The sequence below is a fragment of the Martelella mediterranea genome (assembly GCF_004342225.1).
GTDB classification, from domain to species: domain Bacteria; phylum Pseudomonadota; class Alphaproteobacteria; order Rhizobiales; family Rhizobiaceae; genus Martelella; species Martelella mediterranea_B.
In genome coordinates, this window is record NZ_SMAR01000020.1 from 1 (window position 1) to 55873 (window position 55873).

The following is a 55873-nucleotide window of genomic DNA, read 5'->3' on the forward strand; positions in this document are numbered from 1 at the left end:
TCCGTCTATGGGCAGAAACTGGATGAGACGATGGATAAATGGCCGCTGCTGATCGACCTCGATGGCATGGTCGGGGCGGATCCGTCGAAGTGGAATGCGGTGATGGAAATCCGCACCACGGATGACGATCCGGACGCCTCAGAAGCCGTCTGGACAGACTGGCATGAGGCGGCAACCGGCGATGTCGCCGCACGGGCCTATCAGATGCGGCTGCAGCTATCATCGATCGATGAGAACATCACGCCGATCGTGGCGCGGTCGGAACTGACGGTCGACATGCCCGACCGGATTTTAAGCGGCAACAATATCGTCGTGCCGGTTGCCGGAAAGCGGATCGGTTTCGATCCGCCTTACTACGGGCTGACCGGTGTCTCGATCTCGGCGCAGGGGCTTCGCTTCGGGGATTTCTACGAGATCGCAAACAAGGATGAGAGCGGTTTTGACATCGTGTTCAAGGATCAGTCCGGAACGCCGGTCGAGCGCTCATTCGACTATGTCGCCGTTGGCTACGGAAAGGTGCATGCATGACGCAATATGAGAATGTGACGATTGATCCGACCGTCACCAATGGCTCGCAGCTTGCGGCCAATATCAACAGCTGGCGCAAGGCGGCGCTAACACTGCACAGCGGTGTCGAGCGTCCGTCTTATGCCAGTGCGGGCACAATGTGGATCAGCACGGCGTCCAGCCCATGGAGGCTTTGCGTCTATGACGGCACGGATGATGTCGTGATCGGAGAACTCAAACCGGACAGTCATGATTTTGTCAGTGCCGGTGGCACGGACTACACCAATGATCTGATGACCGCAGGCAGTGCCGCAGAGGCGCGGGATAAGCTGGGGGCGGTGGCAAGGTCTGGTGATGTGATGACCGGCTGGCTCAAAGTCGAGTTTGACAGCCCGAACCTTGCTGAGCTGAAAGCGACGGGGGCCACAGATGCGCGGCTGAGAATGCGCAGCGACAATGGTGGCAACAGTTATGTCGAGTTCGGGCAGCGGCAGGGCGGCGATGCCTATATCTGGTCGCGGGGGAGAAGCTACAATTTTAGAAGCGATGGTGCCTTGGACAACGGTTCATGGACGGTCGCCACCGACGGAAATATCAATGGCTCCATCTGGGGAAACTGGGGCAGTAACTGGGCCTACAGTGCTATCAGCAACCGCATTGAAGACCGCGCGGCGGCGCATGCGAATAACAAGGCACCGAAAGGTGCGCGTGTGAGGCATGACTCCGGCATTTACGAGATTGGAAACGTCGATCCCAACTATACCAACGTAACCGTTGATTGCCCCGGCGATATGTTTGTCACCGGTCTGCGCACGCGCACGGGCGGATGGCAGGTGTATGTCCGTGCCAAGTATGCGAGGAACTACTGATGCTGACAGCGATTTCTCCTGACAGTGCAAATGCTCTGAACCCGGATCTGGATCGTGAGGCGCTCCGCCACCTGTTGTCGCTCGCCTTTCCGGAAGCGACTGCCGATCAGGATTTTAGCACCGGTCACCTGATTGATGAGGAGACCGACCAGCGTCTCGGCTCGGCAGTGATCCTTGAATGGAACGTTGATGCGGATTTCCCGTCGCCGGATGATCTGCATGCCTTACTCGATCAGCACCGGGATGCCGTCGCGGCGTTTGTTGAAGGTCGCGAAAACCGAATGTTGCGCAACGCCGTGGATGCCGAACGCGACCGGCGCGTTGACGATGGCTTTCTGTTTGACGGTGTTCTGTATCAGTCCCGCCCCGGTGATATCGATAAAATCTCACGGTGGGCCGCGTCAGCCCGTTCCGCGCTCGAAGCCGGAGCGACCTCCGGTGACTACCGCTGGCATGGTCAGGACTATGACTTTGCATGGATCGCGGCTGATAACACCACGCACAAGCTCGATGCACAGGCCATGGTCGCACTCGGTGAGGCCGTTCTGGCGCATGAGCAGGCGCATATTCTGGCAGCCCGGCAGATCAAGGATATGGATCCGATCCCTGCCGATTACGCCAATGACAGCTACTGGCCGGACTGACCGGCACTAAATCTTCTCAAAGGACAATCGATCATGCCAATCACCACGGTATCCAGCCGGGGGCGTGCCTTTGTGCGCCTGCATGAAGGCAATCCGCTGACAGCCTATCTTGATCCGACCGGCACGCCGACCATCGGAACCGGCTTCACAATGCGCTCGCCATACTGCCGGGCGGAATTTGCAAAGCTCGGCATCAAAAAGCTTGTTCCCGGCAAAACGAAGATCACGGCAGAACAGTCAGACCAGATCCTGCGCACAGTGATCGATAACGGCTACGGCAAAGAGGTTGTTGCGCATTCACCTGAGAACCGGACGCAATATCAGATGGATGCTGCCGCAAGCGCGGCATTCAATCTCGGTGGGCGTGTCGTCAGCAAATGGCGCTTTGGCAAGCTCTGGCGGACAGGGCGGTTGAAAGAGGCCGCCGATTATCTGGCTTCGCACTACAATACCTCGAAAGGCCGAAAACTTACGGGGCTGGTCCGTCGCCGCAAAGAAGAGGCGCTCTTGTTCGAAAAGGGCATCTATACCGGTGTTTATACGGTTACGGGTGCGCCTGAAGGTGTGCCGCGCGCCGAAACGGACACTGCGCCATCGACTGGCGATCCCGTCGTTCGCGAAGTGCAGGAGATGCTGAAGAAACGCGGTTTTGATCCCGGTGCAATCGACGGCTGGCTCGGCAAGAAAACAAAGGCGGCGGTACTGGCTTATCAGACGGCGCATCCGCATCTGGTCAATGACGGCATCATCGGCCCGGCAACGATAGCCCAGCTGCGACGCGACATGAAAGCGCTGAAAGATGCAGCGGCAAAGTCCGGCCTTTCGGCGGCAGCCTCCGGCGCTGCCGCCTGGACGGCTGGCCTGCCTGTTGGCTGGATTGTCGTCGGTGTCATCGTCTTTGCGGCTCTGTGGTTCGCGTGGCGCTACCGTGATGTGATCGCACGACGGATTAATACACTGACGGGGCATGAGGTGGACGTATGATCGCCAAAATCATCACATGGCTGGTGCGGCTTGGCGCAGGCGGCATTGTCGACCGCGCCATCACGCTCATTGAAAAGCGGGCTGAACAGGAAACCGACCGGGAGAAGATCAAAGCGGATCTGACAGCGGAATATTACCGGCAGGTGATCGAGGAAACCCGCATCATGGCTGATTATAGCAAGGCCAAACTGTCATTTCCTTGGTTCTGGCTGTTCGCCAGTCTGTTCCTGTTTCCGCTGGCGCTCTGGTGGGCGGCTGTCATCCTCGACAGCGTCTTTCATTTTCCATGGACGATTGCGGATCTGCCCACACCTCAGATGCAGGCATGGGCGGGCAACATGATCCAGTGGGTGTTTTATGTCGGCTCCGGCGTGGCGGGGCTGAAAACCGTTCTGAAGGCAGGGAAATGACCGTTGAAATCGCACGCCAGCTCGGAGAGGTTCAGGGCAAGCTTGATGCCCTGATCCGCAAGGTGGATGACAACCGCTCCAGCCATGAAGAGATCCACGAACGCCTGAACACTGTCGAGCATCAGAATGAAAAGCTGATCAGCGAAAACAAAGCGCTTTCCGAACGCCTGACGGAAACCGAAACCTTTGTGGCCGATGTGCAGAAGATCAAGCAGATCGGTCGGGGCTATATCCTCGGCGCGGCCATGGCTGGCACCGGCTTCGGCGTGTGGCTATCAGATGGGATTTTGCAGCTGATCAGGACGGTGAAGGGCGGGTGAGAGGTGTGGTTCATATTTTCGAACGAAACTGCTGTTTCTGGCGGGCGATAAGAATGACTGCGTAGTGCCCTCATGTCGGCCTTTGAACATGCTCTGTCGTTTGCCCGAAATCTTCCGGTCCGCTCGCCCCTAGAGAAGGCGGAGTCTAAGCCTTTCAATTCTGCCGTTCTGATTAATGGAACCGTCCACATCGTTTTCCACTAAAGAAAGCGCCACATCTGCCTTTTTTGATGTGGTCGGCTCGAATCCGATCGCGACTTATTCAGAATGTTTGGCGGTGTAGTTTTGACGAAACAGACATTCAACGCTTCCCAGAGAAATGCGAAAGACCTAACCTTCGATCGTCGCTTTAACGCGTTCGTCAAATGTCAAGCGACCAAACGCGCCGCTGCGCCTTTCGAAAAGTTGACCCACTCGATGTAACGCTTAGCGCCGCCAGTGCCGTATTGAAGCGCAACCTCAAGTACGTCGAGGTTGGTAGAGGCGCCAACAATGCCCGTTTTGCGAACAGCAAGCGCTGATCTTTTGGATTTGTGTGCGATGAAGTTTCGAACGTGCCTAAGTTCGGCGATGGGCCAGGGTGTAACCCCGAGCTCTGCAGCAATTATTGGTTGATTCGAGACGTCAAGGCGTATGGAAGCATCAATTGCCTGTTTTGGCAGATACCAGTCCGGTTCATGCTGCCGTTTGGGATAGGACCCAATTAGCCAGTGAGCAGCTGCCTCTCTCGAAAGCAAATTAGGATGGCTTTTCGAAATGATCGGACCAGAGCGGCTTTCAAATTTGCCGGTCGCGCTGTCCAATATGAGGTTTCGGACAAAGTGCTCCCATTCAATCTGAATCTGAATGAGAGCCTTCTCAGCAGCGAATATTTGTTCTGGGGTTCTACTCGCCGTCGCATCTACCGCTGCGATAATCGCGGATAGGTGGTCGAGACGGTGGTAGAAACGAGGTAACCTACGCGCCAGAAACATCAGCTGCGATCGCCTGTACAACAGCCTCAAAACGGATTTTGCGAGAGGAGATTCTGTGCGTTGTGCTCTTTGTAGCTGCTACAAACTGAGAATGCGGCCCCTGATCGTCGGATGCGTCATCGAAAGCCTGCGCTAGGGTTGCGAGGTTGACGGAGGCTCTGTCCCAGCTAACACCTCGCCCAGCAAACTCATTCACGCCCTCAGCGACCTTCGAAACCGGCATGTACCCTTTTAAGTAGGCGACCGCAGCGAACAGAATCAAGAAATTCGGCGCGTCAAAGAAAGTAGTTTCAGAGAAGTCATTTCTTGTATGTTCTAGGATTTCGTCGATGACCTCGTCCAAACGCTCGCGGAAAGAGGTGAAGTAATCGTCGTCTTCTGACTTTTTTGCCTTGTAGTAGCGTGTGATTTGAGTTTCGCCCCCATCACTGAGGCCACGATCCAACGCGATAAACATCTCGGCTATCAATGTCGTGTTCTTTAGTCGAACAGTGTCCCGCGTAGAGACTACCTTTAACTCCCCCCAGAGGACTGCCCATTGCCGCGCTGCTTCGTATATTGTCCACTTCACCGGCTCGGAGAATTCGGCGTGCCGCAGTTCCGCAGGCGTTACCTTCACGCTGTATGAGTTTAGGCGTGCGAAGACTTCGAGAACCTCCGCGTCAGAAGCATTCACTAGCTGAACGACCGGGATACGATATGCAAGAAACTGCTCCTGATCTTCGACAGACAGATCGCGATATGTCTTGCCTTTGAAGTTTGGAGCCTTCGAGGTGAGCTTGAGACTACCCGATGCGAACTCTAGGATCGAGCGTAGTCGCTGCTGTCCATCGACGACTTCCCGCAAAGTCGTTTGCGTTTGTGGATTCAGCTTTGTGCGGAAGTAGACCTGAGGCATTGGCAGGTCATTCAAGATAGTGTCGATGAGAAAAACCTTCGCCGAGGGCGTCCAAACTGAACCTCTCTGAAATTCGGGGGCTAACACCAATTGCTTCTTGGTCTGCCATTCAATGAAGTCTGAAACAGTGTAGGTCTGCGGGATGCTTGACATGGTTGTTTCTTGCTCGAAGTGATGGAGTTTATGGTTAGCCTTTTATGGCCTCTGTTGCAATTAAAGGCTAGGCCAGATGTAAAGAATGCTCAACGCCGTCTGTCTAAACAGGTGTAGTGCGACGCATGTACCGATAGGCTTACGAACTATTCCATCTGACGCCTGTATCTTTAGAAAATGTCGAGTTCGGCTGACTGAGGTGGGGCGCCGCGCCCAAAGTGACCAGCAGCAATGGGCTGACACCGGCACTACGTCGAGTCTGGCATGAATGACCGCTTTGAGCTGAAAACCACTGTGTACTAATTCTGCGTGAGCTTCCACTTAAATGACTTTTCAGACTGAACCGAACGTGCCGCTCTCGGCCCCATTTTAGCCGCAGCTATGCACCCATAGTGCAATCAACTGTTACTACTTTTACAAATTTAGTATGCCGGCGAAGGACGAAACTTCGCCGGCTTTTTTGCTGCCCGGCATCGGGCGGCCTGCAGCCCGCCAAGGCTGCAAGCGACGGGTCCAAGTCGCCAAACATAGTCCCGTCCGGTAAGCATAGCGAATCCTCACCGCACCCGGTTGCCTGCGCAGGCAAAGCGGTGTGTGGCAGATTCGGACATATCCCACAATGCAAGGAATGATATCGGTGCGGCCTGTTTCGCCGCCTGCCGCCTATCTTGGTGGCAAAAAACGTCTCGCCAAGCGCGTTTCCTCCATCATCGAACAGACCCCGCACGACCTTTATGCAGAACCATTCGTCGGCATGGGCGGGGTTTTCTTCCGTCGCACGCTGGCGGCCCGCTGCGAGGTGGTCAATGACTATTCCGGTGACGTGACTACGCTCTTCCGGATTCTCCAGCGGCACTATCCGCAGTTTCTGGATGTGATTAGGTTTCAGCTGTCATCGCGACGAGAATTTGAGCGGCTGGCCGCCACAGATCCGTCAACGCTGACGGACCTCGAACGCGCAGCCCGCTTTCTCTACCTCCAGCGGCTGGCCTTTGGTGGAAAGATCACTGGGCGAAATTTTGGTGTCGAGCGCCACGGCCCGGCGCGCTTTGATCTGAACCGCCTCGGCCCAATTCTGGAAGAGGTGCATGAGCGCCTGTCCGGCGTCGTGATTGAAAACCTCGACTGGCGGGATTTCATAGCGCGTTATGACCGGGAGGGGGCCTTGTTCTATCTCGATCCGCCTTATTACGGATCAGAGAAAGACTATGGCAAAGACTGCTTCAGGCGCGCCGACTTTGCTGAAATGGCCGAATTGCTTTCAGGCATTAGAGGTCGTTTTATCGTCTCGCTGAATGATTGCCCGGAAGTGCGTGAAATCTTTTCGGCCTTCCAATTCGCTGATGTGAAGCTGGACTACACGGTCGGCAGCGGTGCAGCAAAACCGGTGGGTGAGGTGGTTATCCTGGATGGGCGTTGTGGGAGTAATGCCAGAAACCTGCCGCTGTTTTGAAGTTCTGACGGCTCCAGAAGCCTCGAGTTCTCACTCTATTGTGGCAGCCACGCCCAGCCTTCATATTTATCGCCTGTTTGCCTGATATGAGAGTAGCGTTTGAGTGAAACCCATGAGCGGTGGCCGGAAACGGCCGCTGCATGCGGGATGTTGTAGCCTACTTCAAACAGCCGACTGACGCCCTCGTGGCGAAGGTCATGAAAATGCAGATCATCGATACCAAGCAATCTGCAGGCCTTAGTGAAGCTGCTACTGATGGCATCAGGCGAGTAGGGGAAGATGCGTTTATCTTTTCGCGGTGCGCGCTCGATCACCTTCATTGCCGGCGCGGGCAGATCGCACCAGTTATCGTTTCCGATTTTCTGGCCGGGGTTTTTCATGTCGCGCACAAGCACACGGCTGTGCCTAGTATCAAGATCCTGCCAGACAATCCTGCATATTTCGTCTTGTCTGCGTGTTGAGAACAGCGCAAACAGCAAGATCTCGGCCATAGGCATGGATTGCGGGGTCTGTCGGTGACGCTGTTCAAAATGACTGAGTAATTTATCCAGTTCCCCAAGCGACGGGCGGCGGTCACGCTGGCGGCTTTTCGACGTCAGGCCCATTCGCTTAGCGACGGTTAACCCATCTTGCATGGCCTGCTTGTCTAGCGGATGGCCCCATGCAGGTCTTGCTATGGCAAAGATTGATGCCAGATGTGAAAGATAATTGGCGACTGTCTGGGGTTTCTTATCGAGCGAAAGCTCGCGGGCCAGCGACACAATATCTATGCTGGTTATGGCATCGCAGGCCATGTCAGCAATCTCGAAAGTTTTAAGCGACCGCAGAACCTGGGCTTTGGTTCGGCCGATTGGTGCCGCATTTTCGCGTAAATACTGCTCTATCACGTCAGAAAGTGTCACGTGACCGTGCTTTGCGCGATCAAGTCCGCCAGGCTCATAAAGGTCTCCCTCACGCTTGTTCATCCACGCGACGGCGAGCTTCTTTCGGTCAAACGTCTGGCTCTCGCTGTGGACTGTCTTGCCGTTGCGCTTTATGCGAATTTGCGCTGTGTAAGAAACTTTGCCGTTTCTGCGCTGTTTTCGTGCTGTTATGGTTCCCATTGGTGCTACACGCTTTTTAGTAATGCTACATTGTAGCACTAGCATTCTAAAAACAGTCTGAAAAGGCTCAAAATAGGACAAAAATCCTATAATAAAATGAGTGAAAAGTTGGAAAAAGCCAATAAAATCAATATTGAAGCCTCAAGGCGCTTTGCCGTTGCACCCATGATCGATTGGACGGATCGGCATTGTCGGTACTTTCATCGTCAATTGATGCAGTGCGGTCAGCTTTACACTGAGATGATTGTGGCTGATGCAATTCTTCACGGTGATCGGGAGCGGCTGCTGGGCTTTGATGCGGTTGAGCATCCCGTGGTTCTGCAAGTCGGTGGCTCAGACAGCTCAAAACTGGCGGAAGCCGCTCGCATTGGTGAAAGCTTCGGTTATGACGAAATCAATCTCAACGTCGGTTGCCCGTCTGACCGGGTCCAGTCCGGGACGTTCGGTGCCTGCCTTATGAAGTCACCCGGCGTCGTCGAAGAGGCCGTTCGGGCTATGCGTTCTGCTGTTTCTGTGCCGGTTACGGTAAAATGCCGGATTGGCGTTGACGAGCAGGAGCCTGAACAGGTTTTGCCGGACTTTGTGGCGCGTATGCGTGAAGCTGGCGCCGATGCGCTTTGGATCCATGCACGAAAAGCTTGGCTTCAGGGTCTTAGTCCGAAAGAAAATCGCACGGTTCCACCACTCGATTATGAGCTTGTCTATCGGATGAAAGCCGAAAATCCGAACTTCTTCATCGGGATCAATGGAGGCATAACCGGGCTTGAACAGGCCGGGGCGCATCTTCATAAAGTCGATGGTGTTATGCTTGGGCGTGCCGCCTATCAGACACCGGCGGTTCTGGGCGCAGTTGATCACGCGTTATTCAATGCCGCTGCGCGTCGTATCGATTACCTGCAAATCAGAGACACGATGATGGCTTATGCAGACCACTGGCTTGGACGCGGGGCAAGGCTTTCTCAGATTACCCGACATATGATTGGGTTGTTCAGCGGCCAGGCCGGGGCGCGCCGCTATCGCCAGATCCTTTCAACCGAAGCGACGAAACCGAAAGCCGGGCCTGAAGTGATCGCCGATGCATTTGATGCCGTAGACACCGGCGCCGAAACCGTGTGAGTTGCGGCGCCGGGGTGAGCTGGATTAGCTTTTGAGAGCCGAGCGTACAGCTTCGATTGCATGATCGGCCTTGCTGGCATCCGGCCCGCCGGCCTGCGCCATATCCGGGCGTCCCCCGCCACCTTTGCCGCCGAGAGCTGCAGAAGCCAGTCGTACGAGGTCGACAGACGAGTGACGGTCTGTCAGGTCCGAGGTGACGGAAACGACCACACTGGCTTTGTTATCTTCTGCCGCGCTGATGAAGACGACAACTGTGTTGGTTTTGTCTTTCTTGGCGCTGTCTGCAAGGCCTTTCAGGTCTTTCGGCGCAACGCCTGAAACCGTTTTGGCTATGAAACTGATATCGCCGATTGTTTCTGCCTCACCAGCCCCTGCGCTGCCACCGAGCGCCAGCTGTTTGCGCGCCTCGGTAAGCTCTTTTTCAAGGCTGCGCCGTTCTTCCAGAAGCGCTTCGACGCGATGGGGCACATCGTCCGGCAGAACCTTCAGCGCGCCTGCCAGCGATTTCATGCCATCGTCGCGGCGCGTGAGATAATGACGTGCATCTGTTCCCGTCAGGGCTTCGATGCGGCGCACGCCAGCCCCAACAGCGTTTTCGCCAACAATACGGATCAGACCAATTTCACCGGTTGCGTGCACATGGGTGCCACCGCAAAGCTCCAGCGAATAGGTTTTGCCCTTCTTTTCGCCGGATGTAGACGTGCCCATGGAGACAACGCGCACTTCTTCACCATATTTTTCACCGAAGAGTGCCATCGCACCTTCAGCGATTGCATCGTCTACGCTCATCAGGCGGGTGGAAACCGGCGCATTTTGCAGAACAATCTCATTGGCCATGTCTTCAACGGCTGAAAGCTCTTCCGGTGTCATCGGTTTAGGGTGCGAAATATCGAAGCGCAAACGTTCAGGTGCGACAAGAGAGCCTTTCTGGGCAACATGATCACCCAGCTTTTCGCGCAGGGCTTCGTGAATGAGATGCGTGGCGGAATGATTGGCACGAAGGCGTGCGCGGCGCGCGTGATCAACCTCAAGCGTGATCGGTTCGCCAACGCGCACAGTACCTTCTTCCACACGCGCAAAATGAACGAACAGTCCGCCATCCTTTTTCTGCGTATCTGTGACTGTAAGCTTGCCGCTTTCGGAAAACATCGTTCCGGTGTCGCCCATCTGTCCGCCGGACTCACCGTAAAACGGCGTCTGGTTGACGATGATGGCGATTTCTTCACCGGCGCTGGCGCTTTCCACCTGAGATCCGTCACGAACCAGAGCCAGAGTGACGGCTTCTGCCTTTTCGGTTTCGTAGCCCAGAAACTCGGTGGCTTCATGCTGTTCGCTCAGCTCGAACCAGACCTTTTCGGCAGCCTTGTCGCCGGAGCCTGCCCAATGAGCACGTGCCTCTTCCTTCTGACGGCGCATAGCATCCTGAAAGCCGCTCAGATCAACATGAATGCCGCGATTACGCAGGGCATCCTGCGTCAGGTCAAGCGGGAAACCATAAGTGTCGTAAAGCTTGAACGCCGTTTCGCCATCAAGGCTGTCGCCTTCCTTAAGGTCCGCACTGGCTGTATCCAGAAGCGTGAGGCCACGATCAAGGGTCTTGCGGAACCTGCCTTCTTCCAGCTTGAGCGTTTCTGAGATCAGCGCTTCGGCGCGCGTCAACACCGGATAGGCGCGACCCATTTCGTTGATCAGCACCGGAAGCAGCTTGTAGATAACAGGCTCCCGCGCACCAAGCAGCTCGGCATGGCGCATCGCACGGCGCATGATCCGGCGCAACACATAACCACGGCCTTCATTCGAAGGCAGTACGCCATCGGCAATCAGAAAGGCTGAAGAGCGAAGGTGGTCCGCGATCACGCGATGGCTGGCGCGTTGCTCACCTTCAGCCTTCACGCCCATCAGATCAACCGATGCGCTGATCAGCCTGCGGAAAAGGTCGGTGTCATAGTTGTCATGTTTGCCCTGGAGAACGGCGGCAACACGTTCCAGTCCCATCCCGGTATCAATCGATGGGCGGGGAAGATCTTCGCGCAGGTCAGCCGAAATCTGTTCATACTGCATGAAAACCAGATTCCAGATCTCGACGAAGCGGTCTCCATCTTCTTCAGGTGAGCCGGGTGGTCCGCCCCAGATATGGTCTCCATGGTCGTAAAAGATTTCAGAGCAGGGGCCACAAGGACCGGTATCACCCATCGACCAGAAATTATCCGAAGTGGCGATGCGGATGATCCGTTCTTCGGGCAAGCCGGCGATCTTTCTCCAGAAATTGAAGGCCTCCTCATCTTCATGAAAGACTGTGACCAGCAGCTTCTCTTTTGGAAGGCCAAACTCTTTGGTGATCAGTTCCCATGCCAGTGAAATCGCCTGTTCCTTGAAGTAGTCGCCAAAGGAAAAATTGCCCAGCATCTCGAAAAAGGTGTGATGACGCGCCGTATAGCCGACATTGTCGAGATCATTATGCTTGCCACCGGCGCGTACGCACTTCTGCGACGTTGTTGCCATGGAGTAGGGGCGCTGCTCGATGCCGGTAAAGACATTTTTGAATTGCACCATGCCCGCATTCGTGAACATCAGCGTCGGGTCATTGTGCGGCACAAGCGGGCTGGAAGGTACGACCTCATGTCCGTTATTCTTGAAAAAGTCGAGAAAGGTCGACCGGATATCGTTCACGCCACTCATACTTTGCCACACCCATTAGCAGTTCGTGCTGTCTTCAGCGTTTTCACTACCCGAAACGCTCCTGATGATCTTCTCAAATCAGATGTCCTGTGAAGCCTCAATGCGTTTGCGGCTTCTATCAATTTCAGAAGTATTACCGGCTTTTAGCTGCGGGCATCAGTAGTGTCCAGACAAGACAAAACAGCGACCCGTTAAAAGACGCTGTTTCGATATCCTTTTTGCCAAAAAGTTTCAAATGGAAAGCGAAACCGCCGAACTATTCCTGATTGGTGCCGGTTGCCTGATCATCATCCTCATTGTCCTCACCGGTTTCCAGGAGACCTTCTGAAAGCAGGCCGGCATTCTGCCTGAGGGCAAGTTCGATTTCTTCGGCAGTTGCTGGATTTTCCCGCAGAAATGTCTTGGCATTCTCCCGTCCCTGCCCAAGTCTCTGACTGTTGTAGGAAAACCATGAGCCTGATTTCTCGACAAGACCAGCCTTGACGCCAAGGTCAATCAGCTCACCCATCTTCGACACGCCTTCGCCATACATGATGTCGAATTCGACCTGTTTGAAAGGTGGCGCCATCTTGTTCTTCACGACTTTGACACGTGTCTGGTTGCCGACAATCTCATCCCGATCTTTGACGGAGCCGATACGGCGAATATCAAGACGAACGGATGAATAGAATTTCAGTGCGTTGCCGCCGGTGGTCGTCTCGGGGGAGCCGAACATCACGCCGATCTTCATGCGAATCTGGTTGATGAAGATGACCATGCAGTTTGAGCGTGAAATCGAGGCTGTCAGTTTGCGCAGCGCCTGGCTCATCAGGCGGGCCTGCATACCCGGAAGACTGTCGCCCATCTCACCTTCGATTTCGGCGCGCGGTGTCAAAGCCGCAACAGAGTCGATGACAATGACATCAAGAGCGCCAGAACGGACAAGCGTGTCGGTAATTTCGAGCGCCTGCTCACCGGTATCGGGCTGCGAAATCAGAAGGTCATGCAGATCAACACCAAGCTTGCGGGCGTATACAGGGTCAAGGGCGTGCTCGGCATCAACAAAGCCACAAATGCCACCGTTTTTCTGAGCTTCAGCGATAGTCTGGAGAGCAAGGGTCGTTTTGCCTGAGCTTTCCGGGCCGTAAATTTCAATAATCCGGCCCTTGGGCAGGCCGCCAATGCCAAGAGCGATATCAAGCCCAAGCGAGCCGGTCGACACGGTTTCGATTTCAACGACGCTGTCCTGAGCGCCGAGTTTCATGATTGAGCCCTTGCCGAACGAACGTTCGATCTGGGAAAGTGCTGCTTCGAGCGCTTTGCTTTTATTCACTGATTTTTCCTCGACGAGTCGGAGTGAATTCTGTGCCATCAATTTTATCCCTTGTTGCCGCCGCCGCCTAGACGGTCCCGTTAACTGAATTCAATGTACTGCATTTGTTCTCATCGCGCAATAGGTGATGAAGATCATGATAATAATACAAGAATTGCTTTATGTTCTTCTTTTGTTTAGTTTGGGGATGAGTGTATTGAAGGTCTTCTGACGACGGCAGATGTTCGGGAGATTCGGTCGCGGCAGCTTAAAACACCATTCACATAGTGCTACTTCTCAGGAAAGGGTTGCAGTTCTTGTTTTCGCGATATAAACATATCTTTATATCTTGATGGTGGTGGGCGATGGTGCAGTTCGGACTTGAGCATATGGTAGACGTTTTGAAAGCGGTAGGCGAGCCTACGCGCTTGAGGTTGCTGGCTCTGCTTTCGGCCGGTGACCTGACCGTCTCTGATCTCACTGACATTCTGGGGCAGTCCCAGCCGCGGATTTCACGGCATCTGAAGCTCCTGGGAGAGGCCGGTCTGATAGACCGCTATCAGGAGGGAGCATGGGCCTATTTTCGCCTGAAGGAGGAGGGCGGCGGTGTCCATCTCGTGCGTCAGCTTCTTGGAAACGCCTCGAATGATGATCCCATCCTCAAGCGTGATACCGGGCGCCTTGTCGCCGTAAAGCAGGCGCGGGCTGAGCTGGCACAGGCCTATTTTGCGCGCCATGCCGGTGAATGGGATGAAATGCGACGCCTGCAAATCTCTGAAACGGAAGTGGAAAACTGCCTTGTAGAGCTGGTTGGCCGCAAGCCGGTTCAAAGTCTGCTTGATCTTGGAACCGGCACAGGCCGGATGTTATTGTTGTTGAAGGACATCTATCGCCGCGCGGTTGGGGTCGATGCCAGCCGCGATATGCTGGCGGTTGCCCGTGCCAATCTGGATGCAGAAGGTCTGACCCGTGCGGTCGTGCGGCTTGGCGATATTTTAAATCTGCCACTGGAAAACGAAGATTTCGATCTCGTGATCGTTCATCAGGTCCTGCATTTTCTGGAGCATCCGGAGGTTGCGCTGGTGGAAGCTGCGCGGGTTCTGCGGCCTGGTGGCCGGCTGGTGGTGGTTGATTTCGCTCCGCATGATCTGGAGTATTTGCGTGCTGAACACGCCCATCTGCGGCTTGGCTTCTCACATAAGGCTATGGCCGACTGGATGAAAGGCGCGGGTCTGGAAGTCGACCGCGTCGTAGACCTGCCATTTTCCGGAGCTGAACAGCGTTCTCTGACCGTCACTGTCTGGCTCGCGCATGATCCGCGTATGTTGATTGCCGGAGACCGTGAAAATAACCTTGCGAGGAGTGCCTGAGGTATGACCGAGACACCCGTTTTTCGTGGTGAGAACCGCGCTTTTACGTTTTCTTTCGAGTTCTTTCCGCCGAAGAATGCCGATGCCGAGGCTTCGCTCTGGCATAGTATTCAGGCTCTTTCTGTTTATGAGCCGGAATTCGTGTCCGTCACCTATGGGGCCGGGGCCTCAAGCCGTGCGCCAACCTTTGCAGTGGTTCAGCGCCTGTTGAAGGAGACCCGTCTTCCAACGGCCTCACATATGACCGTGGTGAAATCGACGCGCGAGGAAACAAACGAAACAATCCATCAGTTTCGCGATGCTGGTGTGAAGCGCTTTGTCGCTTTGCGTGGGGATCCGCCCGGTGGTGTCGGATCGGCCTATTCACCTTTTCCCGGCGGTTATGAGAACGCCGCTGATCTGGTCCGCGGACTGAAAACGATCGGCGACTTCGATATCTCGGTTTCGGCTTATCCCGAAAAGCACCCCGAAAGTGCTGACCGTGCCGCCGATATCGCGATGCTGAAGGCCAAGGCGGACAATGGTGCTGACAGGGCATTGACGCAGTTTTTCTTCGACAATGACGTCTTTGAAGACTACCTGAACGCTGTGCGCCGTTCCGGGGTATCGATACCGGTTCTGCCTGGCATCATGCCCATTCAGAATCTAAGACAGCTTAAAAACTTTGCAGCCATGTGTGGCGCCAATATTCCTGCCTTTGTTGAGAAGCGGTTTGAAGGTCTGGATGATGACGCGGAGGGGCGTTTCGAAGTGGCCGCTGATCTGGCCGCTGAGCAGATCCAGGGGCTTCTGGACCGGGGTATTAACGATCTTCATTTTTATACAATGAACCGGTCAAAGCTCATGATCGCCGTGCTTGAGCGCCTTGGCGTTCAGGCTCCCCGGCCCGCGGCGGGCGCATCTTCTGCCACGGGCGTGATGCAGCGGGCCTGATCCGAACCGCCGCATCACCGTTTCAATCGGCCATGGCCTGTTCGTACTTTGCCGAAAGTTCCAGCCACTCTTCTTCAATCCTGGCAAGCTCTGCCGCCGCGTTCGCGCGGGCCTGTGCCATGACCTTTGCCTTTTCGGGCGCCTTTTCATAGAGCGCCGGATCGGCGAGATCGCCGTCGAGTTTGGCAATGATATCTTCGATTTTGGCCGTCTTTTTCTCCGCCGCGTCGATTTTCTTTTTCAGTGGTGCAAGAGCTGAGCGTTTTTCAGCAGCCGTTTTTCGCTGTCCGGATTTCGAGGCATTGTCCTCATCGCCGCTTTTATTCTTCGACGATTTTGTTTTACCGCCCAATACGATGAGCGCACGATAATCCTCCATGTCGCCATCATAGCTCTTCACCGTACCGTCATGCACCAGCCATAGCCGGTCAACGGTCGCCTCGATCAGATGGCGATCATGCGAGATCAGAATGACTGCGCCGGGATAGTCATTCAGTGCTTCGATGAGGGCGCGACGGCTGTCGATATCCAGATGGTTGGTCGGCTCATCAAGGATCAGCAGGTTCGGCGCATCAAAGGCCGCGAGCCCCATCAGCAGGCGGGCCTTTTCACCGCCGGACAGATCTTTCGCCAGTGTATCCATCTTGGCTGTTGCCAGCCCCATCTGCGCCACCCGGGCGCGCACCTTGGCTTCCGGTGCAGCTGGCATCAGCTTGCGAACATGATCCACGGCGGATTCATTCGGCACCAGATCATCAATCTGGTGCTGGGCAAAAAAACCGGTTTTCAGGTTGGGCGCGATCTTCAGCGAGCCTGCCTGCGCTGCCAGACGGCCGGAGATGAATTTTGCGAATGTGGACTTTCCGTTACCGTTTGCGCCTAAAAGCGCAATCCGGTCATCGTTGTCGATCCTTAGATTGATATCGGAGAGGATCGGTTTGTCAGGCTGATAGCCGACAACACCGTTTTCAATCGCGATGATCGGGGAGGCAGGCTGTTTTTCCGGCTCAGGAAATGTAAAGCCCTGAACATGATCCTCAATGACCGCGGAAACGGTTCCCATTTTCTCCAGCGCCTTGATGCGGCTTTGAGCTTGTCTGGCCTTTGAGGCCTTGGCCTTGAAGCGGTCAACAAAGCTTTGAAGATGCTTGCGCTTCGCGTCACTCTTGGCTTTTGCCTTCATCTGAAGCTCATCAGCTTCGACCTTCTGGCGCTCAAACTGATCGTATGAGCCGCGATAGAAAGTGAGTTTCTTCTGATCGAGATGGATGATTGCATTGGCTGCTGTGTTCAGAAGATCGCGGTCATGGGAAATGATCAGCACGCTGTAGGGGTAGCGGCGAATATAGTCTTCAAGCCAGAGCGTGCCTTCCAGATCGAGGTAGTTGGTTGGCTCATCCAGAAGCAGGAGGTCCGGCTCGGAAAACAGCACGGCAGCCAGCGCAACGCGCATTCGCCATCCGCCCGAAAACGAAGAGGCTGGTCGCTTTTGCGCCTCGGAGTCGAAACCAAGCCCCGAAAGGATTGCGCCGGCTCTGGCTTCGGCGGAATGTGCGTTGATATCAACGAGCCGTGTCTGGATTTCCGCAATGCGATGCGGGTCGTCTGCCGTTTCGGATTCGTCCAGCAGTGCGGCGCGTTCCTTGTCTGCTTTGAGAACAATGTCAATCAGCGGTTCTTCTGTTCCGGGCGCTTCCTGCGCCACCTGACCGATCCGCGCCTTTTTAGGAATACTGACGCTTCCGGTTTCCGGCGTCAGATCTCCGGTAACAACACGAAATAAGGTTGATTTGCCCGCACCATTGCGGCCCACCAGCCCGGCTTTCATACCTTCGGGGATGGTTGCGGATGCGTGCTCAATCAAAAGTCGCCCGGCAATACGGACGGAAAGGTCTGAAATCGTAATCATGGAAGCGGTTTTGTCTGAAAGATAAGCCGTTGGCAAGACGCGGCTGCTTCCCACGCTGTTGAAGGGCATTATTCTCCGTTGGCATCACGTCTGTCTCAGGCGAACGGTGTGCCACTTTCAGAGCGCAGGAAATAGATCAGATCCAGCTCCAGCGAGGGCTGTCCCATCATCGTGAACATCATATGGAGTTGCCCGCGATGATGTGTCTGATGATTGAAGAAGTGCGCAAGCGCCTTTTCAAGGCTGTCAGTGTAAAATTCCGGAGGATTGCCACGCTGGTAGGAAAACGTTCCTTTCAGTTGCTCAGGTGTGAGAGCATCAACAAAACTGATGATCCTGCGATCTTCAGCTTCACGTGCCAGCCGCAGATCCTTGAGGTCTTCGTGTAAAATGGTATCAAGCTTGGCAGGACCGGTGTTCTGGCCCGAAAAACGGGCCATCCAGACTTTATCAGCATAGAGAATGTGGTTGAGTGTGCCCTGAATTGAGCGAAAAAACGCTCCGAGGTCACGGGTGAAATCTTCATAGGCGATGCTGCTGGCGGCGCTGTAAACGCGGGTATTGGCCCAGCTGTTATAGGCGGCAAACATCCGATAGTGTTGCAACATGACTTTCTCCCTGATTTGACAGCTGATTATACCCGGTAAAAAGCCCTTGGGGGCGTGATTTTTTCTGATATCCGGCATGAACAAATATCATGCATGGAGACGACCGCGCCTCTTCTCGGTTTCCAGAATACGGACAGCGTCAAGACGGGAGATCGGCGCGCGGTCATTGTCTGGAATGTCGCCTGAAAGCTGCAACGCCAGATAACGGCCGCAGCAGACCCTCAGAAAGGATGTGAAATTGCCACGGTCATGGCCTGTTTCAACGGATTCACGATAAAGCTTTGTGATCAGTTGCGTGATATTCATATCATCGCGCGCGCCGATTTCACCAAGGATGTTCCAGAAAAAGCGTTCAAGTCTGACACTTGTGACCATACCATCAATGCGGATGGACCGTGTCGCACTTTCCCACAATGCAGGATCGGCTTCTATGAAAAGTCTGCACATAAATTCCTCCTCCTTTTAGAGTGAGGCAGTATAGTTCAGCGGCACGTCCTGCAAAAGGCGCATGCCGCTGAACAGTCCGTGTTCAGCCGTTCAGAACAGCCATAAACTGAGACAACCAGGCCGGGTGAGCCGGCCACGCTGGCGCGGTGACGAGGTTGCCGTCCGTTACAGCCTCATGAACAGCGATATCGGCATAATGCCCGCCCGCCAGTTTGACCTCCGGCGCGCAGGCCGGATAGGCCGAACAGGTGCGTCCGCTCAGCACACCTGCAGCGGCGAGTATCTGAGCGCCATGACAAATGGCGGCCACTGGCTTTCCTGTGTCGAAGAAATGTTTAACCATTGAGAGGACGTTGTGATCCAGCCTCAGATACTCCGGTGCGCGACCGCCCGGAATGACGAGCGCATCATAGCTGGTAACGTCGATGGCGTCGAAATCTGCCGTCAGGGCAAAGCGATGACCGGGCTTTTCCGAATAAGTCTGGTCTCCGAGAAAGTCATGAATTGCGGTTGGAACGCTGTCACCGGCTTTCTTGTCTGGACATACTGCATCGACACTGTGACCAACGGCCAGAAGCGTCTGAAACGGAACCATGGTTTCATAATCTTCCGTGAAATCGCCTGTAATCATCAGGATTTTCTTTGCTGCCATTGTTTCCTCCTCATAATGACGAGGATCAAGTTTAGCAGCTTTCGATACGGTGCAGGTATTAATGAGGTACTACGCCGTCAGGCAACTGTTCGATAACAATCGGGCCGGTTATCTTGAATTTTGCCGGGATGTTTCCAACCTTGAAATGAATGATGGGAGTTTTGTCATGAGCCGTATTCTATACACCCTTTGTGGTGCTGACAGTAATATTCCTTTTTCTCCGCATTGCTGGAAGGTCGTTCTTGCTCTCAGGCATAAAGGATTATCATTCCAGGAGCGACCGGTCCGTTTCACGGAGATAGCGAGCGTGGAAAACGGATTTTCCAAAACGGTGCCGGTTCTTAAAGATGGTGATAAACTGGTGGCCGACAGTTTTGCGATAGCCCTTTATCTGGAGCAGACCTATCCGGAACGACCGTCTCTGTTTAAGGGGGAGGGTGGACTGTCGATGGCGCGCTTCATTGAAGCCTGGTCGGCAGCCACACTGCACCCTGCCATTACCCGTATCGCGGTAAAGCAAATTCATGACATGCTCGCCCCGGGAGATCAGGCATATTTTCGCTCCAGCCGCGAAAAGCGGCTTGGTGCGACACTGGAAGAAATCGCAACCGGGCGCGAAGCCGAGATGGCGGCCTTTCCCGAAAAGCTTACCCCCTTGCGCACTATGCTGACGTTCCAGCCATTTCTGGGCGGGCATGAGCCACTGTTCGCGGACTATATTGTTTTCGGTGCCCTTCAATGGGCCGCGCAAACCGGCAACCGTGCCTTGCTGGATCCTAATGATCCGGTGACCAACTGGTTTGAGCGCTGCGCAGAATTCGCCAGCGACCAGCTGGCGATCTGAACATCTTGCAATCAACTGAAATTCCCTGTTCCGGCAGGCTTTTCTTTTTGTCGGAACACATTTATACACCGGCCTAATTTCGTTTAACCCGATTTGCCAAAGGACGAATGATATGGCGATTGAACGCACTTTTTCCATGATCAAGCCCGATGCCACCAAGCGCAACCTGACTGGTGCCATCACCAAGATTTTCGAGGAAAACGGCCTTCGTGTCGTCGCCTCCAAGCGCGTCTGGATGGCACGCCGTGAAGCCGAAGCGTTTTACGCTGAGCACAAAGAACGTCCGTTCTTCGGTGAGCTTGTTGACTTCATGAGCTCCGGCCCGACCATCGTTCAGGTTCTCGAAGGCGAAAATGCAATCGCGAAAAACCGTGAGATCATGGGTGCGACCAATCCGGAAAAAGCTGACGAAGGCACGATCCGCAAGCTGTTCGCGCTTTCCATGGGCGAGAATTCTGTTCATGGTTCGGACGCTCCGGAAACGGCTGCCCGTGAAATCGGTTTCTGGTTCTCCGAAACCGAAATCGTCGGTTAATACCGGATTTGAAGCTGCGCCTTTTGTGCCGCGGCTTTGAAGACCTTTGAAAATAAACGAAAGGCCCGTGCTCAGTCGCGGGCCTTTTGCATTCTCACGATTTATAAGGGGCAGATTCAGCTTGTCCGGTTTTTGAGCCGTTCTGCGGCACGCTCACAGGCTGAACGGCGGCTGGACTGGAACATGTGCAGACGTGCACGCACGGAGTTGACTATTTCCGGCGGTGCGGTGCGCGGTGAGCCGCAATTATACGGCGGCTCAGGATCATATTCCATTTGCAGCTGTATCTGCTGTGCGGTTGTCTTGTCCGTCAGCGATTCAACGACCTGAAGCGCAAAGTCAATGCCTGACGTCACGCCTGCGCCAGTGATGCGGTTGCGGTCACGCACAACGCGCTCGTTGACCGGCGTTGCCCCGAACAATTCAAGCTGGTCGATTGAGGTCCAGTGGCATGTTGCACGGTAACCATCAAGAAGGCCGGCAGCACCCAGCACCAGAGATCCGGTGCAGACTGACGTCACAAGCTTGCAGCCCGGAGCAATACGGCGCAGAAAGTTCAGCGTCTCATCATCATCCATCAACGCCACCTGTCCGGGGCCGCCGGGCACGCAGATGATATCGAGTTCCTTGCATTGGCCGAATGTCGTGTTCGGCAGGATGCGCAAACCGCGATCAACGATCACCGGATCGAGGTTCTTCCACAAAAGCTTGATTTCTGCACCGGGAACGCGGTTTAAAACATCCGCAGGACCAAACAGATCGAGCTGCGTCAGCCCTGGATACATCAGCATTCCGATTTTGAGCGAAGAGGCATTGTCTGCCATTAGGTTCCCTCGTTTTGTTCAGGCGGTGCCCAGGGGAAGGTTTCCCTTTGAAACGACTCGCCGCGAGCCGTTTAAACGATTGGGTCACGCCTCGTGAAAGGATAGACATTCTCTACGTTTGAACAAGCTTTGTTTCGCCAAACTTTGAGGCGTTTTTATTGCCAGCGTTCGTGCGCCTGATTGTCGCTCTCGCGGGCTGAAACCCACGTGCCTTCTGTGCCATCCTTCAGGTGCTCTTTCTTCCAGAAGGGAGCATCTGTCTTTAGGAAATCCATCACAAACGAAGCGCCTTCGAATGCAGCCTGTCGATGTGTCGCGGCAGCGATCACTGTCACGATATTTTCACCGGGTGAAAGGCGTCCGTAGCGGTGGATGACGACCAGTCCCTGCAGTGCGAAACGCTCGGTGGCCCGGTCGCAGATCCTGCGGATTTCGGCTTCCGCCATACCGGGATAGTGTTCAAGCTCCAGCGCCTCAAGGCATTCGCCGTCGTCGCGGCAGTGGCCGGTAAACGTCACTGTTGCGCCGATATCGCAGCGCTTTTCGGTCAGCGCTCTGACTTCGGCGCTGATGTCGAAGTCTTCCCTTTGAATACGAACATCCGTTTTCGGTGCTTTGCGCATGATCAGCCGCCCGTCATCGGGGGGAAAAGTGCGATCTCACTGGCATTGCGAACGGGTTCATCATGCTCGGCATGGGCCTTGTCGAGCGCAACGCGGATAATCTCGGGCTCAAAGAGCGCAAGCTCATATTCTTCGCCGCGTTGTCTAAGAAATGCGAGCAGTTCTGAAACTGTGGTCACGTTTTCCGGCAACGCTATTTCTTCTTCGCTAAGGCCAATCCGCTCGCGCACCCATGCGAAATAGACAAGTTTTGTCATGTTTCTGCCTCCACAACATGTTTCAGTCCGGCGCGGAAATAGTCGTAGCCGGTATACATCGTCAAAACGGCCGCGACCCAAAGAAGGACAATGCCGAGGTTTGTCGTAAACGGCATGACCTTATCGCCAGCAGGACCGGCCAGAAGCAGTCCGATGGCGATCATCTGGAATGTTGTTTTCCACTTTGCAATCCGCGTAACCGGCACTGAGACCTTCAGGCCAGCAAGATACTCACGTAAGCCGGAGACAAGAACTTCCCGGCAGAGAATAATGATTGCCGCCCACAGCGACCAGCCCGCAATGGTGCGTTCAACGTCAGCGGCCAGCAAGAGCAGGCAGACTGAAACCAGCAGTTTATCGGCGATGGGATCCAGCATTCGCCCGATATTTGAAGTCTGGTTCCAGGCCCGCGCAAGATAGCCATCCAGAAAGTCCGTGAGTGAGGCGACGATGAAGATCGTCAGGGCTGCCCACCGGGCGCTGTCTGAGCTGGAAAGTTTTCCTTCCAGGAAGAAGCATAGAACGATCAGTGGAACAGCGAGAATGCGCCCATAGGTCAGAAGATTTGGGAGATTGTAGACTTTTGATGCCATGGTGCCATTCCATATGTTTGCACCGGCCCGGCGGCGACGGACAGGCAAGTGTTCTTGGCTTACAAATTGCGTTGAATATACGCCTAAGGTCAATCCGGTGAAGTGTTAAACCTCTGTCACAATAAACCGATGTTCTCGCTTGATCAGCCGTTTCCTTCATGAAAATGATTGTAGATCAGTTTAGCCATCGCCTGACTGATACCCTCTACAGCACTTAAATCGGTCAGATCGGCGCGTGAAACCGCTTTGGCCGAGCCAAAGTGCTGAAGCAATGCGCGTTTGCGCGATGGACCAATGCCCGCGATCTCATCCAGAGGGTTTTTCACCATCTCCTTCTTGCGGCGCGCGCGGTGAGACCCGATGGCAAAGCGATGCGCCTCATCACGCAAACGCTGGATGAAATAAAGAACCGGATCACGCGGGGGCAAGGCAAAATCTGTGCGGCCATCCATGAAAAACCTTTCACGGCCCGCTTCCCGGTCAGCACCTTTGGCAACACCAATGGCGGTGACGGCATTGCGAATACCCAGTTCGTCGAGGATGGCGCGTACTGCTGTCATTTGTCCCTGTCCACCATCGATCAGGATAACGTCGGGCCATGCCGGAAAGCCAGCATCCTCGTCGCTTTCCGGTTGCTGAATGCGGTCTGGAATTCCGTGTTCCTTGATCAGGCGGGAAAAGCGGCGGGTCATCACCTCGCGCATCATGCCGAAGTCATCGCCGGGGGTGATGTCGGTCGACTTGATGTTGAACTTGCGATATTGCGCTTTCACAAAGCCTTCTGGCCCGGCGACCACCATGCCGCCAACAGCATTTGTGCCCATGATGTGGGAGTTGTCATAGATTTCGATCCGGCGCGGCGGCCGATCAAGGCCGAATGTTTCGGCAAAACCTTCCAGAAGGCGGGCCTGCGTTGCGGTTTCCGCCAGTTTTCGGCCATGAGCCTCGCGGGCATTGGACACGACCTGATCCACGGTTTCGCGCTTCTCGCCGCGTTTTGGAACGAGAATATGAACCCGGCGTTCCGCACGCTCAGAAAGTGCCATTTCCAGAAGGGACTGTTCTTCAATATCCTCTGAAAGCAGAATCTGTTTTGGTACCGGTTTGTCATCATAAAACTGAGCCAGAAAGGCGTTCAGGATTTCGGCACTGCCCAGCGATGGGTCAGTCTTGGGGAAGTAGGCACGATTGCCCCAGTTCTGTCCGGTTCGGAAGAAGAATACCTGTATGCAGCAAAGCCCGCCTTCATTGTGGATTGCGAACACATCCGCTTCTTCAATACCAGACGGATTGACGCTTTGATGGCCAAGAACATGCGAAAGCGCCGAAAGCCGGTCACGGTAAACAGCAGCGCGTTCAAAGTCGAGGTCTTCTGAAGCCTCGTTCATCTGGCGGGCAAGGTCGGAATGCACCTGCTTGCTTTTGCCTGAAAGAAAACGGCACGCTTCATCGACAAGTTCGTTGTAGTCGGCTTCAGAAATCTCGCCGGTGCATGGGCCAGCGCAACGCTTGATCTGATAGAGCAGGCAAGGGCGTGTCCGGCTTTCATAAACACTGTCAGTGCATGAGCGGATCAGAAAAGCACGCTGCATTGCATTGATTGTTCTGCCGACGGCGCTGGCGGAGGCAAACGGCCCGAAATAGTCACCTTTCCTGGCCCGTGCACCACGGTGTTTGAACAGCGCTGGTGCCTCGTGATCACGCGTGATCAGGATATAGGGAAAAGATTTGTCATCGCGAAGCAGAACGTTAAATCGAGGGCGTAACCTCTTGATAAGATTTGCTTCAAGAAGCAGTGCTTCCGTCTCTGTTCGCGTGTTGACGAACTCCATATGCGCGGTCTGAGTAATCATCCGCGTGATGCGGTTGGAGTGGCCGCGCCCCTGCGCATAGTTTGTAACGCGCTTCTTTAAAGAACGGGCCTTGCCGACATAAAGAACATCGCCATTCTCATTGAACATGCGGTAGACACCGGGGCTGTTCGGCAGGTGTTTGACGAACTCACCAATCAGAGCTGCGCCTTTGAGGGCGTGCTTTTCAACGCGACCGTCATTCCAGATGATGCGGTCGGCTTCCACCGATGCAAGGCTCTCCGAAGCGTCAGGCAGGTCCGTGTCCTTCTCGTCATACAATATGCCGCCGTCAGAGGGCGTCTTGCGCGTCATTCATTAATACCCGTTACGTCTGGTGTTTCCCAGGCAAGATGTTGACCGCCATCAAGTGCGATCATCTGTCCCGTGAGCGATGGTGTTTCATATAGATAGCGAATCGTTTGGCCGATTTCAGCAATTTCGGGGCCACGTCTTAAGATAAGCCGATCAACCTGGCTTTGGAAATCGGCATCGTTTTGCCTGCTGTTCTTCATTGTGGGGCCGGGGCCAATTGCATTGACGCGTATACGCGGAGCGAGCGCTTGAGCCATGGTCTGTGTGGCCGTCCATAGCGTGCTTTTCGAGAGCGTATAGGTGAAGAAGTTTGGTGTAAGCGCCCAGATCCGCTGGTCAATCATATTCACGATCAGCCCATTCCCATCTTCAGGCAATTGCCGGGCAAAGGCTTCGGAAAGCAGTAGCGGTGCTTTGACGTGAATTGCAAAATGCTCATCGAAGTTTTCCATGTCGATCTGGCTGACAGAGTCATTTCGGAAAACCGAGGCATTGTTGACCAACAGGTCAATTGGTCCCATGGCAGCGTTGACGTAATCAATCAGCCCGCAAGCCTGCTCATGGATCCCCAGATCCGCTTCGAAGACCTTTGCCCTGTGGCCTGCATCCGTCAGCTTTGACACCAGTTTTTGAGCTTCATCCCGGGATTGATTGGCATGAACGGCCACAGAAAAGCCACACTCCGCCAGCGTTTGGGCAATGCCTGCGCCAAGTCTTCTGGCGCTCCCGGTAACGAGAGCCGTCTTATATCGCGTCATATGCTGGTATCTCCCTGCGTATCTGCAGCTGTTTCTAAGGTTGATATAGTTTTTCGGATGACCATGGAAAAGCCTGAAGTGTTCGAGTGGCGCGTCAAAGGTGATGGTGGTCGCGTAATACTTGTGTATTTAATGAGTTATATGCGAGGTTATATAAATATTAACCATAACTTTCCTGTTATTTATTGCTGTAAATACAATGTTAACCGAGAATATAAACCATCATTATCCAGTTGTTGCTTAATTTGAATTTCAATCTTATTTTTTCATTAAGAGTGATCCGAGTGAGTACCTTGAAAGCCGTTGATAGCTGGCGGTTCCTCCTCGGCTCTGATTGAAGGAGATTTAAGATGCGGAACTTGAAGAAGACTCTGGCCTTTTCGGCAGCCGCCATCATGGGGGCAAGCACCGTTCAGGCCGCTGATGCAATCGTTGGCGGTGCTCAGCCTTACGAACCGAGCCCGGCAACTTATGCAGCGCCTGCGCCGGTCAATAACTGGAGCGGTTTCCACGTCGGTGGTGCACTGAACTGGGATTGGGGCACATTCGACGGCGGTGATTTCAAGGCTGACGGCTGGGGTGGCACGCTTTACGGTGGCTACGACATGCAGCAGGGCAACATCGTTTACGGTGTCGAAGCTGACCTTTCGACCTCCAATCAGAGCCAGCATGTGAACCCTGGAATCAAGATGGAGCAGGGCGTTAACGGCTCGCTGCGCGGTCGTGTCGGTTATGCATTCGATCCGATCCTCGTATACGGTACGGGTGGTCTGGCCGGTTCCCGCCTCGTTGCCAAGCAGGGCGGTATGGACGATACGCAGATGGCATGGGGCTATACTGTCGGTGCCGGTGCAGAAGCCATGATCACAAACAACATCACGGCGCGCCTTGAATATCGCTACACCGACTATGACAAGCAGAAGTTCAACCTCAACGGAAGCCAGTACAAGCGCGGCTTTGAGGAAAACACCGTCAAAGTCGGGCTTGGCTTTAAATTCTGATCGTCAGAAAACCTGATATTTTGATTAAGGCTCGCAAATTTGCGGGCCTTTTCTGTGATTTGAGCTGAAATTTCAATGTCAGATCTAAGCTTTCGGGCGAAGCTCGGAAAATGCTGGAAAATGCTCATCGAACGTTGCAGGAAAGCGTGTCAGCCGCACACGGTGCTGCTCCCAGGCACCAGGAAAACGCAGCATGAGATAGGCCAGCAGGCTGGCTAACGCGAAATGGCCTGCATTGAGGCGTTTGCCAAACGCCGGCGGGTTGGCGTCAATCCAGTCGAGCCCGCGCATAACCTTGCCCCACTGCCTGTCGACCCATGGCTGGTGCCAGGTCTCAGGTGTTCTGTAGCGCTTTTCGTAGATCACCAGAACCGCAGCTTCCATGATGCCGTCACATAAAGCCTCAAATCGCTCTGCTCTAATGCGTTTTTCCGGATTGCGTGGATAAAGGCGCTTGTCTTCATCGAGGCTGTCCAGATAGTGCATGATGACGCGGCTGTCATAAAGTACTTCGCCATCGTCCGTCACCAGTGTTGGAATCTTACCGAGTGGGTTGGCGATCAGAAGCTCGTCCGGGTTCTGAGTCGTGTCGGTAAATATTTCATCGATTGTTGCACCGGCATAGCGAGCCGCCATTCGGACTTTCGCGGAAAACGGCGACACAGGGGCGCAATAGAGCTTCATGGTCTTTCCTTCTTTTTTCGCCGCTTAATCGATGCGCGCTTTTTCATGGAGTCCTGGAGCAAGCGAAGTAGCATGTATCCGGTTGATTCGAAATCATCGCGAATAGCGGGAGATTGTCACGCCGAAGAAGGATAAGCAGTTTCGAAAGCAGGGCAGGTCTTGATCTGCCAGCCCCATAGGTTCGCTTTACTGGAGAGGCGCTTATAATAAAAAAGCCCCCGGAAGATTCCGGAGGCTATGGTCAAAAACGAGAAATCACTGGTCTCCGCGCCTTCCGGCTCAGCCCCAGTCGACTTCGAGGGCCGTAAACAGCTCGTCGAACAACTCTTCGCTCTTGCGAGAGGTCAGCGAATTCAGCGGGTCGAGCGCAAAGCCTTCGTAGACAGTTGCCTTGTCCTCGTTCATGACGCCTTCAAGGATGTAGCCCTGGACCGTCATGATCCGGCTTTCCAGCGACTGGACGCTTTCCGGCAGGACGCCGCAGGCGACCGGCTCGATCTTGTTCTTCGAGATCAAACCGTAGCTTTCGACGATATGACCGGCCGGCGCAAAGTCGTTCTGGCCGATATTGGGCAGGTTGCACTGGGTGCGGCAGGTTGCGCCATCGGCACCGGCAAGCGCTTCGATCATCAAAACGCCTTCTTCGCCCGACGGCTTCAGGTCTGCTTCGAGGAAGGCCTTGCGAGCCTTGTCCTGCTCCTTGGAGCGACGGACGCGCCATTCGTAAGGCGTGATTGCAACACCCCAGCTGTTCAGCTCTTCCTTCGACTTCAGGTACCACGGAACGAATTCGGCGAGGTGACGGTCGCCGGCAGCGCCGAGAACGCCGAAGCGTTTCAGGAAGTCGGTGGCGACGCGGAAGTCGCAATCGAACCAGTTTTCCTGCGCCTCACGTTCCAGCGCGTTCTTGGTAAGCTGCTCAGGCGAAAGCGCCGGCAGGCTGTTTTCGAATTCTTCGAGAATATCCTGACCGTTCCACATTGCGCGTGTGGCGAAAGTGAAGTGGTTGACGCCCGAAATGTCGAGAACAATGTCGTGACGCTTCGGCAGATCAACCTTGTAGTGATCGCGCACCCAGCGGCCGAGCATTTCCTGCGTGTGGAAGACTTCGTGGCAGCAGCCAACAGCCTTGATCTCGGGCTCGGCCTCGAAAAGCGCTGCCGTGCACCACGTCATCGGATTGGTGTAGTTGATTACCCATGCGTCCGGGCAGACGGCCATGATGTGGTGGGCGAAATCGGCCATGACCGGCAGCGAACGCACGGCGCGCGCCATGCCGCCCGGTCCGATCGTGTCGCCGACGCTCTGGAAAATGCCGTATTTTTCCGGGATCTTGAGATCGATGAAACGCTTTTCGGTCGGTCCGGGTTCGATCGAGATCACGACGAAATCGGAACCCTTCAGCGCGGTATCGAGATCCGGCTCGACTTCGACCTTGAACTTGGCATTGGCTTCGGGGCGGCCGAAAATGTTGGCGCTGATTTCCTTGTTCTTTTCCGCTGCGGCATTGTCGATGTCATACAGCGTCAGGGTGCCGGAGAGCGATTTCGACAGCGCCAGGTCGGCCATCAGATGCAGCGCCCATTGCTGGCTGCCGCCGCCGATATAGGTGATTTTTACGTCTTCCATCAGATAAATTCCTTTATCCTTGTATTGAAACTTCTGGGACGAGGGCTGGGAGGGTGCCCCCGTCCCGTGGGCGGTCCCGCGAACGGGGCCGGTGTTGTTTTTACGCCGAAGCGTCTTAGACGCCGAACAGGCGCGGCAGGAACAGGCTGACCGCCGGTACATAGGTGACAAGCGCCAGCACCAGAAGCAGCACCAGGAAGACCGGAATCAGATAGGGCAGAACCTTCTCGATCCTGGTCTCGCCAACCGCCGCACCGACGAAGAGCACGCAGCCGACAGGCGGCGTGATATTCCCGATACCGAGGTTGAAGATCATCATGACACCAAACTGGATCGGGTCCATGCCGAACATCTGGGTCGCAATCGGCATCAGGATCGGGGTGAAGATCAGGATGGCCGGCGTTGCGTCCATGAACGTGCCGAGAACCAGCAGGGCAACGTTGATGATCAGAAGCAGGATGATCTTGTTGTCGGTGACGGTCAGCAGGAAGTTGCCAATCATTTCCGGGATCTGGGCATAGGCCATGATCCAGCTCATCAGGCTCGAAACCGCGACGAGGAACAGGATGACGCCCGTGGTGACAGCCGTATCCGTCAGTGTTGCGATCAGCATTTTGCGGTTGATCGTTCCGTAATAGAACGACAGCAGCAGGCTGTAGACCACGGCAATGGCCGCACCTTCCGTGGCGGTGAAGATGCCGCCGACGATACCGCCCATGACAATTACGATCAGCATCAGTGCCGGGATCGAGTCGAGCACGACCTTCATCTTCTGGCCGAAGGTCAGGTCCGATTCTTCCGTCGGCAGATTGTACTTCTTGGCCATGACATAGGCGACAGCCATGACAGAAAGCCCCCACAGAATGCCGGGGATCCAGCCACCCATGAAGAGACCGGCCACCGAAACGCCGCCGCTGACAATCGAAAACAGGATCAGCAGGCCCGACGGCGGGATCAGCATGCCAACCGGACCGGAGGCAATGTTGATGGCCGCGGAGAATGCCGGATCGTAGCCCTTTTCTTTCTGGATCGGCGCCATGGTGCCACCGATGGCTGCCGTGCAGGCCATGCCCGAACCGGACAGTGTGCCGAACAGCATGTTGCCCATGACGTTAGCGTGGGCAAGCGCACCCGGCATGCGACCGCCGAACATCAATGCCAGATTGATCAGCTTCCGGGCGATGCCGCCGTGATTCATGATGTTGCCGGCAAGCATGAAGAACGGAACCGCCAGCATGCCGAAGGAGTTGATGCCGCCGAACATCTGCTGTGCGCCCTGAAAGAAGATCAGGTCGTAGGGCAGGATCACGGTGATCGCGGCAAGCGAGCTGATGCCGATGGCAACGGCGATCGGCATGCCGCAAAGCATCAGGATGATGAAGAGCGGGAGGAGGATACCCGCGACCAGGTTAGTGTCCATTTTCTTCGCTCCTGATGTCGCGCAGCACGTCACGGTAATTCAGCGTCTTGAAGAAGACGGACAGGAAACCGGCAAGGGGAATGATCGTGTAGACCCAGTTCATCGGCAGATCGAGGCTGTCGGAATGCTGGCCGACGCCGACGGAGACGAGGTTGAATCCGCCCTTCAAGAGCACGGTGACGATGAACCCCATAACCGCGAGATAGTTGAAGGTTTCGAGGATGAGGCGTTTACGGCCCTTCAGGGCATCCTTGATGAGGCCGAGCGACATGTGCCGGTCCGTCAGTCCGAAGGCGTAGGATGCGCCGAGATAGACCAGCCAGATCATGGTGAAGCGCAGCGCCTCATCGGTGAACTGGGAGGGAGAATTCAGCACATAGCGGCTGATGACCTGCCAGGTCGCCATGATGACCAGCAGCGCGAGAAAAACGGTGATCAGAAACAGGACCGTTTTTTCGAGAATTGTTCTTATGTTTTGCATGAGGAAACCTCATTGTGAGTGCAGCGGACGGTTCTGTCGTGCGGTTGTCTCCCCTCGAAACAGGTGAGGGGAGACCGGGCTGTTCATGCGTATTCCGTCGATACGCGCGCCTTTTGTCGCCTTACTGCTGGGCCGCTTCGATCTTTTCTACGATCGCTGCAGCTTCGGGATTGTTTTCGGCGATTTCGTCGTAGAGCGGCTTAACGCGTTCCTTGAAGGGCGCGAGATCGACATCGATGAAGGTGACGCCGGCTTCCTTGGATTCTTCCAGAGATGCTGCGTTCTTCACGGCTTCCAGCTCGTCCACGCGAAGCGTGTAATTTTCAGCTTCTTCCGTCAGGATCTGCTGCTGTTCTTCGGTCAGCTTGTCCCAGGTCCGGTTGGAGATGATCATCACGTCCGGGATCAGGAAGTGACGGTCGAATGTGAAGTAGTTGATGATCTCGACCTGTTTGGAATCGATCAGCGCAGCCGGGCTGCCCTCGGCACCGTCAACAATACCCTGCTGCAGAGCCGTATAGGCTTCGCCAAAGGGGATCGGGGTCGGCGTTGCGCCCAGAAGCTCAACGGCACGCGCCATGGAACGGCTGTTCGGGACGCGGATCTTCAGGCCGGCGAGATCTTCCGGCGAGTGGATTTCGGTTTCGGTCGTATAGAAGTTCCGGGCCGGAGCGATATTCCACGTCAGGCCGCGGAAACCGGTGTCGAGATTGGTCTCGAACACATCACCCTTGACGGCGTTCATCGCCTTGGTGGCGCTTTCATCGTCGTTGAAGAGATAGGGCAGCAGGAATGCGCTGTAGACCGGGTTGAATTTTTCGAGGTCTGCCGGGTTGGTGCGAACGATGTCGAGAATGCCGGTGCGCAGCTGGTTGATCATTTCCGACTCGGTGCCAAGAACGCCAGCGGAAAAGACCTTGAAGTCGACCTCGCCATCGGTGCGCTCGGAAACGGCTTCACCCATTTCCTGCAATGCGACAACGGTCGAGTGATCTGCATTGTGCGAGTCGGAGACGCGCAATGTCAGTGCCGACGCCGATGTTGCCAGCGCGCTGAAGGAAAGTGCGGCTGCGAGGCCGAGACCGATTTTGCTGAATTTAGACATAAAACCTCCCTGGAAGTAGCTCCAAGTTAACGTTTCTTTTGCAGGGAGGATCGGATTTCCGTGATGCTGTGCCGCTCTTCGCACAATGGCTGACAGCAGCTGAAATCAACGAAAATCCTACACCTCCCGATTAAACACAAGATCCTGAAATAGGACTGAGTTACGTACCTCACGCAACCAATCGGAAGTTAAGTCAAACATCAGGCTGAAACAACAAAGGTATGCTAGCATATCAGTTTAATGAGCACGCTAAGGATGCGTCATATTAGGAGATTGTTCTTTGGACAGGATTCAATGATTAAATCATTTAAAAACAGATTGATGACGCGCTATTCGAGCGTTTTTCACAGCTGCATAAAATAGCAACTGTCAATATAAACTTGCTTTTTAGGTTCATACTTTTGCAAAAAAATGATTAAATTTAAATGCAGGAATTTTTCCGAGATCGCGAACGAAATGCGCTTTTCGATACCAACGCAGTTATCAAAAGATGAGCGAATGGAAGGCATTTTGAGTAATGGCCATTGAGAATATCGTTGAGCGAGAAAACCTCGGATCGTCGGGCTTTAAAAGCCATCATCCGCTCTTTGTCCCGCATTCAGCCGGCGTTGAGGTGCCGAAGAAATGTTCTCAAAGCTGCAATGGCTGAACCCACCCCGGTCGCATGGTGGTTCACAACCGGGATGGGCGTAGCCAGTTTAGATTGTCAGGCAGATCTTGCCGAAATGCGCACCGCTTTCCTGATAGCGAAAGGCTTCTGCAAGCGCGGTAAAATCGAAGCTTTTGTCGATGACAGGGCGTATTCCCATGACATCCAGTGCACGCACCATATCTTTTTGATGTTTGCGTGATCCGACGATCAGGCCCTGCAGGCGCTGCTGGCGTGCCATCAGATGCGCCGTGGGAATTTCGCCACCCGTGCCGGTCAGGACGCCGATCAGCGCAATGTGTGCGCCAGTGCGCCCCGCAATGATAGATTGCGCCATCGTTGCGGGGCCACCCACCTCAACGATATGGTCAACGCCGCGGCCATCGGTGAGCCGCTGCATTTCAGCGCCCCATTCCGGTGTCTTGCGATAGTTGATGACGTGGTCTGCCCCCAGAGGTTTCAGGCGCTCCAGTTTCTCATCCGAAGATGATGTTGCAATCACGGTCGCGCCGATCGCTTTGGCGAGCTGAAGGGCGTAGATGGATACGCCGCCTGTTCCCAGCACAGCCACTGTGTCGCCTGGCTTAATTTGTCCATCCATAACCAGTGCCCTCCAGGCGGTCAGGCCTGCCGTGGTGATCGTTGCGGCTTCCTCATGGGACCAGCCGACAGGTGCTTGCGTGAACCAGCTTGCAGGTACGGTGACGCGTTCACGGGCATATCCGTCGATACCGTCTCCCGGCGTGCGTGAGAAATCAGACGGGCGTCCGTCACCGTCCTGCCAGTCGGGGAAGAAGCAGGAAACAACGTGATCGCCAACCCGGAATTCGCTCACGCTCTCACCGATGGCCTCTACGACCCCGGCGCCATCTGCCATCGGGATCCGCCCGTCGGCTGTAGCGCCTTGCTGGCTTGCGACAAGATAATCATGGAAATTGAGTGAGCTGGCATGGATGCGAACCGTAATCTCACCGGGACCGGGATTGCTCGCTTCCTCTGCATCATCAACGGCAATATTTTCGAGTCCGCCAGGTGCCTTGATCCTGATCTGTCTCATGAAAACGCCTTTCCTTGGTTCGAATTATAACGACGTGCGCGATTGGATTCAGGGCCTGAGGTAGGAAGTGCGGTCGACATCTGCCATGGCGGAAGCGCCGGGAAATTTTGATACGTCGCAGCTTTGAGGCCTTGTCTGCCTTCATTTTCAGCCTTCGACAAAACCGGGGATTATTCAGTCTTCGAACTGAAATAGGGTGGAAATCGACTGCGTGTCACTTATCTGACCGGAAACGAGGAATTTGCGCATATCGTTGTTTCACAATTCGATGTGTGCTTATGCTGACATATCTTGGCGCGGTCGGAGATGCGAATTGTCCGGTAAAAGCGTCGCTTACCAACAGGGTGCAGAAAATGGATTTTTCGCGCAGCGTCCGAGCACGCTTTAAACGCAATATTCTTTTCCTCTCTTTCTTGTCCGTCGCGGGTTTTGCCGGCCTGAATGCCGGAACTTCGATCAGTTTTGCTGCCGACGGCTACAATGAAGATGCAACGATCAATATCGGCTCGTTATATGAGCCGCAAAGCCTCGATAATGCCGGGGCTGCAGGGCAGGGCGTTCATGAAGCCTTCTATGGCAATGTCTATGAATCGCTGTTCCTGCTCACGGATGCGGGGAACGTCGAGAAGCTTCTCGTTGATGATTATTCGATGAGCGACGATGGCTTGACCTATACGTTCACGCTTAAGCCGGGCGTAACGTTTCACTCCGGTGATCCTCTCACTTCTGCTGATGTTAAATACAGCATTGAGCGGATCATGGCGCCAGAATCAAAGAGCTCCCGGAAGAGTAGTCTTCAGACCATTGATGCGATCGAAACGCCTGACGATCAGACCGTTGTGATCAAGCTCAAAAACCGGTCTATCTCGCTGCCCTATTATCTGAGTTATATCTGGATTGTTAACGATAGCGCTGGCAGTATTTCTGCCAAGGAGGATGGAACCGGCCCATACGAGCTCGACAGCTGGCGCCGTGGCTCCTACCTGGCGCTCACGCGGTTTGACTCATACTGGGGGGATGCCGCAACAAATGCAGAGGTTGTCTTCAAATATTTCAGTGATGCAACCGCTCTCAACAACGCACTTCTGACGAATGCGATTGATATTATCACCAGTGTTCAGAGCCCCGATTCGCTTGCTCAGTTCACCAATGATCCGCGTTTTACCGTCAAAGAAGGCCAGTCCACGACCAAGCAGGTGCTGGCGTTTAACGATCGCGTTGCCCCGTTCGATAATGTGAAAGTTCGCAAAGCCATCAGCCGCGCGATTGACAAGAAGAAGTTGCTCAACTCGATCTGGGGTGGCTATGGGACACTGATCGGTTCATTCGTACCGCCGACCGACCCGTGGTTTGTCGATTTGACGGATGTCGATCCTTATAACCCGGAAAGCGCAAAAGAACTTCTGGCCGAGGCCGGGTATGCTGACGGGTTCTCTTTCGTTCTGGAAACGCCGAATTATGATCCGCATCCGCTGGTTGCTCAGGCGATCAAGAATGACCTCTCAAAGGTCGGTATCGATGTGAAGATTAATGTGATTACTGCCAATGAATGGTTTAACAAAATCTACAAACAGCATGATTTTGAAGCCACTTTGCAGGAGCACGTCAATCACCGCGATATCCTGTTTTATGGCAATCCGGATTTCTATTGGGGATACAATAATCCGAAGGTCGTTGAACTGATCAGTTCTTCAGAGACTGCCAGGACTGAAAGCGAACAGGTTGAAAAGCTCACGGAAGCGAATCGCCAGATCGCAGAGGATGCGGCCAGCGTGTGGCTGTTCCTGAACCCGCAGATTGTCGTTTCACGGGCCAATGTCAGCGATTACCCGCTGAATGGACTGAACTCTCAGTTTTTTGTCTATGATATCAAGAAGGCTGAATAACAGCGGTATCTGATATGTTTTCATGCCGGTGGCAAAGACCGCCGGCATGTGTTTTTCGGATTGGTAAAAGAGGCAGGGATCCAAAATTCTTACCTATCTTATACGCAGAGGTATCATACTTCTCCTCTCTCTGCTCGTTGCTTCAATGGTGCTTTTCGTGCTCCTTAGGCTTCTGCCCGGAGATCCGGCGAATGCGCTGCTTTCTGTCGGCGCCGATCCTGCTCAGATTGAAGCTGCGCGCGCGCAGGTTGGGTCCAACCTTCCGCTTTGGCAGCAGTTTCTTCAGTTTCTCTCAAGTCTTTTGCGTTTTGATTTCGGAAATTCATTTGTCTCGGATGCGCCTGTCACCAGAGAAGTGCTGAACCGGCTGACAGTCACGCTTCCGCTCACTTTCATGGCCTTCGTTCTGGCGATTATCATTGCCGTTCCGCTCGGTGTGATTTCCGCGGTTAAGAGTGACCGCTGGTACGCGGCTGTTATCACCGCTGTGTCGCAGCTGGGCATTGCCATACCGGCATTCTGGATGGGCATTCTTCTGGTCATGGTGTTTGCCATTCAGATCAGGCTGTTTCCCTCCGGTGGGTTTCCGCTGCGCGGCTGGGGTGCGCCTCTGGAAGCGCTTCACACCCTTTTCCTTCCGGTTTTGACAATTGCGCTGGTCATGGCGGCCTCTTTGATGCGCTATGTGCGGGCTTCGACCCTTGAGGTCGTAGGCAGTGATTATCTGAGAACAGCGCGCGCGCTCGGAGACAGCTTTGCCAGTGCTTTCTGGCGTCATGGCATTCGCAATGCTTCAATCCCGGTGATCTCCATTCTTGGAATCGAGCTTGGGACGGCCTTTCTCGGGGCCGTTGTCATCGAGCAGGTGTTTTCACTGCCAGGTCTCGGTTCAATGCTTTTGATGGGGATCGAGCAGCGCGATTATCCCAATGTCCAGGGCGTTCTGTTCATCTCTACGCTTCTTGTTCTGGTGGTTGGTTTTATCGCTGATGTCAGCCAGCGTCTCATAGACCCGCGCTTGCGGCATTCTGCAGGAGCACGATCATGAGTGTTGTGGAAACTACGCCGCAAAATACCAGTGCTCAAAAGCGAAGATCACTCAGGTCGTGGACATTCAGGATTGGCGTCTTTCTGGTTCTGTTTCACCTCTGCATCGCGATCCTGACCATTTTCTGGACGCCCTATGATCCGATGGGGATGACCGGAGGTCGGCTTGAAGGGCCTTCCTGGGCACACTGGCTGGGCACAGACCGCTTAGGCCGTGATTATCTGACGCTGGTCATGATCGGTTCCCGCATCGCTTTGCTAGTGGGGTTTGGTGCGATTGCCATCGGTGCTGCAATTGGTGTTACGATTGGCTTGCTGGCCGCCTTTGCGACGCGTTTTCTGGACGATGTGCTCGCGGCCGCGCTCGATATCATGATTGCGTTTCCTGTGTTGCTGATCGCAATGCTGGTCGTTGCGGCCAGCAGTGAAGCCAGCCTGTTTACGGCCATTCTGGCACTCGGTATCGCCATGTCGTCAATCATAGCGCGCCTGACCCGCATCCTCGTGAAGCAAGTCCTGCAGAAAGACTTCATAACGGCATCGCGGATATCGGGTACGTCATGGGGCGGGATTGTTCGTCAGCACATCCTTCCCAATATCTGGCCGACAATGGCGGTCAATTTCGCACTTCAGTTCAGCGTCGCAATTATCGCAGAAGCGTCACTGTCTTATCTTGGTCTGGGCGCGCCTCTGCCGAATACATCGTGGGGGCGACTGCTTCAGGAGGCGCAGGGAACGGTCTATACGGCGCCTCTGGGAGCGATTGCGCCCGGTGTGGCACTTGTGACGCTTGTCATTGGTATCAACCTTTTTGCAGATGGTTTACGTGATATTGCCGATCCAACGCGGGGGGCAACACGATGAAGCCTTTACTCGATGTCAGTCGCCTTTCACTTTCTGCCGAAGGCCGGGTTCTGGTTTCGGAGATTTCCTTTTCAATCGCGCAAGGCCAGCGTTTCGGACTGATCGGTGAATCCGGATCGGGGAAATCACTCACCGCGATGGCTGTGACTGGTCTCCTTCCCAAATCGATCGATGCGCATGGTTCTGTCCGACTGAACGGGCAGGAGGTGGTGGGCACTTCAGAACGTGTGCTGAACACCATGCGCGGGCGTGATGTTGCTGTCGTGTTTCAGGAGCCGCTTACCGCTCTTGATCCGCTGATGAGGCTTGGTCAGCAGATCGCAATCCCGCTCAAGCGGCGATTGACGCGCGAAGGAGAGGATACTGGCTCGGCAGCGCTCAGGCGCGGGGTTCTCGAGCTTCTTGAGCATGTGTCCCTGCCACAGCCTGATCGTATTCTGCGGGCCTTTCCGCACGAGATATCCGGTGGTCAGCGTCAGCGCGTGGCCATTGCTCTGGCTCTGGCCTGCCGCCCCAGACTTCTGATCGCGGATGAGCCGACAACGGCTCTGGATGTGACAACGCAGGCCGAAATCCTGAAGCTTCTCGATCGACTGGTCGGCGAATTTGATATGTCGCTTCTCTTCATCAGTCATGATCTGCCGGTGGTCGCATCGGTGGTCAGCGATGTTGCGGTGATGCAGCATGGGCAACTGGTTGAGGAGGGGACAATAGGGGACGTTTTCGGAGCGCCTTCGCACCCTTATACCCGGTCATTGGTGAAGGCTGCCCATGCGTTTGACAGTTATTTTGGTGAGGCGTCATCATGAGCCTGCTTGAACTCAGCAATGTCGGGTTTTCCTATGATCGCCGGAGCCAGACACTCGATGATGTATCGTTCACCGTAACCGAAGGACGCAGTGTCGGTCTTGTCGGTGAAAGCGGTTCGGGAAAGTCCACGATCCTGAAACTGATGCTTGGCCTATCGCGACAGCAATCAGGTGAAATCACGTTCGAGGGCCGCCCGCTCGACCTTTCCAGCGGCGCATTCATGCGCGATTATCGCCGTAAGGTGCAGGCCGTTTTTCAGGATCCGTATTCATCTCTTGATCCGCGGCAGAAGGTGAAGTCGATTATTTCGGAGCCGCTGCGATCGCTCAAAATCCCCGGTAATCACGATCAGATCGTTGCAGAGGCTCTGTCTGCTGTTGGTCTTCCGGAAGAAGCGTTGACGCGATATCCGCACGCTTTTTCCGGTGGGCAGCGGCAGAGAATTGCCATTGCACGGGCCGTAGCAGCGCAGCCGAAGCTTTTGCTTGCCGATGAGGCCGTCAGCGCACTTGATCTTTCCACCCGCATTCTGATCGTTGATCTGTTTCGAAAGCTGTCAGAACGCATGACACTTGTGTTCGTGTCTCACGATCTCGGCGTTGTGGCTGCGCTTTGTGAGGAGATGGTGATCCTCGAGAAGGGGCAGATCGTCGAAGCCGGCAATACGCAAGATATTATTGCAAATCCCCGTCACCCCTATACGCGTAAGCTGCTTGAAAGTATCCCGCGTATGCCGTGCGCTATGAAATGATGAAAGGGTTTTTCTTGACCGAGATTGCAGACTATCACGACTATATCGAGCAATGGCGGCGCGAGAGGCTGACTGGCCTCAAGCAAAAGGGCGGCTGGCTTTCACTCGTCGGGCGCTGGCCTCTTGATGCGGGAACGGTCTCAATCGGCTCATCTGACGAAAATGATATCGTTCTGCCCATAGGGCCGGGCAAGCTGGGCGCTCTCACTCTTGTGGAGGGAAAAGGTCTGACTTTTTTACATGAGGGTGGTTCAGAGCAGCGTTTTATTCCGGCAGATAGCCCGTACCCTGTCGTTTTCCCTGTTGATCGCTTCAACTTTGAAGTCACCTCGATGAGTGGTGCGCTGGCATTGCGCGTTCGTGATCTTGAGTCAGATGAACCGGAAAAGCTTGAAGCGCTTCCTTATTTTCCGGCGGATCCCAGCTGGCGTATCCGTGCCGAATGGGTGGCTCTTGCCGAGCCGGGAGAGGTCACGCTCGACACGGTCATCGGCGTCAAAACGCAGGTTCCTGTCAGCCACGTTGCACGCTTTGATCATGACGGCAAAACCGTCGAGTTACTTTCAACTTACGGCACAGCTGAGCGTCCGCAATTCGTGTTTCGGGATTCGACGGCAAAGGACGAAACCTATGCCGCAGCACGCTTCGTTTTCGGCGAAGAGGTGACCGGCGATGCCATCACGCTCGACTTCAACAAGGCAATCAACCCGCCCTGTGCGTTTACCGAGTTTGCTGCCTGCCCGTTGCCGCCTGAGCAGAATATTCTGTCTTTTCCTGTCAGAGCTGGCGAAAAGCGGGTTCGTAGCTGAGCTGAACAGTTTGAGGATGCTCTGTCGCTGCGGCTGCCTTGCAATCCGGTGAGGCAGGCGCGATAACCCGCTGCGATCCAAATCAGGAAAACGGAAGCAATGGCAGGTACAAACAGCGAGCTGAAAATGATCGCGGAAGGGCCGGTGGTCATACTGGTGAATCCGCAATTGGGTGAGAATATTGGCATGGTGGCGCGCGCTATGGCCAATTTCGGACTGGCGGAACTGCGCCTTGTTGATCCAAGAGACGGCTGGCCGAGTGACACCGCACGCGCAGCCGCTTCCAAAGCAGACCATATTATTGATGGTGTGAAAGTCTTCGATCGGCTTGAAGACGCGATTGCAGATCTGAACTTTGTTTACGCCACCACCGCACGCAGCCGGGATGGTTTCAAACCCGTTCGCGGCCCCTCGGTTGCTGCAGCGACGCTCAGAACCAGATTCATCGCCGGAGAGCGGACCGGTATCCTGTTTGGCCGGGAGCGCTGGGGCCTGAATAATGAAGAGGTCGGGCTTGCGGATGAGATCGTTACATTTCCCGTTAATCCCGCCTTTGCCTCGCTCAATATCGCACAAGCCGTCCTGCTTGTGTCCTATGAATGGATGAAATCCGGGATGGCGGATGAAACGGAAACCGCCTTTCAGCCAGTTGAGCAGACACCTGCGACGAAAGAGGATCTGTTCGGACTGTTCGGTCATCTGGAAGAAGCGCTGGACGCGCGTGGCTATTTCAGGCCGGTCGATAAGAAACCGCGGATGATCGACAATCTGCGAGCGGTTTTTACCCGTCGTGCGATGAGTATGCAGGAAATCCGGCTGTTGCGTGGCGTTATCTCCTCGCTTGATCGCTACACGCGCAAAAGGCCGCGCGGGGCAACGGATGATCAGGATGTGTGAGTTGCCTTCCGGTCCGGTGCTGATCTTCGATTCAGGTATCGGTGGGCTGACAGTCTTGCGTGAAGCCCGGATGGTGATGCCGGAGCGCCACTTCGTCTATGTTGCCGACAATGCGGCATTTCCCTACGGCGACTGGGAAGAAGATGCGCTTCTGGAGCATATGCTGTCTTTGTTCGAGATGCTTTTGCACCGGATCAGGCCGGTTGCCGTGATCATTGCCTGCAACACCGCTTTCACGCTTGCCGGGGAGGCTTTGCGCCAGCGGTTTTCCGAGACGGCGTTTATTGGCACAGTACCGGCGATAAAGCCTGCGGCTGAGCGCACGGCTTCCGGCCTTATCAGTGTTCTGGCCACGCCGGCGACAGTAACGCGCGACTATACCCGATTGCTGATCTCTACGTTTGCGGGAAATTGCGAAGTCACGCTCGTCGGATCAAAGACCCTTGCTGCCCTGGCCGAGTCGTATGTCAGCGGTGGCTCTGTCAGTGATGACGATCTGCGTGCTGAAATCGCGCCCTGTTTCATCTCTGGCGGAAGCGGCAAAACGGATATCGTGGTTCTTGCCTGCACCCATTATCCGTTTCTGGCCAATCGGTTTCGACGGCTTGCCCCGTGGCCGGTGGACTGGCTCAATCCCGCTGAAGCGATTGCGCTGCAGGCCAGGCGGGTTATCGGGGCTGGGGGCGAGCGGGATACAGAGTCCAATCAGGATCGTGCCTTCTTCACCAAGGCGGATGTCTCTCCCCAAATCATCCGGTTGATGCAGGGATTTGGAGTGAAGCCGGACTTTGCGAATATTTAAGGCCGTACCGGCCAGTGGAATGAATTTGACATTTGAATCCCGCCTGCCGCCAGTGATCGTTTCAAATGTCAAATTCGAAAATTCCACTAGGAACATAAACTTGGCTAGTGGTTCTTTTGATTCCGGCATTTGGATAAGCGCGTGCGGAAAAGGGAACCAAATGCCGGAATCGAAACACTAGTCGAAAATGTCAGCCGGCAGGGATAAGCGGGATCGGTACACCAAAGGTCTGCAGCAGCAAAATCAGATTGAGTGATAGCACCGCGACGGCAGCAATAACAGAAAGCGCGCTGATGATACGGCCGTTGGCGTATTCCCCCATCACTTTCTTGCTACGGGTGAAAATCAGAAGAGATATCATCGGAACGGGCAGGGCGATTGAGAGAATGATCTGGCTGACCACGAGCGCTTCCGTCGCATTCACGCCGAGCGCGACGACGACAAAAGCCGGCAGCATCGTTATCAGGCGCCGAAGCCAGATCGGTATGCGGAAGCCGACGAACCCCTGCATGATCATCTGACCGGCCATTGTGCCGACGACGGAGCTGGAAATACCAGAGGCGATCAGCGAGATCAGAAAAGCGGCTGCCGCCGCCCCGCCAAGCAGCGGGGTGAGCATGTGATAGGCGGTTTCGATTTCTGCAACTTCGCTGTGGCCTCTGTGAAATGCACTGGCTGCCATCATCACCATCGCCATGTTGACGATCCCTGCGACGGCAAGCGCAACGATGACTTCGGTGTTTGAAAAACGTAAAACCCGCTTCCTGTCTTTTTCGTTCTTCACCGCAACCCGGTTTTGCGTGAGGCCGGAGTGCAGGTAGACCGCATGCGGCATCACGGTCGCGCCTATGATGCCGACAGCAATCGCGAGCGCCGTTGCATCGGGAATGCGGGGTGTGACTGAACCGGTGGCCGCATCCCCCCAGGCGATTGGAGCGATGAAAAGCTCAACGACATAGCAAAGACTAATCAGTGCAATCAGGCTGCCAATGATCAGTTCCATGGGGCGGAAGCCGCGACGTTCGAAGATGAGAATACCGTAAGTGACAATAGCCGTAACGCCCATGCCTGCCATGAGCGGCATTTGAAAGAGAAGGGCGAGGCCGATGGCGCCGCCCAGGAACTCAGCCAGGTCGGTCGCCATGGCCGCAATTTCGCTGACGATCCACATGAGTATCACGACAGGCTTGGAAAATTCGTCGCGGCAGACCTCAGCCAGATTTCGACCGGTGACAATGCCGAGCTTTGCAGAAAGGGCCTGAAAAAGCATTGCGATCAGATTGGCAAAAACAACCACCCAAAGCAGTGAATAGCCGAAACCGGCGCCTGCCTGAATGTTGGTCGCATAGTTTCCGGGATCGACATAGGCAATTGATGCAATGACCGCAGGACCGGCAAACAGGAGCGCTGAACGCGGGCGAACACGGCCTGAAGCCAGTGCGTTTTCAATCGCTACATTGGTGCGTTCCGTCAAAGAGCGGCGGCGCGAAGACAAGTCTGACATATGAGGGCACCGGAAAATAAAATTTATAATTATTAAAAATATAGCCTTGGCTACATTTTTGTCAATGGGCGTTAATATCGAACGCATTTGGCTTCACAGCGAACATCATTTAAAGTGATGGAGCAAAGTGTAGCCGAGGTTTCATTGTTTCGTTTGAATGAAACGATCATGCGGCAGCAAGTGAGGTGAGTGTGAGCGCTGACGACAAGGACGGAGAGGCTTCAGCCGGACGTTTTTCCAAGGCACGTTCCGAGCGGGCGAGTGTGCTGCTGGAGGACTATACCGAGCTGATTGCAGAGCTGATTGAGGAGACCGGCGAGGCACGCATTACCGACATCGCCCGCGCCATGGGGGTTGCGCATCCGACGGCCACGAAGGCTGTCGGACGGTTGAAACGGGAGGGGCTTGCAACATCACGCCCTTATCGCGGCGTTTTTCTGACGGAAGAGGGCGATGCGATGGCGAAAAAGAATCGCGAACGCCATCGGCTGGTGCTGGACCTTCTGCTCGCGCTTGGGGTGCCTGAGGAATCTGCTGAACTTGATGCCGAAGGGATTGAACATCACGTCTCAGAGGAAACATTGAAAGCGTTCTCGTGTTTTCTAAAAAAGTCGTCATAAACTTCTGAAAAAATGGCTTTATACTGAGAAGAATCGCATCTTTTTAAGCCGCTCGTTTTATGTGTTCTCTAAAGCAAGGCTTGATAGGCCGGACTGCTTTCTTCATATCTTTGAGAACAGAGAACCCGTGATTCTTCCGATAGATTTGCTCGGATAAGCTTGCTCATTAGGGGGATAGTTTCTGTCTTTTGCCAGTGACCGATCCGCATTCGGAAATCTGTGGGTAACTGGACTGAGGCTCCGCCTGTTTCGCCTCAAACTGCTACAACACGTCTGGCTCCAATCGAAAGGTAATCGGAAAAGTGCAAGTCGACATCGACATGGGAACGACATCTGCTGGTGACGTGGCCACTCTCGATATCGAGGAATTGCTGGCGACGCGCCTTCTGGTGCAGGGAAACTCCGGTTCCGGAAAATCTCATCTTCTGCGACGCCTGCTTGAACAGTCGGCGAAGTGGGTTCAGCAGGTCATTATCGACCCCGAAGGGGACTTCGTGACGCTTTCCGATGCGTTCGGTCATATTGTTGTCGACGCCAATCGCACAGAAGGCGAGCTGATCGGTATTGCGAACCGTATTCGGCAGCACCGTGTTTCCTGCGTTCTGACGTTAGAGGGGCTTGAACTGGACGATCAGATGCGTGCAGCGGCTGTTTTCCTGAACGCGCTTTTTGATGCTGACCGCGATTACTGGTATCCTATCCTCGTTGTCGTCGACGAGGCCCAGATGTTTGCGCCCACCTCCGGTGGTGAGGTGAGCGAGGAAGTCCGGCGGCTTTCGCTCGGTGCCATGACCAATCTGATGTGCCGTGGAAGAAAGCGCGGGCTTGCTGGCGTAATCGCCACCCAAAGGCTGGCCAAACTGGCCAAAAATGTCGCCGCTGAAGCCTCCAACTTTCTGATGGGGCGGACCTTTCTGGATATCGATATGGCGCGGGCTGCCGACCTTCTTGGTATGGACAGACGGCAGGCCGAGCAATTTCGCGATCTGAAACGCGGAAACTTCGTTGCTCTGGGCCCTGCGCTTGCGCGGCGGCCGCTTAAGGTCGTCATCGGGTCCGTTGAAACGTCGGCGCGTTCGTCCAGCCCAAAGCTGATGCCACTGCCCGACAAGCCCGAAGATGTCGAGGACCTGATTTTTACACCGGATCCTGAGGATCTGGCGCGCCCCGCACAGCCACGCCGCGCTGCGCCGCGCCCGCGTGAAACCACAGATATCATGGCTGAGCTTTCCAAGTCTGCCTCGGAAAATGAAATGGGTGAGGCACCTGAACGGAGCAGTCGTTTGCCGCCTATGTCTGATGAAGACAAGGAGGCATGGATTGCGGCGACCCTCATGGAAATCGCTGATCAATCGAATTCTGCTTTTCGTTCAGATTCAGAGCTTTATCAGGATTTTCTGATGCGTGGTCGCATGAAACGGATTTCAGGTGCACCGCTTTCGATGCCCGATTTTCGCCTGCGTCTTGCGATTGCGCGCTCGGGCGCCGACGCAGCAATGCAGGAAAGCGAAGCGTGGCAGATGGCATTGTCGCTCTCACGGGAAATTACTGACGATCTTCAGGGCGTTTTTCTGATGCTGGTCAAGGCGGCTTTGTCAGGTGAGCCTTGCCCGTCAGATGCGGCGATTGCGCGGGCTTATGGTACGCACTCCGCGCGGCGGGCTGCGCGCTTCTTAAGCTATTTCGAGGAGCAGGGGCTGATCATCGTTCACACCGATCACTTCGGGATGCGCATTGTCGCCTTCCCCGATCTGGATGCGCAGACATCTGGCGGGAACCCTGACGGTCCTGCTGACAACACCGAAATGCGGGATGCTGCGGAATAGATTGTTGAAGATAAACTGATCGGAACGCGCCGGAAGCGACGTTCACGCGACGCCTTGTTGACTCAGGCGATCTTTCATATTGGCAAGGACTGCAAGCCGGATGGCTGAGGAAAGATTAACCTCGGGCCTGCGTGTGTCATCAATGATGCGAATCTGTTGCGCCAGAGTTTTTCCGTTGCGCTCTGCGAGTGATTTGAGCTCGTCATAAAAGGCATCTTCAAGCGAGAAGCTTGTGCGATGTCCGTGCAGACTGACTGAGTGTTTGCGGATCACGACGGATCACTTCCGTCAGGGCGCTCACGGCGCCCCTGATTGAGGGCGTTTTCAGTTTTCTGGCGTAAAGTGTCTTCGAGGGTCTTCTGCGCCTTTGTGCGGCCGTGACGGGCGCGGTTCTCATCCGCCGTCTGCGCGGAGATTTCGCGCTTTCTGCGTTTTCGAACCTGCCTCAAATTGACAATCTCGGCGCATAAAGGTCGCGTTCCGTCAGTGTTTCTTGCGAAAGGCGTCCAGCGAAACGACTGACGCACCGTCATCACCACCCGGGCCATCTTCATCGCTATGATCGTCTTCGGGTGCTGCTGCCGGCTGACCTTCATCATTGTCAACGTCGAGGGTTGCAACGTCGAATTCCAGCTCGAAATTGACTGATGGATCGTAGAAGCCAACGATCGCGCTGAAAGGAACAACCAGTCGTTCGGGTACATCGGAAAAAGACAAACCGATTTCGAACTGGCTTTCAGTAACCTTGAGGTCCCAGTACTGGTGCTGGATGACGATCGTCATTTGCTGATCATACTTTTCCTTAAGGGCCGGCGATATGCGGACACCGGGCGCGTTTGTCAGAAAAGTGATGAAGAAATGGTGTTCGCCCGGCAAATGGCCGGTCGCAGCGACTTCCGCAAGCACTTTGCGGATCATGCCTCTGAGCGCGTCCTGTGCCAGAATGTCGTAGCGAATATGGTCCTGACCCATCACATGCCTTCCCGGTTTGGCTTCCTCAATTCAATCAGCGTATAGCCATTCTTATCCTCTGCGTCAAAGCGCATTCTAAAATGACAGTTCGCTATTATCGAGAGAAAGTTTGGTCAAAATAAAGTGGAGGCTTCTGTTGCCAGGTGCCTCCGGACCCCGCCTTACAGTGCTACCCATAAGGACTTAGGTTGGGTTTCTGGAACCGCCATTAGGCAGCTACAGCGTAACCCTGAGCTTTGTTGTCATTTGCAACTACTCTATTGACCCGATAACGGTGGTATCATGCCGGGCAAAAGGTCAATCTTTACACTCTTGTCGATCCTGTTTCGCCCCCATCATAAGCAGGCCGTTTCGCCTGTTTATGGTGGAGGCGCCGGGTACCGCCCCCGGGTCCAATGAGCTTATTTCATTGCCGTTTATTGCCATAGCCGGAAGAACCGGCACCCGTCATATAAGTGTTTTGTTCGCGTATGCAAAGGGGTGGGAACAGCTTTTGTGCAGGTCGCCAATTCACAGGGTTTTGACGAACGGCGCTTTTCTTGATCGCGAACTTTCTCTACTGAGGTCTTCAGATGAGAGGAAACCATGCGCCAGTATCTTGATCTGCTCGAACATGTCATGACAACAGGAACTGATCGCGGAGACCGTACCGGAACCGGTACACGCTCGGTCTTTGGCTATCAGATGCGCTTTGATCTGTCGGAAGGCTTTCCGGTTCTGACGACGAAAAAGCTGCATCTTCGCTCAATCATTCATGAGCTGCTGTGGTTCTTGAAGGGCGATACGAATATCGCTTACCTGAAAGAAAACGGCGTTTCGATCTGGGATGAGTGGGCTGATGAAAACGGCGATCTGGGTCCGGTTTACGGCGCGCAGTGGCGGTCCTGGCCTGCGCCTGATGGCCGTCATATCGACCAGATTGCGAATCTGGTTCTTTCGCTCAAGGATAATCCTGAAAGCCGCCGGCATATTGTGACGGCATGGAACCCGGCAGAAGTCGACAATATGGCGCTGCCTCCGTGTCACTGCCTGTTTCAGTTCTATGTCGCCGATGGCAGGCTTTCCTGTCAGCTTTATCAGCGGTCAGCGGATATCTTTCTCGGTGTTCCTTTCAACATTGCATCTTATGCCCTGCTGACGATGATGCTGGCGCAGGTCGCTGGATTGAAGCCGGGCGATTTCGTTCACACGCTGGGCGATGCGCATATCTACAGCAATCACTTTGATCAGGTGCGTGAACAATTAAGCCGTAAACCCGGACCGCTGCCGTCCATGCGCATCAACCCGGATGTCGAAGACCTGTTCGCCTTTACCTTCGATGACTTTAAGCTTGAAGGCTATGAAGCTGCGCCTTCGATCAAGGCGCCGATTGCCATTTAACCCTGCGGGAGCCTGGAGATGGAAGATAATATCGATGTGGTCTTAATGGCCGCAGTCGCGAAAAATGGTGTTATCGGCCGCGACAGTGCTATGCCATGGCATCTGGGCTCGGACTTCAAGCGCTTCAAAGCGCTCACCATGGGGAAGCCTCAGATCATGGGGCGGAAGACCTTCTCTTCGATTGGCCGGCCTCTTCCCGGGCGCAAGAATATCATCCTTACCCGTCAGGCAGGCTTCACAATAGAAGGATGCGAAATCGCAGCCACGCTCGATGAGGCTCTGGCGATTGCCTTGGCAGATGCAAAAGAAAAAGGCGTCGATGAGATCTATATCCAGGGCGGCGGGGAAATCTACGCTCAGGCGATGGAGCGGGCGGACCGGTTGCGCATCACGCACGTCGAGGTTTCGGCTGAAGGTGATACGCGTTTTCCCGATATTGATGAACAAATCTGGCAGCCGGTTGAAACGGAATATGTCGGCGTCAGCGAAGTTGACGATTATCCAACCCGGTATGTTGTCTACGAAAAAAGATGCAGTTGAACAGGAATTTACCGCGATTTTGGCAGTGATGTGACGGTGTGCGTTGAAAGCGGCTTTCTGCGTCCCTATAACGGTGCAAACGCCTTTTGAACCAAGGCGGGGTCGTATCTACGTGAGGAGCGGCCAGGATTTTTTTGAAAGAAGAGGTGTGGATGCCCTGGAGCAATCAAAATGGCGGCGGTCCCTGGGGAGGCGGCGGCGATAATCAAGGACCCTGGGGGCAGGGGCCGAAGCGGCCAAGTGGCGGCGGAGGCGGAAGCGGCGGCGGCAATGGCGGCCCACCCGATTTTGAGGATTTTTTCCGTAAAGGTCAGGACCAGTTCAAGGGGATGTTTCCCGGTGGATTTGGCTTCGGATTGATCGCCATTATCATTCTGATCGTTGGTGTCTTCTGGGTCATGCAGTCCGTTTATACGGTTCAGCCGGATCAACGCGCTGTTGAACTTCGACTGGGTAAACCCAAGGAAACGATTTCTCAGCCCGGTCTGCACTTCATGATCTGGCCGATCGAAACTGTCGAGATGGTCAACATTACCGAACAGCAGATCAACATTGGCACGGGTAATTCCGCGCGCTCCGGCATTATGCTGACGGGCGACCAGAACATCGTTGATATCGAATTTGCGGTTCTCTTCAGCGTTACAAATCCCGAAGCGTTCCTTTTCAATGTGGAAAACCCGGTGCAGACGCTGCAGCAGGTTTCAGAAAGCGCGATGCGTGAAGTCGTTGGCAGCCGTCCGGCACAGGATGTCTTCCGTGATGACCGTGAAGGGATTTCCTCCGATGTGATGGGAATCATCCAGAGCACCATGGACGGTTATGGTGCAGGCATTACGGTCAACGCTGTTTCGATCGAAGAAGCCGCTCCGCCACCGGAAGTTTCTGATGCATTCGATGAAGTGCAGCGCGCTGAACAGGACGAGGATCGCTTCCTGGAGGAAGCAAATCAGTATGCCAATAAACAGCTTGGTGCTGCCCGCGGTGACGCTGCGCAAATCCGGGAGGCTGCCGCCGCTTACAAGGATCGCGTCGTGAAGGAAGCGCAGGGTGAGGCTGATCGGTTCAATTCGATCTACGAAACCTACACCGCTGTTCCGGAAGTGACCCGTAAACGTCTTTATCTTGAAACCATGCAGGACGTGTTCTCGCGTTCGAAGAACTTTATCATCGATGATAAGGGGCAGGGCGTTGTGCCATATCTGCCACTGGATGCACTCGATAAGAACGCGGCAGCCAATGCCAGCCGCAGCAGTTCTTCAAACGCGTCGAACACCAGCGCGCAGAGCAGCAAGGGAGCGAACTGATGTCATCCAATCGCCTATTTGCTATCCTCGGCGCAATTTTTGTCCTTCTCCTGCTGGGCTATGCGTCGATCTTCATCGTCAACCCGCGTGAGCAGGCTCTTGTGATACGGTTTGGCCAGATCAAAGAGGTCAAGAGTGATCCGGGCCTCTATTTCAAGCTGCCATTCTCGTTCCTCGGCGCTGACAAGGTGCAGTATGTCTCCAATCAGGATATGCGCTTCGATCTTGACGATATCCGCGTTCAGGTGTCCGGCGGTAAATTCTACGAAGTGAACGCCTTCGTTGTTTATCGCATTACGGATCCGCAGCGTTTCCGTCAGGCCGTGTCCGGCGACCGTATGGTGGCTGTGTCGCGTCTGCGGACCCGTCTGGATTCTTCGCTGCGCCGTGTTTACGGTCTTCGTGATTTCCAGGCAGCCCTTTCCAGCGAACGCGCTGCGATGATGCAGCAGGTTCGCGATGAGCTGCGTCCGGCGGCAGAATCGCTCGGTATCAGTGTTGTCGATGTTCGTATTCGCCGGACGGATCTCACCAAGCAGGTCTCTGATGAGACTTATGCACGTATGCGTTCTGAGCGTTTGGCGGAAGCTGAAGCCACCCGTGCCCGCGGTCGCGAGAAGGCTGAGGTTCGTCGCGCGGCAGCAGATCGCGAGGTCGTCGAAATTCGCTCTGCAGCCGAGCTGGATGCTCAGATCCTGCGTGGTGAAGGTGACGCTGAGCGCAACAGGATCCTCGGTGATGCCTATGGCAAAGACCCTGAGTTCTTCTATTTCTATCGTTCGATGAATGCTTATCGTGATGTGATGGGAGACAACTCAACCATGGTTCTCTCGCCTGACTCGGAGTTCTTTGAATATTTCCGCTCAAGCGATCCGGGTTTCGTTGTTGAACCCAGTGTTGGCCCGAATGCCAACACCACCGATACAGAGATAAATGCAGAAGCTCAGGGTAACTGATTTATGCTGATGCAGGATATCTTGCTGGGATTTGCTTTTTTCCTGGTAATCGAGGGGCTGGTCTATGCACTGGCCCCTTCGTTTTTGGTGGCAATGGCAAAACTGCTGCCAGACATGCCTGAAGGCGCAATCCGGCTGACAGGATTGGTTTCCGTTGCTTTGGGCGTGGGTCTGGTTTGGCTCATGCACGGATAATTGATTTTCGAATTTCCGGAACGGCGTTCACCAAAGGCCATAAATAAAGCATCTTCAAAAAGCATGCGTTGAACGGATTCAGGAATTCGGGCAACAATGCAATCATACAACTGAGAGCGAAAGCGGAGGAAAGATGATCGTCGCAGACCGTTCACCCAGTTTCAGGCGGCTGGCCGCGCTGAGTCTCGGCGCGTTTTTCGCAGTCACAGCCCCGCAGACTGGTGGGGTCAATGCCGCTTATGCGCAAACGCTCAGTGATGTATCTGTCGCCGATCTCTCCGAAAAACTTCTGGATTCGGTCGTCAATATTTCGATCTCACAATCTGGTCCTGAGGGGGCGGAGGGTGAAAGCCCCCTGCCAAAAGTGCCTGAAGGGCAGCCGTTTGAAGAGCTTTTTAAAGATTTCTTCGATGGCGGCGGCAATATCAATCCGCACCCGGTGACCTCTCTTGGGTCAGGCTTCGTGATTGACCCCGACGGGATTATCGTCACCAATAATCATGTTATTGAAAACGCTGATACCATTGAGGTCACCTTCGCCAATGGCGACACGCTGGAAGCGGAATTGCTGGGCGTCGATGATCAGACAGATCTGGCTGTATTGAAGGTTGAGCCGGAAAAGCCGCTGAAAGCGGTAAAGTTCGGTGACTCTCGCAAAGTCAGGATTGGTGAATGGGTGATGGCCATTGGCAATCCATTCGGTCTTGGCGGATCGGTGACGCTTGGGATTGTCTCTGCGCGTGGGCGCACGCTCGACGGGCCTTATGATAATTTCATTCAGACTGATGCAGCCATTAACAAGGGCAATTCCGGTGGTCCTCTGTTCAATATGGACGGCGAAGTTGTTGGCATTAACACCGCGATCCTTTCGCCATCCGGCGGATCGATTGGTATCGGCTTCTCAGTGCCAAGTGAGCTGGCTGAAAACATCATCGATCAGATTGTTGAATACGGATATACCCGTCGTGGCTGGCTGGGCTTACGCGTTCTGGAGGTCAGTGACGAACTGGCTCGTTCTCTTGGCTCGGATGATCCCACCGGGATTGCGGTCGGCAGCATCATTGAGGGCGGTCCTTCCGACGGCGGTCCCTTGCAGCCCGGCGATATTATTCTCCGGTTTGATGGTAACGACATTGACACGCCGCGGGATCTGCCCCGCTTCGTTGCTGAAAGTGCGATCGGGGAACCCGCGGAGATCGAGATTTTCCGCGAAGGAGAGCGCATGACATTTGAGGTCACGCCTCAGCTTCTCGACGATCCCGAGGATGAGTTGACGTCAGATGAGACGCCGGGCGAGGTCCCACAACTGGCAGATAAAGAATCAGAAGAAAGCGCCGGTGCGCCGGTCGAGCTTTATGGTATGACACTGGCCGAACTCGATGATAACGGACGGGCGCTCTATCAAATCGGCGGTGACGTCGAGGGCATATTGATCACCGAAGTCGATGATGAAAGTGCGGCTGCCGGTGAAGGGCTGTTGCCCGGTATGGTGATTGCTGAAATCGCTCAGACCGCAGTGACAACGCCCCAGGATGTCCGCTCCCGCCTGTTGGAGCTGGTATCAGAGGGACGGCGCAGTGTATCCCTCATGGTTGTTTCGCCGTCGGGCGATATTGAAATCGTCAGCCTGCCTCTGGAATAACGAGAGATCACGCGCGTTTTTTTAAGCTTGGCCAGTCCTGTTTGCGCAGCCGGTAGAGAACGTGCCGCTTGAGGTGTGGATGCGTATCAGGAACCGATGGGTGGTCGAAACTGGCACCCTCATCCTGCGTCATCCCGAGGCGTTCCATCACGGCGATAGAACGTCGATTGTCAGCAACTGCGAATGAAACGATCTGGCTATGTTCCCGGACGGTAAAGGCCAGGTCAATCATCGCGTGGGCGGCTTCCGTCACATAGCCCTTGCCCCATTGCGTTGTGATCAGACGCCATCCGATTTCGGGAACGCCCTTCGGCCTGATGTCTGGTCTATACGCGACATTCAGGCCGCAAAAGCCGATTGCTTCTCCGGTTTCGCGCAGGGCCATCGCCGGAAACCCGTATCCGGTTTCCGAGATCTGATCGCGTATCGTGGGGAATAAGGCGTCGCTTTCGCCGCGGGAAAGACGTTTCGGAAAGAAGGTCATCACCGTTTCGTCTGAACACAGCGCATGAAAGACCTCCCGGTCGCGCTCTTCCCAGTTGCGGATGATAAGGCGCGGTGACTCTGCAATAATCATGGAACGTCTCCCGCGCCAAAACCTGGCGATCAATAAGGTTGTCAGACCCAAAACGATAGTAACGATGCGTAGCTTCAACAGGTTGGAGCGTCATTTTTGCATCCGAATGGATGCACGGCGCTCTGGTGTGGTGAACTCTAAATTCGCCTCATTATTGCAGGAACCTTGAATGCGAATTTCAAATTCGAAAATTCCACTAGTGAGCGATATCACTCTGCTTATAGCCTTGGATATACAGCAGGGCGGAAAGATCACTGTGATCGATGCGGATTTTCGCCTGCTCTGCGACAGAAGGTTTCGCGTGGAGGGCAACGCCAGAGCCAGCCAGCATCAGCATACCCAGATCATTGGCGCCGTCGCCAACGGCCATAATCTCACTTTCAGCGATGCCACGTTTAAGGGCGACGTCGTGAAGGGCTTCAATTTTAGCTTCGCGGCCCAGTATAGGGTCGGCAACCTCGCCGGTCAGATGGCCACCGTCTTCAAGAAGAACATTGGCGCGGTTTTCGTCAAAACCAATCATGGCGCCGATACGGCTGGTGAAGACAGTAAAGCCACCGGAAACGAGCGCTGTATAACCGTCATTGGCCTTCATCGTTGCGATCAGCTCTTTGCCGCCGGGCGTAAGCGTGATGCGTTTTTCTATGATCTCGTCGACAATGGCGATCGGAAGCCCTTTTAGCAGGCCGACGCGCTCGCGCACGGCTGGTTCAAATTCGATCTCACCGTTCATAGCACGCGCTGTGATGGCAGAAACCTTGTCTTTCAAGCCGACTTCGGCTGCCAGTTCGTCGATACACTCCTGAGCGATCATCGTGGAGTCCATGTCTGCCAGAAGTGCTTTCTTGCGACGGCCTGCAACGGGCTGGACGACAAGGTCAATCGCAGCGTTCCCGATAATCTGCTTAAGCGCTGGTTCCGCTTCTTCCAGCGTCATCGTATCTGGCAGGTAAAGATCGGCTGCGATACCTTCAGCAAGCCATTCAGCAGAAGCAGGCGAAACAGCCGATGCACACCGGTCCAGCAAGGCGTTGTCTAAAATCGGGTTTGACGGATTGCAGACAAGCGTGGCAACGAGAGCCATGACAATTTCCTTTGATGCAAATGCAGATGCCATTCTGATAACGGGACCGACGGCAAGCGGCAAGTCCGCGCTGGCCATTGAGGCCGCGAAGTCTGTTGACGGTGTTGTGATCAACGCTGACAGTATGCAGGTTTATGACACTTTGCGTGTCCTGACCGCGCGGCCTTCAACGAATGATATGGATGGCGTGCCGCATCACCTTTATGGCCATGTGCGTGCTGGCGAAAACTATTCCACAGGGGCGTGGTTGCGGGATGTGGAAACGTGTCTGTGTGAATTGAAGCAGGCAGGGCGAAAGCCTGTTTTTGTTGGTGGAACAGGACTTTACTTCAAAGCCCTGACGCAGGGTCTCGCGCTGATGCCCGATATCCCGGAAGACCTGAGAGCTTACTGGCGTAATCGTCTCATAGAGGAAGGCCCGGAAAACCTGCATCGTGAGCTGGCGGAAAAAGACAAGGAAGTGGCTGCGCGTCTCGATCCGGCAGACGGGCAGAGAATTGTCCGTGCGATTGAGGTCATCGAAGCAAGTGGGCGCTCGATTGCGGATTTTCAGGCGGAAACGCCGCCGCCGCTTATACCTGCTGACAGTGCCCAGAAAATTGTTGTTCTGCCTGAGCGACCGGTGTTGCACGACCGGATCAACAAGCGTTTCGAGGGGATGCTTGAAGCCGGAGCCATCGCGGAGGTTGAAGCGCTGCTGGCACTGAACGCCGATCCGGCATCACCGGTCATGCGGGCGATCGGCGTTCCTGAAATTGCCGCGTTTACGCGCGGTGAGATGAGCAGGGACGCCGTTATCACCCGAGGCAGTGCCGCAACCCGTCAATATGCCAAGCGGCAGATGACGTGGTTTCGCAATCAGATGGGGCCTGAGTGGCGGCGGTATGACCCCGCCGCCTGACAGACGTCTCTGCAATCAGTAGCCGGAAAGCGTTGCTACCAGATCATTGGCAAATGAGGCCATGCCCAGAGCAGCAGAGAAGTTATACTCATTGATGCTGATGAAAACGCCGACATCGTGAGCAGGGGCGAGAGCAACATAGGAGAGTTCACCCTGCATGCCGCCAGCCTTTTGCAAAATGAACGGGTGGTCATCTGTTTCATACATGGCCACCCAGCCAAGTCCGGCTCCGTCGAGCCGGCCAGACTCGTCCATGGACTGAACCTGATCAAAGTGATCGCGCTGAAAATAAACAGCATGGTCTAAAAGCCGGGTTTCCGGCTCGTCTGCCTTCTCATTCAGGTGCCATTTTATCCATTTCACCATATCATTGGCCGTTGAGGTGAGGCCACCGGACCCGGTATTCATTTTTCCCGAAATAATGTGGGGTAGCGGCTCACCATCAAAACCATGACCATACATGGCTAACTCAGCATTTGTTGTGGAGCGTTCGAAACCTGTGTCGTTCATATTCAGCGGGCTGAGGATCGTTTCATCGAGATACTCTGCATAGGGGGATCC

General features: G+C 54.7%; 57 protein-coding genes, 1 other RNA gene and 1 pseudogene (1 of these 59 cut by a window edge). 30 read left to right on the forward strand and 29 right to left on the reverse strand.

Going from position 1 to position 55873, the window contains the following annotated elements:
• The 6 genes and pseudogenes from EDC90_RS12930 to EDC90_RS12955 form a co-directional block, all read left to right on the forward strand.
• A pseudogene (locus EDC90_RS12930) lies at positions 1-528 on the forward strand (host specificity factor TipJ family phage tail protein); the annotation flags it as partial.
• Positions 525-1376 (forward strand): hypothetical protein, encoded by an 852-nt coding sequence (locus tag EDC90_RS12935; protein ID WP_132312253.1) that lies wholly within the window; start codon positions 525-527, stop codon positions 1374-1376. The pseudogene EDC90_RS12930 and the gene EDC90_RS12935, both read left to right, overlap by 4 nt.
• Positions 1376-2020, forward strand: a complete 645-nt coding sequence (locus tag EDC90_RS12940; RefSeq protein ID WP_165972837.1) for a DUF4376 domain-containing protein — start codon at positions 1376-1378, stop codon at positions 2018-2020. The genes EDC90_RS12935 and EDC90_RS12940 overlap by 1 nt, the downstream gene beginning before the upstream one ends.
• 33 nt (positions 2021-2053) lie before the next feature.
• Entirely contained in the window at positions 2054-3004 is a 951-nt protein-coding gene (locus EDC90_RS12945) for a glycoside hydrolase family protein (protein WP_132312257.1), read from the forward strand.
• Complete coding sequence (locus EDC90_RS12950) at positions 3001-3414, forward strand: hypothetical protein (RefSeq protein WP_132312259.1); 414 nt, start codon at positions 3001-3003, stop codon at positions 3412-3414. Before EDC90_RS12945 ends, EDC90_RS12950 begins: the two co-directional genes overlap by 4 nt.
• Positions 3411-3734 carry a hypothetical protein gene (locus EDC90_RS12955; protein WP_132312261.1) on the forward strand — a complete coding sequence of 108 codons (324 nt, stop codon included), beginning with the start codon at positions 3411-3413 and terminating at the stop codon, positions 3732-3734. Before EDC90_RS12950 ends, EDC90_RS12955 begins: the two co-directional genes overlap by 4 nt.
• Before the next feature lie 368 nt (positions 3735-4102).
• Here the strand turns inward: EDC90_RS12955 and EDC90_RS12960 are convergent, their stop codons facing one another.
• Together EDC90_RS12960 and EDC90_RS12965 are read right to left on the reverse strand one after the other, a co-directional pair.
• Positions 4103-4708 (reverse strand): hypothetical protein, encoded by a 606-nt coding sequence (locus tag EDC90_RS12960; protein WP_132312263.1) that lies wholly within the window; start codon positions 4706-4708, stop codon positions 4103-4105.
• Entirely contained in the window at positions 4692-5759 is a 1068-nt protein-coding gene (locus EDC90_RS12965) for a DUF262 domain-containing protein (RefSeq protein ID WP_132312265.1), read from the reverse strand. Before EDC90_RS12965 ends, EDC90_RS12960 begins: the two co-directional genes overlap by 17 nt.
• Before the next feature lie 628 nt (positions 5760-6387).
• Here EDC90_RS12965 and EDC90_RS12970 point away from each other — a divergent pair.
• The gene (locus EDC90_RS12970) at positions 6388-7212 is read left to right on the forward strand and encodes a DNA adenine methylase (RefSeq protein WP_207903909.1); all 825 of its coding nucleotides are present in this window, start codon (positions 6388-6390) and stop codon (positions 7210-7212) included.
• 35 nt (positions 7213-7247) lie between these two features.
• On the opposite strand, the gene EDC90_RS12975 is transcribed toward EDC90_RS12970, so the two are convergent.
• The gene (locus EDC90_RS12975; RefSeq protein WP_132312404.1) at positions 7248-8315 is read right to left on the reverse strand and encodes a site-specific integrase; all 1068 of its coding nucleotides are present in this window, start codon (positions 8313-8315) and stop codon (positions 7248-7250) included.
• 96 nt (positions 8316-8411) lie between these two features.
• Here EDC90_RS12975 and dusA point away from each other — a divergent pair, with 96 nt between their 5' ends.
• Entirely contained in the window at positions 8412-9431 is a 1020-nt protein-coding gene (gene dusA / locus EDC90_RS12980) for a tRNA dihydrouridine(20/20a) synthase DusA (protein WP_132312269.1), read from the forward strand.
• Positions 9432-9455: 24 nt separating this feature from the next.
• Here the strand turns inward: dusA and alaS are convergent, their stop codons facing one another.
• Both alaS and recA read right to left on the reverse strand, forming a co-directional pair.
• Complete coding sequence (alaS, locus tag EDC90_RS12985; protein ID WP_132312271.1) at positions 9456-12110, reverse strand: alanine--tRNA ligase; 2655 nt, start codon at positions 12108-12110, stop codon at positions 9456-9458.
• Between the two features lie 256 nt (positions 12111-12366).
• A complete protein-coding gene (gene recA / locus EDC90_RS12990; protein ID WP_132312273.1) occupies positions 12367-13461 on the reverse strand; it encodes a recombinase RecA in 1095 nt (364 codons plus the stop codon).
• Positions 13462-13766: 305 nt separating this feature from the next.
• On the opposite strand from recA, the gene EDC90_RS12995 reads away from it, so the two are divergent.
• Together EDC90_RS12995 and metF are read left to right on the forward strand one after the other, a co-directional pair.
• On the forward strand, positions 13767-14771 hold the full coding sequence (locus EDC90_RS12995; RefSeq protein WP_132312275.1) for an ArsR/SmtB family transcription factor: 1005 nt from the start codon (positions 13767-13769) through the stop codon (positions 14769-14771).
• A gap of 3 nt (positions 14772-14774) precedes the next feature.
• Positions 14775-15704: a methylenetetrahydrofolate reductase [NAD(P)H] gene (gene metF, locus EDC90_RS13000; protein WP_132312277.1), complete on the forward strand. Its 930-nt coding sequence runs from the start codon at positions 14775-14777 to the stop codon at positions 15702-15704.
• 22 nt (positions 15705-15726) lie between these two features.
• Here the strand turns inward: metF and EDC90_RS13005 are convergent, their stop codons facing one another.
• The 4 genes from EDC90_RS13005 to EDC90_RS13020 all read right to left on the reverse strand — a co-directional run bounded on the left by EDC90_RS13005 (position 15727) and on the right by EDC90_RS13020 (position 19320).
• Entirely contained in the window at positions 15727-17613 is a 1887-nt protein-coding gene (locus EDC90_RS13005) for an ABC-F family ATP-binding cassette domain-containing protein (protein WP_132312407.1), read from the reverse strand.
• 95 nt (positions 17614-17708) lie between these two features.
• Positions 17709-18221 (reverse strand): DinB family protein, encoded by a 513-nt coding sequence (locus tag EDC90_RS13010; protein ID WP_132312279.1) that lies wholly within the window; start codon positions 18219-18221, stop codon positions 17709-17711.
• Positions 18222-18308: 87 nt separating this feature from the next.
• A complete protein-coding gene (locus tag EDC90_RS13015) occupies positions 18309-18668 on the reverse strand; it encodes a ribbon-helix-helix domain-containing protein (protein WP_132312281.1) in 360 nt (119 codons plus the stop codon).
• An 82-nt stretch (positions 18669-18750) separates the two neighbouring features.
• Complete coding sequence (locus tag EDC90_RS13020) at positions 18751-19320, reverse strand: DJ-1/PfpI family protein (RefSeq protein WP_132312283.1); 570 nt, start codon at positions 19318-19320, stop codon at positions 18751-18753.
• A gap of 166 nt (positions 19321-19486) precedes the next feature.
• On the opposite strand from EDC90_RS13020, the gene EDC90_RS13025 reads away from it, so the two are divergent.
• Positions 19487-20164: a glutathione S-transferase family protein gene (locus EDC90_RS13025; RefSeq protein WP_132312285.1), complete on the forward strand. Its 678-nt coding sequence runs from the start codon at positions 19487-19489 to the stop codon at positions 20162-20164.
• 112 nt (positions 20165-20276) lie between these two features.
• Positions 20277-20699: a nucleoside-diphosphate kinase gene (ndk, locus tag EDC90_RS13030; protein ID WP_132312287.1), complete on the forward strand. Its 423-nt coding sequence runs from the start codon at positions 20277-20279 to the stop codon at positions 20697-20699.
• A 116-nt stretch (positions 20700-20815) separates the two neighbouring features.
• On the opposite strand, the gene EDC90_RS13035 is transcribed toward ndk, so the two are convergent.
• From EDC90_RS13035 to EDC90_RS13060, 6 genes are all read right to left on the reverse strand, one after another.
• Positions 20816-21523: a DJ-1/PfpI family protein gene (locus tag EDC90_RS13035; RefSeq protein ID WP_132312289.1), complete on the reverse strand. Its 708-nt coding sequence runs from the start codon at positions 21521-21523 to the stop codon at positions 20816-20818.
• Between the two features lie 155 nt (positions 21524-21678).
• Positions 21679-22146, reverse strand: coding sequence for a molybdenum cofactor biosynthesis protein MoaE (locus EDC90_RS13040; RefSeq protein ID WP_132312290.1), 468 nt, complete (start codon positions 22144-22146; stop codon positions 21679-21681).
• Between the two features lie 2 nt (positions 22147-22148).
• Positions 22149-22403, reverse strand: a complete 255-nt coding sequence (gene moaD, locus EDC90_RS13045; protein WP_132312291.1) for a molybdopterin converting factor subunit 1 — start codon at positions 22401-22403, stop codon at positions 22149-22151.
• Complete coding sequence (gene pgsA, locus EDC90_RS13050) at positions 22400-22996, reverse strand: CDP-diacylglycerol--glycerol-3-phosphate 3-phosphatidyltransferase (protein WP_132312292.1); 597 nt, start codon at positions 22994-22996, stop codon at positions 22400-22402. The genes moaD and pgsA overlap by 4 nt, the downstream gene beginning before the upstream one ends.
• Before the next feature lie 143 nt (positions 22997-23139).
• Entirely contained in the window at positions 23140-25161 is a 2022-nt protein-coding gene (gene uvrC / locus EDC90_RS13055) for an excinuclease ABC subunit UvrC (protein WP_132312294.1), read from the reverse strand.
• The gene (locus EDC90_RS13060; protein ID WP_132312296.1) at positions 25158-25919 is read right to left on the reverse strand and encodes an SDR family oxidoreductase; all 762 of its coding nucleotides are present in this window, start codon (positions 25917-25919) and stop codon (positions 25158-25160) included. The genes uvrC and EDC90_RS13060 overlap by 4 nt, the downstream gene beginning before the upstream one ends.
• Positions 25920-26269: 350 nt before the next feature.
• Between EDC90_RS13060 and EDC90_RS13065 the strand changes: the two genes are divergently transcribed.
• Positions 26270-26920 carry an outer membrane protein gene (locus EDC90_RS13065; protein WP_132312298.1) on the forward strand — a complete coding sequence of 217 codons (651 nt, stop codon included), beginning with the start codon at positions 26270-26272 and terminating at the stop codon, positions 26918-26920.
• A gap of 84 nt (positions 26921-27004) precedes the next feature.
• Here the strand turns inward: EDC90_RS13065 and EDC90_RS13070 are convergent, their stop codons facing one another.
• The 6 genes from EDC90_RS13070 to EDC90_RS13095 form a co-directional block, all read right to left on the reverse strand.
• Positions 27005-27604, reverse strand: coding sequence for a glutathione S-transferase family protein (locus EDC90_RS13070; protein WP_132312300.1), 600 nt, complete (start codon positions 27602-27604; stop codon positions 27005-27007).
• A gap of 279 nt (positions 27605-27883) precedes the next feature.
• The gene (locus EDC90_RS13075; protein WP_165972838.1) at positions 27884-29233 is read right to left on the reverse strand and encodes an alpha-galactosidase; all 1350 of its coding nucleotides are present in this window, start codon (positions 29231-29233) and stop codon (positions 27884-27886) included.
• A 115-nt stretch (positions 29234-29348) separates the two neighbouring features.
• Positions 29349-30653, reverse strand: coding sequence for a TRAP transporter large permease (locus EDC90_RS13080; protein ID WP_132312305.1), 1305 nt, complete (start codon positions 30651-30653; stop codon positions 29349-29351).
• Positions 30643-31134: a TRAP transporter small permease gene (locus EDC90_RS13085; protein WP_132312308.1), complete on the reverse strand. Its 492-nt coding sequence runs from the start codon at positions 31132-31134 to the stop codon at positions 30643-30645. Before EDC90_RS13085 ends, EDC90_RS13080 begins: the two co-directional genes overlap by 11 nt.
• A gap of 121 nt (positions 31135-31255) precedes the next feature.
• The gene (locus tag EDC90_RS13090) at positions 31256-32239 is read right to left on the reverse strand and encodes a TRAP transporter substrate-binding protein (RefSeq protein ID WP_132312310.1); all 984 of its coding nucleotides are present in this window, start codon (positions 32237-32239) and stop codon (positions 31256-31258) included.
• A gap of 698 nt (positions 32240-32937) precedes the next feature.
• Positions 32938-33945 carry a zinc-dependent alcohol dehydrogenase family protein gene (locus EDC90_RS13095; RefSeq protein WP_132312313.1) on the reverse strand — a complete coding sequence of 336 codons (1008 nt, stop codon included), beginning with the start codon at positions 33943-33945 and terminating at the stop codon, positions 32938-32940.
• Between the two features lie 353 nt (positions 33946-34298).
• On the opposite strand from EDC90_RS13095, the gene EDC90_RS13100 reads away from it, so the two are divergent.
• The 8 genes from EDC90_RS13100 to murI all read left to right on the forward strand — a co-directional run bounded on the left by EDC90_RS13100 (position 34299) and on the right by murI (position 41811).
• A complete protein-coding gene (locus EDC90_RS13100) occupies positions 34299-35831 on the forward strand; it encodes an ABC transporter substrate-binding protein (protein WP_132312316.1) in 1533 nt (510 codons plus the stop codon).
• 100 nt (positions 35832-35931) lie between these two features.
• A complete protein-coding gene (locus EDC90_RS13105) occupies positions 35932-36879 on the forward strand; it encodes an ABC transporter permease (protein ID WP_281015412.1) in 948 nt (315 codons plus the stop codon).
• On the forward strand, positions 36876-37742 hold the full coding sequence (locus EDC90_RS13110) for an ABC transporter permease (RefSeq protein WP_132312322.1): 867 nt from the start codon (positions 36876-36878) through the stop codon (positions 37740-37742). Before EDC90_RS13105 ends, EDC90_RS13110 begins: the two co-directional genes overlap by 4 nt.
• Positions 37739-38551: an ATP-binding cassette domain-containing protein gene (locus EDC90_RS13115; RefSeq protein WP_132312325.1), complete on the forward strand. Its 813-nt coding sequence runs from the start codon at positions 37739-37741 to the stop codon at positions 38549-38551. Before EDC90_RS13110 ends, EDC90_RS13115 begins: the two co-directional genes overlap by 4 nt.
• Positions 38548-39303, forward strand: coding sequence for an ABC transporter ATP-binding protein (locus EDC90_RS13120; RefSeq protein ID WP_132312327.1), 756 nt, complete (start codon positions 38548-38550; stop codon positions 39301-39303). The genes EDC90_RS13115 and EDC90_RS13120 overlap by 4 nt, the downstream gene beginning before the upstream one ends.
• A gap of 14 nt (positions 39304-39317) precedes the next feature.
• Entirely contained in the window at positions 39318-40112 is a 795-nt protein-coding gene (locus tag EDC90_RS13125; RefSeq protein ID WP_245511050.1) for a DUF1684 domain-containing protein, read from the forward strand.
• Between the two features lie 99 nt (positions 40113-40211).
• Positions 40212-41009 carry an RNA methyltransferase gene (locus tag EDC90_RS13130; protein ID WP_132312330.1) on the forward strand — a complete coding sequence of 266 codons (798 nt, stop codon included), beginning with the start codon at positions 40212-40214 and terminating at the stop codon, positions 41007-41009.
• On the forward strand, positions 41002-41811 hold the full coding sequence (murI, locus tag EDC90_RS13135) for a glutamate racemase (protein ID WP_132312332.1): 810 nt from the start codon (positions 41002-41004) through the stop codon (positions 41809-41811). The genes EDC90_RS13130 and murI overlap by 8 nt, the downstream gene beginning before the upstream one ends.
• A gap of 190 nt (positions 41812-42001) precedes the next feature.
• Here murI and EDC90_RS13140 read toward each other — a convergent pair whose 3' ends face one another.
• Complete coding sequence (locus tag EDC90_RS13140; protein WP_132312334.1) at positions 42002-43315, reverse strand: Nramp family divalent metal transporter; 1314 nt, start codon at positions 43313-43315, stop codon at positions 42002-42004.
• 191 nt (positions 43316-43506) lie between these two features.
• On the opposite strand from EDC90_RS13140, the gene mntR reads away from it, so the two are divergent.
• The gene (gene mntR, locus EDC90_RS13145; protein WP_207903908.1) at positions 43507-43935 is read left to right on the forward strand and encodes a manganese-binding transcriptional regulator MntR; all 429 of its coding nucleotides are present in this window, start codon (positions 43507-43509) and stop codon (positions 43933-43935) included.
• 302 nt (positions 43936-44237) lie between these two features.
• A complete protein-coding gene (locus tag EDC90_RS13150; protein ID WP_132312339.1) occupies positions 44238-45761 on the forward strand; it encodes an ATP-binding protein in 1524 nt (507 codons plus the stop codon).
• 42 nt (positions 45762-45803) lie between these two features.
• On the opposite strand, the gene EDC90_RS13155 is transcribed toward EDC90_RS13150, so the two are convergent.
• The 4 genes from EDC90_RS13155 to ssrA all read right to left on the reverse strand — a co-directional run bounded on the left by EDC90_RS13155 (position 45804) and on the right by ssrA (position 47214).
• Positions 45804-46034, reverse strand: coding sequence for a ribbon-helix-helix domain-containing protein (locus EDC90_RS13155; RefSeq protein ID WP_132312341.1), 231 nt, complete (start codon positions 46032-46034; stop codon positions 45804-45806).
• The gene (locus EDC90_RS13160; RefSeq protein WP_348633711.1) at positions 46031-46360 is read right to left on the reverse strand and encodes a DUF4169 family protein; all 330 of its coding nucleotides are present in this window, start codon (positions 46358-46360) and stop codon (positions 46031-46033) included. Before EDC90_RS13160 ends, EDC90_RS13155 begins: the two co-directional genes overlap by 4 nt.
• On the reverse strand, positions 46245-46733 hold the full coding sequence (locus EDC90_RS13165; RefSeq protein ID WP_132312415.1) for an SspB family protein: 489 nt from the start codon (positions 46731-46733) through the stop codon (positions 46245-46247). Before EDC90_RS13165 ends, EDC90_RS13160 begins: the two co-directional genes overlap by 116 nt.
• Positions 46734-46855: 122 nt before the next feature.
• Positions 46856-47214, reverse strand: a transfer-messenger RNA (tmRNA) gene (gene ssrA, locus EDC90_RS13170).
• A 104-nt stretch (positions 47215-47318) separates the two neighbouring features.
• Between ssrA and EDC90_RS13175 the strand changes: the two genes are divergently transcribed.
• The 6 genes from EDC90_RS13175 (at position 47319) to EDC90_RS13200 (ending at position 52750) form a co-directional block, all read left to right on the forward strand.
• The gene (locus EDC90_RS13175; RefSeq protein ID WP_132312344.1) at positions 47319-48113 is read left to right on the forward strand and encodes a thymidylate synthase; all 795 of its coding nucleotides are present in this window, start codon (positions 47319-47321) and stop codon (positions 48111-48113) included.
• Positions 48114-48131: 18 nt separating this feature from the next.
• Positions 48132-48653 carry a dihydrofolate reductase gene (locus tag EDC90_RS13180; protein WP_132312347.1) on the forward strand — a complete coding sequence of 174 codons (522 nt, stop codon included), beginning with the start codon at positions 48132-48134 and terminating at the stop codon, positions 48651-48653.
• A gap of 152 nt (positions 48654-48805) precedes the next feature.
• Positions 48806-49957 carry an FtsH protease activity modulator HflK gene (gene hflK / locus EDC90_RS13185; RefSeq protein ID WP_132312350.1) on the forward strand — a complete coding sequence of 384 codons (1152 nt, stop codon included), beginning with the start codon at positions 48806-48808 and terminating at the stop codon, positions 49955-49957.
• Positions 49957-50913 carry a protease modulator HflC gene (gene hflC, locus EDC90_RS13190; RefSeq protein ID WP_132312353.1) on the forward strand — a complete coding sequence of 319 codons (957 nt, stop codon included), beginning with the start codon at positions 49957-49959 and terminating at the stop codon, positions 50911-50913. Before hflK ends, hflC begins: the two co-directional genes overlap by 1 nt.
• Positions 50914-50922: 9 nt before the next feature.
• Complete coding sequence (locus tag EDC90_RS13195) at positions 50923-51108, forward strand: DUF2065 domain-containing protein (protein ID WP_132312418.1); 186 nt, start codon at positions 50923-50925, stop codon at positions 51106-51108.
• Positions 51109-51241: 133 nt separating this feature from the next.
• On the forward strand, positions 51242-52750 hold the full coding sequence (locus EDC90_RS13200; RefSeq protein ID WP_132312355.1) for a Do family serine endopeptidase: 1509 nt from the start codon (positions 51242-51244) through the stop codon (positions 52748-52750).
• Between the two features lie 7 nt (positions 52751-52757).
• Here the strand turns inward: EDC90_RS13200 and EDC90_RS13205 are convergent, their stop codons facing one another.
• Positions 52758-53327 carry a GNAT family N-acetyltransferase gene (locus tag EDC90_RS13205; RefSeq protein ID WP_132312358.1) on the reverse strand — a complete coding sequence of 190 codons (570 nt, stop codon included), beginning with the start codon at positions 53325-53327 and terminating at the stop codon, positions 52758-52760.
• A 196-nt stretch (positions 53328-53523) separates the two neighbouring features.
• The gene (gene serB / locus EDC90_RS13210) at positions 53524-54411 is read right to left on the reverse strand and encodes a phosphoserine phosphatase SerB (RefSeq protein WP_132312361.1); all 888 of its coding nucleotides are present in this window, start codon (positions 54409-54411) and stop codon (positions 53524-53526) included.
• Here serB and miaA point away from each other — a divergent pair.
• Positions 54410-55312: a tRNA (adenosine(37)-N6)-dimethylallyltransferase MiaA gene (gene miaA / locus EDC90_RS13215; protein ID WP_132312363.1), complete on the forward strand. Its 903-nt coding sequence runs from the start codon at positions 54410-54412 to the stop codon at positions 55310-55312. The genes serB and miaA overlap by 2 nt on opposite strands.
• A 15-nt stretch (positions 55313-55327) precedes the next feature.
• Here the strand turns inward: miaA and ampH are convergent, their stop codons facing one another.
• On the reverse strand, positions 55328-55873 hold the end of the coding sequence (ampH, locus tag EDC90_RS13220; RefSeq protein ID WP_132312366.1) for a D-alanyl-D-alanine-carboxypeptidase/endopeptidase AmpH. 594 nt of this gene lie beyond the right edge of the window; 546 of the gene's 1140 nt are visible here — the last part of the coding sequence; its start codon lies off the right edge, out of view; its stop codon occupies positions 55328-55330.

What these genes read in the sequence shown, in the direction of transcription:
- EDC90_RS12965 (WP_132312265.1), bottom strand. Translation starts at nt 5,759, where the DNA reads ATGTCAAGCATCCCGCAGACCTACACTGTTTCAGACTTCATTGAATGG.
- uvrC (WP_132312294.1), bottom strand. Translation starts at nt 25,161, where the DNA reads ATGACGCGCAAGACGCCCTCTGACGGCGGCATATTGTATGACGAGAAG.
- EDC90_RS13005 (WP_132312407.1), bottom strand. Translation starts at nt 17,613, where the DNA reads ATGATTACGATTTCAGACCTTTCCGTCCGTATTGCCGGGCGACTTTTG.
- EDC90_RS13195 (WP_132312418.1), top strand. Translation starts at nt 50,923, where the DNA reads ATGCAGGATATCTTGCTGGGATTTGCTTTTTTCCTGGTAATCGAGGGG.
- EDC90_RS12935 (WP_132312253.1), top strand. Translation starts at nt 525, where the DNA reads ATGACGCAATATGAGAATGTGACGATTGATCCGACCGTCACCAATGGC.
- EDC90_RS13120 (WP_132312327.1), top strand. Translation starts at nt 38,548, where the DNA reads ATGAGCCTGCTTGAACTCAGCAATGTCGGGTTTTCCTATGATCGCCGG.
- EDC90_RS13010 (WP_132312279.1), bottom strand. Translation starts at nt 18,221, where the DNA reads ATGTTGCAACACTATCGGATGTTTGCCGCCTATAACAGCTGGGCCAAT.
- EDC90_RS12960 (WP_132312263.1), bottom strand. Translation starts at nt 4,708, where the DNA reads ATGTTTCTGGCGCGTAGGTTACCTCGTTTCTACCACCGTCTCGACCAC.
- EDC90_RS12955 (WP_132312261.1), top strand. Translation starts at nt 3,411, where the DNA reads ATGACCGTTGAAATCGCACGCCAGCTCGGAGAGGTTCAGGGCAAGCTT.
- EDC90_RS13025 (WP_132312285.1), top strand. Translation starts at nt 19,487, where the DNA reads ATGAGCCGTATTCTATACACCCTTTGTGGTGCTGACAGTAATATTCCT.
- EDC90_RS13110 (WP_132312322.1), top strand. Translation starts at nt 36,876, where the DNA reads ATGAGTGTTGTGGAAACTACGCCGCAAAATACCAGTGCTCAAAAGCGA.
- EDC90_RS13175 (WP_132312344.1), top strand. Translation starts at nt 47,319, where the DNA reads ATGCGCCAGTATCTTGATCTGCTCGAACATGTCATGACAACAGGAACT.
- EDC90_RS12945 (WP_132312257.1), top strand. Translation starts at nt 2,054, where the DNA reads ATGCCAATCACCACGGTATCCAGCCGGGGGCGTGCCTTTGTGCGCCTG.
- EDC90_RS12975 (WP_132312404.1), bottom strand. Translation starts at nt 8,315, where the DNA reads ATGGGAACCATAACAGCACGAAAACAGCGCAGAAACGGCAAAGTTTCT.
- EDC90_RS13075 (WP_165972838.1), bottom strand. Translation starts at nt 29,233, where the DNA reads ATGGAAGACGTAAAAATCACCTATATCGGCGGCGGCAGCCAGCAATGG.
- EDC90_RS13035 (WP_132312289.1), bottom strand. Translation starts at nt 21,523, where the DNA reads ATGGCAGACAATGCCTCTTCGCTCAAAATCGGAATGCTGATGTATCCA.
- EDC90_RS13160 (WP_348633711.1), bottom strand. Translation starts at nt 46,360, where the DNA reads ATGATGAAGGTCAGCCGGCAGCAGCACCCGAAGACGATCATAGCGATG.
- EDC90_RS13070 (WP_132312300.1), bottom strand. Translation starts at nt 27,604, where the DNA reads ATGAAGCTCTATTGCGCCCCTGTGTCGCCGTTTTCCGCGAAAGTCCGA.
- EDC90_RS13140 (WP_132312334.1), bottom strand. Translation starts at nt 43,315, where the DNA reads ATGTCAGACTTGTCTTCGCGCCGCCGCTCTTTGACGGAACGCACCAAT.
- serB (WP_132312361.1), bottom strand. Translation starts at nt 54,411, where the DNA reads ATGGCTCTCGTTGCCACGCTTGTCTGCAATCCGTCAAACCCGATTTTA.
- ndk (WP_132312287.1), top strand. Translation starts at nt 20,277, where the DNA reads ATGGCGATTGAACGCACTTTTTCCATGATCAAGCCCGATGCCACCAAG.
- dusA (WP_132312269.1), top strand. Translation starts at nt 8,412, where the DNA reads ATGAGTGAAAAGTTGGAAAAAGCCAATAAAATCAATATTGAAGCCTCA.
- hflC (WP_132312353.1), top strand. Translation starts at nt 49,957, where the DNA reads ATGTCATCCAATCGCCTATTTGCTATCCTCGGCGCAATTTTTGTCCTT.
- EDC90_RS13090 (WP_132312310.1), bottom strand. Translation starts at nt 32,239, where the DNA reads ATGTCTAAATTCAGCAAAATCGGTCTCGGCCTCGCAGCCGCACTTTCC.
- EDC90_RS13080 (WP_132312305.1), bottom strand. Translation starts at nt 30,653, where the DNA reads ATGGACACTAACCTGGTCGCGGGTATCCTCCTCCCGCTCTTCATCATC.
- EDC90_RS13165 (WP_132312415.1), bottom strand. Translation starts at nt 46,733, where the DNA reads ATGGGTCAGGACCATATTCGCTACGACATTCTGGCACAGGACGCGCTC.
- EDC90_RS13040 (WP_132312290.1), bottom strand. Translation starts at nt 22,146, where the DNA reads ATGCGCAAAGCACCGAAAACGGATGTTCGTATTCAAAGGGAAGACTTC.
- EDC90_RS12950 (WP_132312259.1), top strand. Translation starts at nt 3,001, where the DNA reads ATGATCGCCAAAATCATCACATGGCTGGTGCGGCTTGGCGCAGGCGGC.
- hflK (WP_132312350.1), top strand. Translation starts at nt 48,806, where the DNA reads ATGCCCTGGAGCAATCAAAATGGCGGCGGTCCCTGGGGAGGCGGCGGC.
- EDC90_RS13115 (WP_132312325.1), top strand. Translation starts at nt 37,739, where the DNA reads ATGAAGCCTTTACTCGATGTCAGTCGCCTTTCACTTTCTGCCGAAGGC.
- murI (WP_132312332.1), top strand. Translation starts at nt 41,002, where the DNA reads ATGTGTGAGTTGCCTTCCGGTCCGGTGCTGATCTTCGATTCAGGTATC.
- pgsA (WP_132312292.1), bottom strand. Translation starts at nt 22,996, where the DNA reads ATGGCATCAAAAGTCTACAATCTCCCAAATCTTCTGACCTATGGGCGC.
- EDC90_RS13095 (WP_132312313.1), bottom strand. Translation starts at nt 33,945, where the DNA reads ATGAGACAGATCAGGATCAAGGCACCTGGCGGACTCGAAAATATTGCC.
- recA (WP_132312273.1), bottom strand. Translation starts at nt 13,461, where the DNA reads ATGGCACAGAATTCACTCCGACTCGTCGAGGAAAAATCAGTGAATAAA.
- EDC90_RS13180 (WP_132312347.1), top strand. Translation starts at nt 48,132, where the DNA reads ATGGAAGATAATATCGATGTGGTCTTAATGGCCGCAGTCGCGAAAAAT.
- alaS (WP_132312271.1), bottom strand. Translation starts at nt 12,110, where the DNA reads ATGAGTGGCGTGAACGATATCCGGTCGACCTTTCTCGACTTTTTCAAG.
- EDC90_RS13200 (WP_132312355.1), top strand. Translation starts at nt 51,242, where the DNA reads ATGATCGTCGCAGACCGTTCACCCAGTTTCAGGCGGCTGGCCGCGCTG.
- moaD (WP_132312291.1), bottom strand. Translation starts at nt 22,403, where the DNA reads ATGACAAAACTTGTCTATTTCGCATGGGTGCGCGAGCGGATTGGCCTT.
- EDC90_RS12940 (WP_165972837.1), top strand. Translation starts at nt 1,376, where the DNA reads ATGCTGACAGCGATTTCTCCTGACAGTGCAAATGCTCTGAACCCGGAT.
- EDC90_RS13085 (WP_132312308.1), bottom strand. Translation starts at nt 31,134, where the DNA reads ATGCAAAACATAAGAACAATTCTCGAAAAAACGGTCCTGTTTCTGATC.
- EDC90_RS13015 (WP_132312281.1), bottom strand. Translation starts at nt 18,668, where the DNA reads ATGTGCAGACTTTTCATAGAAGCCGATCCTGCATTGTGGGAAAGTGCG.
- EDC90_RS12995 (WP_132312275.1), top strand. Translation starts at nt 13,767, where the DNA reads ATGGTGCAGTTCGGACTTGAGCATATGGTAGACGTTTTGAAAGCGGTA.
- miaA (WP_132312363.1), top strand. Translation starts at nt 54,410, where the DNA reads ATGACAATTTCCTTTGATGCAAATGCAGATGCCATTCTGATAACGGGA.
- EDC90_RS13205 (WP_132312358.1), bottom strand. Translation starts at nt 53,327, where the DNA reads ATGATTATTGCAGAGTCACCGCGCCTTATCATCCGCAACTGGGAAGAG.
- metF (WP_132312277.1), top strand. Translation starts at nt 14,775, where the DNA reads ATGACCGAGACACCCGTTTTTCGTGGTGAGAACCGCGCTTTTACGTTT.
- EDC90_RS13065 (WP_132312298.1), top strand. Translation starts at nt 26,270, where the DNA reads ATGCGGAACTTGAAGAAGACTCTGGCCTTTTCGGCAGCCGCCATCATG.
- EDC90_RS13100 (WP_132312316.1), top strand. Translation starts at nt 34,299, where the DNA reads ATGGATTTTTCGCGCAGCGTCCGAGCACGCTTTAAACGCAATATTCTT.
- EDC90_RS13060 (WP_132312296.1), bottom strand. Translation starts at nt 25,919, where the DNA reads ATGACGCGATATAAGACGGCTCTCGTTACCGGGAGCGCCAGAAGACTT.
- EDC90_RS13020 (WP_132312283.1), bottom strand. Translation starts at nt 19,320, where the DNA reads ATGGCAGCAAAGAAAATCCTGATGATTACAGGCGATTTCACGGAAGAT.
- EDC90_RS13130 (WP_132312330.1), top strand. Translation starts at nt 40,212, where the DNA reads ATGGCAGGTACAAACAGCGAGCTGAAAATGATCGCGGAAGGGCCGGTG.
- EDC90_RS12970 (WP_207903909.1), top strand. Translation starts at nt 6,388, where the DNA reads ATGATATCGGTGCGGCCTGTTTCGCCGCCTGCCGCCTATCTTGGTGGC.